The following is a 56,320-nucleotide window of genomic DNA, read 5'->3' on the forward strand; positions in this document are numbered from 1 at the left end:
TGCACACGCGCATTCTCGATCATATCGGCTTTGCCGGCCACCGGCTATTGCCGCCACGATCAGGAAGTTTGCTGACCTTGTCCCCAGGCAGTCTCTTGACGTGCGGGAACCATACACGTTAGGGCGTCCTGACAATCGACGCGAATGATCGGCGAACAAGCAAGGGGCCTCCAGTCGATGGAAATTTTCACTGCCGCAGGCTTCTCGGCCCTGCTCCAGGTCATCGCCATCGACCTTGTTCTTGCAGGCGACAATGCCATCGTCATTGGCCTTGCTGCGGCCGGCCTTCCCGCCGACCAGCGCAAGAAGGCGATTCTCGTCGGCATTGCCGCAGCCACCGTGCTTCGCATCTTCTTTGCTCTGATCACGCAGTGGTTGCTGGCAATTGGCCCCATGCTCCTCATCGCCGGCGGTCTGCTGCTGCTTTGGGTGTGCTGGAAGATGTGGCGCGAGCTGCGTGTCACCCACGAGCAGGAGCATGATGCGACGGAATCGCTGTCCAATGCCGACTACGACAGGGACGGAACGATAGCCGGCAAGGGACCGCGCAAGACCTTCGCCCAGGCAGCCTGGCAGATCGTCATTGCCGACGTTTCGATGTCTCTCGACAACGTCCTTGCCGTGGCGGGAGCGGCGATGAACCATCCGACGGTCCTGATCATCGGCTTGGCGCTGTCGATTGCGCTGATGGGCTTCGCCGCTTCGTTTGTCGCGCGCCTCCTGCACAAATACCGCTGGATTGCCTATATCGGCCTCCTGATCATCCTCTACGTCGCGGTGAAGATGTTTATGGATGGCGCCGTGCAGCAGTTCCCCGAACAGTTTGCGTTCCTGGCGCCCTGGTTCGGGCCGAGCGATCGTTGAACCTGATCCCTTTCAGTGCGGTCGGCGCGCATCGCGCCGAACCGCTCGCCGGTTTGCTTGACTGCGGAACTGTGCTATTGCGCCGCGCAAATTAAGCTCCTGCGAGAGCTCAAAAGATCGAAATGTACCGAGACTTCCGGGCCGGACCTTAGGGTTTCCGGCCCGCGTCCATTGGAAACCGCAAAATGTCCGCAGCACCTCGCGTCAGTTTCGTCAGCCTTGGATGCCCGAAGGCCCTTGTGGATTCGGAGCGCATCATCACGCGCCTGCGCGCCGAGGGCTACGAGATCACGCGCAAGCATGACGGCGCCGATCTCGTCGTCGTCAACACCTGCGGCTTCCTCGATTCCGCACGCGACGAGTCGCTCAACGCCATCGGCTCCGCCCTTTCGGAGAATGGCAGGGTCATCGTCACCGGCTGTCTCGGCGCCGAACCGGACGTCATTCGCGAAAAACATCCCAACGTTTTCGCCATCACCGGCCCGCAGGCCTATGAAAGCGTGATGGCCGCCGTACATGAGGCGGCGCCGCCGAGCCACGATCCCTACATCGATCTCTTGCCGCCGCAGGGCGTCAAGCTGACGCCACGCCACTATGCCTATCTCAAGATTTCGGAAGGCTGCAACAATCGCTGCACCTTCTGCATCATCCCCGCACTTCGCGGCGACCTCGTCTCGCGGCCGGCAGCCGAAATTCTGCGCGAGGCCGAGAAGCTGGCCAAGGCCGGCGTCAAGGAGATCCTGGTCATTTCGCAGGACACCAGCGCCTACGGTATCGACATCAAGTACCAGGCAAGCCAGTTCGGCGACCGCGCGGTGCGGGCGAAATTCCTTGATCTGTCGGAGGAACTCGGCAAGCTCGGTGTCTGGGTGCGCATGCACTATGTCTACCCCTACCCGCATGTCGCCGATGTCATCCCGCTGATGGCCGAGGGGAAGATCCTCCCCTATCTGGACATTCCCTTCCAGCACGCCTCACCGCAGGTGCTGAAGAACATGCGCCGGCCGGCACACGGCGAAAAGACACTCGAGCGCATTCGCGGCTGGCGCGAAGTGTGCCCGGACCTTGCCATCCGCTCCACCTTCATCGTCGGCTTTCCCGGCGAGACGGACGGCGATTTCGAGATGCTGCTCGACTGGCTGGACGAGGCCAGGATCGACCGTGCCGGCTGTTTCAAATACGAGCCGGTCAGGGGCGCCCGCTCCAACGAGCTCGGCCTCGAACAGGTGCCGCAGGAAATCAAGGAAGCGCGCTGGCACCGCTTCATGCAGCGCCAGCAGAAGATCTCGGCAACGCAGCTCGCCAAGAAGGTCGGCAAGCGCCTGCCAGTCCTGATCGACGAGGCGCATGGCAATTCGGCCAAGGGCCGCACCAAATACGACGCGCCCGAGATCGACGGTTCGGTGCACATCCAGTCGCGGCGGCCAATGCGCGCCGGTGACATCGTCACCGTCAAGATAGACCGCGCCGACGCCTATGATCTCTACGGCTCGGCGGTCTGACCGTCGCCATCGACTGGCCGCAGCACCAAACAGAAAGGGCGCCTCGCGGCGCCCTTTCCCTTGAATTCGCCGCGCGCTTACTGCGGCAGCTTGTCGTCGACGCCCTTGACGTAGAAATTCATGCCGAGCAGCGTGGCGTCGTCGGCGACTTCGCCATTCTTCAGCCATGGCGTGCCGTCTTGCTTGGCGATCGGGCCGGTGAAGGGGTTCCAGCCGTCGGAGATCTTCTTGGTGGTTGCCTCGGCCATGGCCTTCACGTCGTCGGGCATGTTGGTGAACGGGGCGAGCTTGACGGCGCCGTCCTTGATGCCCAGCCAGACATTGCCGGGCTTCCAAGTGCCGTCGAGTGCTGCCTTCACCCGGCTGATATAATACGGGCCCCAATCGTCGACAATCGAGGTCAACTGCGCCTTGGGAGCGAACTTGATCATGTCCGAAGACTGGCCGAATCCCTGCAGGCCGCGCTCTTCGGCGACTTGCAAGGCAGCGGTCGAGTCGGTGTGCTGGACGATGATGTCGGCACCCTGGTCGAACAGGGCCTTGGCGGCGTCGGCTTCCTTGCCCGGATCGAACCATGAGTTGACCCAGACGATCTTCGCCTTGAAGTCTGGATTGATCGACTGCGCGCCGAGCATGAAGGAATTGATGCCCATCACCACTTCGGGGATCGGGAAGGATACGATATAGCCGGCCACACCGGCCTTCGATTCCTTGGCCGCGATCTGGCCGAGCACGTAGCGGCCTTCATAGAAGCGCGCATTGTAGATGCCGAGATTGTCCGCCGTCTTGTAGCCGGTGGCATGCTCGAACATCACCTTGGGGAATTTCTTGGCGACTTTCACCTCCGGGTCCATGAAGCCGAATGATGTGCCGAAGATGATCTTGCAACCCTCACGCGCCAGGCGCTCGAAGGCGCGGTCGGCATCGGGGCCTTCGGAGACGTTTTCGAGATAGGCGGTCTCGACTTTGTCGCCGAGTGCCTTCTCCACTTGCAGACGGCCCTGGTCGTGCTGGTAGGAATAGCCGAAATCGCCGATCGGGCCGGTATAGACCCAACAGGCCTTCAGCTTTTCCTGGGCTTCGGCGGTCGCCGCCAACGACAACGCGGCGGTCGTCGTCATCAGGGCAATGAGCAGTTTTTTCATTGTGTTACCTCTCTGAGTTAAGCCTTGGAGCTTCCCGTCTTTTATTGTTGTCAACGATCCGGAACGAATGGCTGCCCCAAGGAAGCCGGCGTGTTCATCATCGTCAGACGCTTGTTGCGCGAGATTAGAACGAGAACCACCACGGTTGCCAGATAGGGCAACGAAGAAAGCAGTTGCGAGGGAACCGGAATGCCGAAAGCCTGTGCATGGAGCTGGCCGATCCAGACCGCGCCGAAGATGTAGGCGCCGGCCAGCACCCGCCATGGTCGCCATGAAGCGAACACGACCAGCGCCAACGCGATCCAGCCGCGTCCGGCCGTCATGTTCTCCACCCATTGCGGCGTATAGACCAGCGACAGATGGCCGCCGGCAAGGCCGGCGCAGGCGCCGCCGAAGATCACCGCGAGATAGCGGTAGCGGATGACCTGGATGCCAAGCGCGTGCGCCGATGTGTGGCTGTCGCCGATCGAGCGCAGAGTGAGCCCGGTGCGGGTCCTGAACAGGAACCACATGACGGCGGCGGTCAGTGCGATCGAGATGTAGAAGATCGGATCCTGGCCGAACAGCAACCTGCCCACGACCGGGATCGAAGTCAGGCCGGGAATGTCGAGGTTGGGCAGCCGCTGACCGGGCTGGCCGACGAAGCTGGTGCCCATCATGCCGGAGAGGCCGAGACCGAGCAGCGTCAGCGACAGGCCGGTCGCCACCTGATTGGTGGCCAGCGACAGCGTCATGACGGCGAACAGCAGCGAAAACAGCGCACCGAGGGCGATCGCCGCCAAGAGGCCGATCCACGGCGACCCGGTGAGATAGCCGGCGCCGAAGCCGCCGACCGCGCCCATGATCATCATGCCTTCGACGCCGAGATTGAGCACGCCGGAGCGCTCGACCACCAACTCGCCGATCGCTGCGATCAGCAGCGGCGTCGCCGCGGTGGCGATGGTCAGAAGGATGTTGACGGTGATGTCCATCAGCGGGCCTCTTCCAGTTTCGGCGCGGCTTCGAGTTTGGGAGCGGCAAAGCCGATTAGACGAATGCGGTAGTGAATGAGCGTGTCGCAGCCGAGCACGAAGAACAGGAGCATGCCCTGGAACACCCGCGCCACCTTGTCGGAGATGCCGAGCGCGCTTTGCACCGCCTCGCCGCCGAGATAGGTCAGCGCCAGCACCAGGCCGGCGGCGACGATGCCCAGCGGATTGAGTCGGCCGAGGAACGCCACGATGATGGCGGTGAAGCCATAGCCGGGCGAGATGACCGGCTGTAGCTGGCCGATGGCGCCGGAGACCTCCGAGATGCCGGCAAGCCCGGCCAGCGCACCCGACAGCAGGAAGGCGAAGAACACCAAGCGGTTGAGGCCGAAGCCGGCGAAACGCCCTGCCCTTGGGCTTGAGCCGAGAACGCGGACCTCGAAGCCTTTCAGCATGCGGCTCATCAGGAACCAGATCAGTACCGCGGCGACCAGCGCGAAGACGAAGCCCCAGTTCGCCCGTCCGGAATCCGGCATGAATTCCGGCAGAATGGCAGAGTCGTTGAACTGCACCGTCTGCGGGAAACCTTGGCCCTGCGGATCGCGCCAGGGGCCACGCACCAGCCAGTCGAGGAAGAGTTGGGCAACATAGACCAGCATCAGGCTGGTCAGGATCTCGTTGGTGCCGAAGCGTGTTTTCAAAAAGGCCGGGATCGCTGCATAGGCAGCACCGCCGACCATGCCGAGCAGCAGCATCAGCGGCAGCACCAGCGGACCTTCGAACTGCGGAAACAGCACCGGTATCATAGAGCCGACAATACCGCCGAGGATGAACTGGCCCTCGGCGCCGATGTTCCAGATATTGGCCCTGTAGCAGACCGACAGGCCGACCGCGATCAGGATCAAAGGCGCTGCCTTGATCGCCAGCTCATGCAGCTGCCAGACCTGGCTGATCGGTTCGATGAAGTAAATCTCAAATGCCTTCAAAGGGTTGACGCCGAGCAGCGCAAACATGATGGCGCCGGCAATGATCGTCAGCAGGAACGCTATGAAGGGCGACAGCGCCGAGAACAGCGCCGAGCGCTGCGGGCGTTTGACGAGTTCGAGGCGCATCATGCCGTCTCCAGCGCGTGTTCGGCGTGGCCGGGCTCGGCGCCGCCCATCAACAGTCCGATCTTTTCGAAGGTGGCCTGGGCGATCGGCAGAGGCCTGGACAATTCACCATTGTGCATGACCGCGATCGCGTCGGATATCTCGAACAGTTCGTCGAGATCCTGGCTGATGACCAGCACCGCCGAGCCGCTGCGGGCGAGCTCGATCAGCGCCTGGCGAATGCGGACGGCCGCACCTGCATCTACCCCCCAGGTCGGCTGATTAACGACCATGACACCCGGTTTGCGGTCGAGCTCGCGACCGACGATGAATTTTTGCAGATTGCCGCCCGAAAGCGCTGCCGCCTCCGGATCGGGCGCGCTTTTGCGCACATCCATCGCCTTGATGATGCGCTGGGCGGCGCTGTAGATCGCCTCGCTTTTAACCATGCCGCCGGCGCCGACAAAGACCTTGCCATCGGTGGCATGGCGCGACAGAAGCAGGTTCTCCGAAAGCTTCATGCGCGGGGCGGCACCATGGCCGAGCCGTTCTTCGGGCACGAAGGCGGCACCCAACAGCCGCCTGTCGGTGATGCCGAGGCCGCCGGCATCCTTGCCGCGGATGCGTACCGAGCCTGCATCCTGCTGCAGCACTTCGCCGGAGACGGATTCGAAGAACTCGCCCTGGCCATTGCCGGCAACGCCTGCAATGCCGATCACCTCGCCGGCGCGCACATTGAGGTTGATGTTTTTCAGCGGGATTGAGAACGGCGTCGCCGGCTTGCGGCTGAGCGCGCGGATCTCCAGCAGCGGTTGCGCGGTCTCGATCCCCTCGGCAGGGGCACGCACCACGGCCTTGACTTCGTTGCCGACCATCATGCGCGCCAGCGACGCGGCGGTTTCCTCGCGCGGGTTGCAATGGCCGACCACCTTGCCGTGGCGCAGAACGGTGGCGCGGTCGCAGATGCGCTTGACCTCTTCCAGCCGGTGCGAAATGTAGAGGATCGACTTTCCTTCCGAACGCAGCCGTTCAAGCGTCTCGAACAGCTTGTCGGCTTCCTGCGGCGTAAGCACCGAAGTTGGCTCGTCGAGAATGATGAGCTGCGGCGTCTGCAGCAGGCAGCGGATGATCTCGATACGCTGGCGCTCGCCGACCGACAGGTCGCCGACCAGCGATTCCGGATCGAGCGGCAGGCCATAGCTGAAGGAAAGCGCCCTCGCCTTGGCGGCGATTGTGCTGATGGGCGAACCGTCATCCAGCGACAGCGCTATGTTCTCGGCCGCCGTCAGCGCTTCGAACAGCGAGAAATGCTGGAACACCATGCCGATGCCGAGCTTCTTGGCAAAGCCGGGATTGGCGATCCTGACCGGCTGGCCGTTCCAGAAGATCTCGCCCGAATTGGGTTCCAGCGATCCGAACAGCATCTTGACCAGCGTCGACTTGCCGGCGCCGTTCTCGCCGAGCAGCGCATGGATCTCACCCTTGGCGATGTCGAGATCGACATGGTCGCACGCCGTCAGCGTGCCGAATATTTTGGTAAGGCCACGAACCTCTAGCAGGTTTGCGCCGTCCTGATTTGCACTCACAGTGCCTCCCATCTGGTTTGCCAGATATGTTCTGTGTTCCCGCCAGCATGGTATGCGTGGCCGGCTCCCGTCGGAAAGCGGCACGCGTCTTGAAAGAGCTTCAAGAATTTCAGCGGAAACTCAAGGGGTAAAGCGCGACCCCCGAAAAGTCGGCGTCAGGGGACGAGAATGGTTGTCCCGGTCGTCCTGCGCCCTTCAAGGTCGGCATGTGCCTTGCCAGCATCCTTCAGCGCGTAGCGCTGGTTGATCCTTATCTTGACCGCGCCGCTGAGCACGACGTCGAACAGCGCGGCGGCTGACGCCTCGAGATCCTCGCGCCTGGCGTTGTAGACGAACAACGTCGGCCGCGTCGCGAACAGCGAGCCCTTCTGCGCCAGCAGTGACATGCTGAACGGCGGGATCGGCCCCGACGACTGACCGAAGCTGGCGAACATGCCGAGCGGCTTCAGGCAGTCGAGCGAGGCGGGAAACGTATCATTGCCAACCGAGTCATAGACGACGTCGCACTTCTTGCCACCAGTGATGGCAAGCACGCCGGCGACGAAATCCTGCTCGCGGTAATTGATGACATGGTCGAAGCCATGTGCCTTGGCGAGTTCGATCTTGTCGGACGAACTGGCGGTGCCGATCACCGTCGCTCCAAGATGTTTTGCCCATTGACCAAGGATCAGCCCGACGCCGCCGGCCGCCGCGTGGAACAGGATCGTGTCTCCCGCCTTGACCTTGAAGGTGCGGCGCAAAAGATACTCCGCCGTCATGCCCTTCAGCATCATGGCGGCCGCCTGTTCGTCGCTGATGCCGTCCGGCACCTTCACCACACGGTCGGCGGCGATCACGCGCTGTTCGGCATAGGCGCCGACATTCACGGCATAGGCGACGCGGTCGCCCGGCTTCAGCCGATCGACGTCAACGCCGACTTCCATGACCACCCCGGCTGCCTCGCCACCGGGTATCAGCGGGAAACCGCCGGGAGGCGGATAAAGGCCCGAGCGATGATAGACATCGATGAAATTGAGGCCGATCGCCGTGTGTCTGATCAGGATCTGTCCCGAGCCGGGCTGGCCCGGATCGGCGTCCTCATAGGCAAGGACCTCCGGACCGCCATGGGCATGGATACGGATCGCTTTGGACATGTCTCTTGGGCTCAGGTTCTCTTGGAGATCATTTTTTCCCGGAATCTGGCCCGGAATCAGGTTTGGCGCCGAGATTTGGAAAGAGCTGCATGATACCGCCGATGCAGGCGAGGTAAAGTCCCGAGATCGTGATGCCGATCTTGGTGAAGATGCTGACCTGTTCGCCAAGCACGCCGATCTGGTCATAGAAGGCGGCAAGTGCTGCCTGCGCCAGCGCCAGCGCCCCGAAAGCGCACCACAGCAGCGTCATGCCGAGATTGAGCGGCCGCAGCCGCACCACCCGCACCGGATGGATGAAGTTGATCGGCACAAAGGTCAGGATGCCGGCCACCACCACCACCGCGAACGAAACCCACTGTCCCGGCTGGATGACGAATAGCGTGAACACCACCATGTTCCAGACCACCGGAAATCCCTTGAAGAAGTTCTCCTTTGTCTTCATGCCGGTATCGGCATAGTAGATGGCGCTGGAGACCACGATGATCGCCGCCGACAGGAACGACAAGCCCTCGCCCATGAAGCCGCGCTGGTAGAGCGCGAAGGCGGGGATCAGCACGTAGGTGACGTAGTCGATGATGTTGTCGAGCAGCTCGCCCGACCAGGTCGGCAGGATCTCCTTGACGTCGAGCTTGCGCGCGATCGGCCCGTCGATGCCATCGACGAACAGCGCCAGCCCCAGCCACCAAAACATCGCCGTCCAGCGCTCCTCGCTTGCCGCCACCAGCGACAGGAAAGCCAGGAACGAGCCTGATGCGGTCAAGAGATGGACCGAAAAGGCGCGCGCCTGCGGCCAAGTGACCTTCTTCTTCGGCATCGGAATCCGCTCGGCGATTTTCCTGGCCGTTGTCTTCTTGCTCACGAGGTCCGCCAGTCCGGCTTGCGGATGCCGGCCGCGAGACCGGCAAGGTTCCAGTTGCGGCTGGAGAGAACGGACTCTCTCTTCCTCGCCCTGCTCCGATCCGCCATTGAATTCTCCCCCGCTCATGCCGAGACTACTAGCAGGGCGGCTGCCCAGACAAGCGGTATCGCACCCAGTCTGAAGCCAGCCTCCAGCAGCCTCCACGGCCAAGTCAATCGAATGGGCCGAATCGCCACGTTGATCAAGCCGCATGATCTGACCTATATCCGCTGATAGGGCGATGGGCCTGTGATCCGGAAGCCGAATTTGGACCATCAGAAGACAGCGCGGATACTGGTTGCCGGCAGCGGCCCGGCGGGGCTGATCGCGGCACTCGGTTTTGCCGAAGCCGGCTTCGCGGTGACGCTGGTCGGACCCGAGGCCGGCGGCTTTGACGGCCGCACGACCGCCTTGATGAATCCCGCCCTGAAAGTCCTCGAACGGTTGCGCATCCTCGACGAGGTGAGATCAAAGGCTGCACCGCTCAAGGTGATGCGCATTGTCGATGCAACCGGCAGGCTGATCCGCAGTCCGGTGGTCACTTTTCGCGCCAGCGAAATCGGCGAGGATGAGTTCGGGCTGAACCTGCCCAACAGCGCGCTCAATGCGGCACTTGCCAGGGCTGTTGCGGCGCATTCCGGCATAGAATGGCGAAAATCCATGGTCGAGACGTGGCGGCTCGAAGCCGGTCATGCCCATGCCGTTCTGGCCGATGGCAGCGAGGTCACGGCATCGCTGGCGGTGGCCGCCGATGGGCGCCTGTCGCCTGCCCGCGCGGCTGCCGGCATCTCGACATCGGCCCGATCCTTGCCGCAGGCGGCCCTCGTTCTCAATTTCGGCCACCGCAGCGAGCACGCTTTCACCTCGACCGAATTCCATACCGAGACCGGTCCGTTCACCCAGGTCCCCCTGCCCGGCAACCGGTCCAGCCTCGTCTGGGTGGTGGAACCGGAGACGGCGAAGGAACTCGCCGCCCTGGACGACGCCACGCTTTCGATGCGGGTCGAACAGCGGATGCAATCGATGCTGGGCCGGGTGTCGGTGGAGCCCGGGCGGCAGGTCTACCCGCTTTCGGGCGTGACGCCCCGTCGTTTTGCGCGCAACCGGGTCGCGCTTGTCGGCGAAGCTGCGCATGTATTTCCGCCGATCGGCGCGCAAGGTCTCAATCTCGGTATCAGGGATATCGACGATCTGATTGGAATCGCCCTGGAAAACGAGACCGATCCAGGTGCTGTCAAAGCACTCGCAGCTTATGATTTCAGGCGTCGGCCCGACATTCTGGCGCGCAGCAGCGCGGTCAATCTGCTCAACATGTCGCTGCTCTCGGACATGCTGCCCGCCCAGATGGCGCGCAGTGCCGGTCTCGGCGTGCTCGGCGGCTTCGCGCCGCTGCGCGCCTTCTTCATGCGCGAGGGGCTGCGGCCGGGCAGCGGTTTTGCCGCACTCGCCGGCGGCTTGAGGAAACAGGTCCGCCGGTAGCACACCGTGGCGGATCATGTAGAGCAGCCCGGTCACCGTCACGACCGAGAGGCAAGTGGCGATCAGTGTCCGACATTTTGCGCTGGCTGAAACCCTTGGGCCGGGCTAGCCGTAGCTCACCAAGCGTCAAGCGCTCGGGATTGAATTGATATGGCGTTTGCGCCAAATAGAGCGGCATCAGCCCTAAAGTCGGGCTCGATTTCTGATGGCGTAATGCGTAGATTCAAGGTCTTAGAGCGTCTTTTTGCGCAAAGAGCGCGGAGCACCCCTGAGACTTAAGTGGTGAGTACGATGAAAACGGCCAAATTCTCGATCGGACAGGTGGTTCGCCACCGGCTGTTTCCCTTCCGCGGCATCATCTTCGATGTCGACCCGCAATTTGCCAACACCGAGGAATGGTACGAGGCGATCCCCGCGGACGTGCGGCCACGCAAGGACCAGCCATTCTACCATTTGCTGGCCGAGAATTCGGAAACGGAATACATTGCCTATGTGTCCGAACAGAACCTGCTCGAGGACCGGTCTGGCGAACCGGTGCGGCATCCGCAGATCGGCGAGATGTTCGACAAGCGGCCGGACGGCCGCTACGAGCCGAAACGCCAGTCAAGACACTGAGGTGACTCGGACCAGCTGATCACACTCGGGCGGAACGGCCAAAACGAAAAAAGCGGGGACATGCCCCGCTTTTTCCTTGTCAGAGAACGCGCCGATCAATTTGCGGTCTTTGCCTTGTCCTGCTCTTCCTTGAGCTTCTTGGCGAAGTCCTGGTTGTTCTTGGCGACGAAATCCTGAAGCTTCTTCTGCCGATCCTCGATGTCCGACTGCTGCAGCGGCGGGCCGTCGAAGGCGCCGCTGAAGCCGGTCAGCGCGATCTTGATCGGGTTCGGCTGATTCTGGAAATTGACCGAGGTGAGCGTCAGGTTCGAACCCTTCTTGAAGGAGGCGACGAGCTGGTCGGTCAACGGCACTTCCGCCACGCAGCGGTCGGGGAAGCAGATCACATAGTCGAGCTTCTGCGCCTTGCCGGTGTCGATCTGGAGGCCGATGCCGGGAGGAACCAAGCGGCCGGTCGGAACCGTGACCTGGAACACCTTGCGGTTCACCTTGCCCTTCAACTCGATCAGGCTGACGCCGGTGATGAGCTGGCCGTTGCCGGCGGTGGTGATGTTCTGGACATTGCAGATGTCGACGTCTTCCTGCTTGGTGCAGGCCTTGAACCAGCCTTGCGGGATCTGCTGTTGCTGCTGCGCGGAGGCAGCAGTAAGCCCGGCGACCAGAAAGCCGACCACGCCAGCGGCCATGGCCGAAAGGCGGTATGCGTTGCTGTTCAGGCTCGTCATGTCGTGCACTTCCTCTCAAATGATCCCGGGGACCGGCTTCTTCGCGCCGTGTGGTCCAGCTACCTGTTGCCGAAATGAGGCAACAGAATGACTTCGGACGGCGTGTTACACTGCAAGCGACGCCGAATCCAGCCCGGTAACCGCAATTCTTGAAGACGCGATTGGCCGTCGCGCGGCCGCCTCATGCTAGGGTGCGCTCCGAATCATCAAGCCGACCCGGTAAGGAGACGGTCATGGGCCGCGTTCTCGTTTGGCTGATCGCCGCGATCTCGTTTGTCACCCTTTCGCTCCAGCCGGCACTGTCCGAGCCGAAACACGCGATCGCCATGCAGGGCGAGCCGGCGTTGCCGGCCGGCTACACCAATTTCAACTACGTCAATCCCGATGCGCCGAAGGGCGGCAGCATCACCTATTGCGTCGTCGGTACCTTCGACAATCTCAACCCGTTCATCCTGAAAAGCCTGCGCACGACCGCGCGCGGCATGATCGACACGGTCTACGGCAATCTGGTCTTCGAACCGTTGATGCAGCGCAACTACGACGAGCCTTTCAGCCTCTATGGCTTGCTCGCTACCAGCGCCGACATGGATCCGGAGCGCAAGAGCATCGAATTCCACCTCGATCCCAAGGCAAAATGGTCGGACGGCCAACCGGTGACGCCGGAGGATGTGCTGTTCACCTATGATGTTTTCACCGACAAGGGCCGCCCACCCTACAGCGACCGCATGAGCATGATCGCCAGGCTGGAGAAGACCGGCGAGCACAGCGTGCGCTTCACCTTCAACGACAAGGCCAATCGCGAATTTCCGCTGATCATCGCCTTGACCCCGATCGTGCCGAAACACGCTTTCGACAAGGACACCTTTGACAGGACGACGCTGAAGCCGCTGATCGGCAGCGGCCCCTACACGGTGGACAAGGTGCAGCCCGGCCAGCGCATCGTCTTCAAGCGAAATCCGAATTATTGGGGCAAGGACATCCCTTCGAAGCGCGGCTTCGACAATTTCGACCAGATCACCATCGAGTATTTCCTCAACGCCAACGCCAAGCAGGAGGCGTTCAAGAAAGGCATCTGCGCCATCGACGACGACAGCGATCCGGTCAAGCGCGAGCGCGATCTCGACTTCCCGGCCTTCCACAAGGGCGAGGTGGTCGCCGAAACCTTCGACACCGGCATTCCGCCCGTTGTCAACGGCTTCCTGTTCAACACGCGGCTGCCGAAGTTTTCCAACCCCGTCGTCCGGCGTGCGCTCGGCATGCTCTACGACTTCGAATGGGCCAACAAGAACCTTTTCGGCGGCAAATACACGCGCACCATGAGCTATTGGCAGAATTCGGAGCTTTCCGCGCTCGGCCACCCGGCCGACGATCGGGAAAAAGCGCTTCTGGCGCCCTTCCCCGGCCGCGTGCCGGCCGATGTCATGGACGGCACCTACCGGCCGCCGGTCGCCGACGGTTCGGGCCAGGACCGCAAGGTGCTGAAGGTCGCCTTCGACATGTTGAAAAGCGCGGGCTACACCGTGCAGGACGGAGCGATGCTCGATCCCGAGGGCAAACCCCTCGCCTTCGAGATCCTGACGGCGTCGCAGGACGAAGAACGCCTCGCCGCCATCTACCAGCGCACGCTGGAGAAGATTGGCATCGACGTCACCATCCGCGGCCTCGACGGCGACCAGATCCAGTCGCGCAAGCAGCGTTTCGATTTCGAGATGCTGATCGGCACAAGCGGCTTCAACAACTCGCTGTCGCCCGGTATCGAGCAACTCGGGCGCTGGGGATCCGCTGCCGCCAAAACCGAAGGGTCGTTCAACCTCGCCGGTGTCGCTGATCCTGCGGTCGACGCTGCGATCAACGCGATGCTGAACGCTCGGACCAAGGAAGATTATGTCGCTGCCGTCCGCGTTCTCGACCGGCTGCTGATCTCAGGCAACTACATGGTGCCTATGCAATACAACACGCAGCAATGGCTGGCTTACTGGGCCTATCTGGAACATCCTGAAAAGACCCCCATATTCGGCTATCAGCTGCCGACCTGGTGGCGGAAGCCCAACTGAGGCAAGCCAAGGAGACGACCATGAGCGCCGACAACTCCATCACGGTCGACGTGGTGTCCGACGTCGTTTGCCCATGGTGTTTCATCGGCCAGAAGCGGCTGGACAAGGCCGTTGCCGCTGCGAGCGATGTCGAGGTGCACATACGCTGGCGGCCGTTCCAGCTCGATCCGACCATCCCGCCCGAAGGCAAGGATCGCCGCGAATACATGATGGCCAAGTTCGGCAGCGAACAGCGCATCCGCGAAATCCATGCCCGCATCGAGCCCTTGGGCGAAGCGGAAGGGATTTCCTTCGCCTTTGATGCCATCAAGGTCGCGCCCAACACGCTGGACGCACATCGCCTCATCCGCTGGGCCGGTGCCGCCGGCGAAGCCGTGCAGAACCGGCTGGTGCGCCGCCTGTTCCAGTTGAATTTCGAGGAAGGCGCCAATCTCGGCGATCATACCGTGCTGATTGAAGCCGCCCGCAAGGCCGGCATGGATGCATCCGTGGTCGAAACGCTTTTGCCGACGGACGCCGATGTCGAAGCGGTTCGGACCGAAATCGCCACTGCTTCGCGCATGGGCATTACGGGCGTGCCCTGCTTCCTGCTTGAAGGCAAATATGCGGTGATGGGCGCGCAGGACGCCGATACGCTCACCGACGCGATCCGCCAGGTGGCAGCGGCCAAGGCGCGGGGCGAGTTGGAAAAGGTCGACTAAGCTACTTCACCGTTCCCTTGGCTCTGCTGACAATGAAACCATGACCGTTGCTGGCGGTGCAGCTCGATCCCTTGGTCGGCAACGCATGTGACTTTGCGGGTCGTGTTTGTCAGAGCGTGGCAACGCCATTTTCCGGTCACGTATCGGCCCTCGGCGTGAGCGACAACGCGGGGGAAGCCGAAACATCCGAAGCTCATTTTCAGCTGTTTCCGTCAGCCCGAAGCGGGAGTCCTGGTTCTTCGAGTAGATGATGACGTTCACAAAATCGTGTGTGAAGCTTCCCCAAGGTAAGACGCCTACTCTTCTGCATTCCAATTAGCAACTATTTGAAATTATAAGGATAATCAGTCTTCTGACCATTGATCACACGATGTTGCAGTCTCGCAATCTGTTGCATCATGGCAACGGCCGTAGCCTCAATCCACTGCAGCCCGGAGAAAATTAATAGAAAATGATCAATTGGTGTTACTGTTCGTAACAAAACTAAAAAAGGTTTGGGCGGGATTGTGATTCGGGTCGGTAGACCAGAGCGACACTCAATATCGGAAAAATGGCTTCGCGATGTCGAAAGACAGTCGCCCCTGACGCCGGTGTCCTCGATGCGCAGCTTCTGGGGGCTGATGCGGGCCTACTGGTTCTCGGAACGCTGGAAGGAAGCCTGGACGCTGACGCTGATCATCGCGCTGCTCACCGCGCTCTCCAGCAAGGCCGGCGTCTGGTTCGCCGAAGCATCCGGCGAACTGGTCAACTCGATCGCCTTTTTCCACGATGCCGCAAACACCACACCGCTTCGATCGCTGCTGACCAATGCCGGCATACTTGTCCTTCTGGTCGTGCTCAAGGACGCTGGCTTTACCGGCATCCGCACCCTGGTTTCCACGACGCTGCATCGCAAATGGCGCGGCTGGCTGGACAGCCGCTTCAACGAAGCGCTGCTCGACGCCAATCACACGCATTTCCATGCCCAGCATGGCTCGTCCGGCTCCGCCGCTCCCGACAACATCGATCAGCGCATCCAGGAATCGATCAAGGACATGACCGGCGGCGCCATTGGCCTCGCCATGGGCGTTCTGGCCGTTGCCACCTCGCTCTATTTCGTTGGCCAGAAACTGCTAGAAAACTCAGCGGAGGTCCAAGGGCTGGAATTCCTCGGCAGCTACGGCAGCGCCGTCCTCGCCTTTCTGGCCGTCGCCACCTATGTGCCGCTGAACACCTGGATCGCGGTTAAACTGGGCAAACTGCTGGAACGGCTCAACGTCAGGATGCAGCAGGCCGAAGGCAGCTATCGCGGCGAGCTGACCACTTTTCTACGCCGCAGCTTCCACGTCGCCGCATCGCAGGGCGAGGATGTGCAAAGGTCGATGCACAGCCAGCGTTATGTCGACATCGACCGCACCTGGGCGCGGCTGAACATCGTCAACACCAGCTACAATTCGTTCGAACTGATCTACAATTTTATCGGCGCCCGCATAGTCGCTTACGGGCCGGGCCTCGTGCCCTTCATTCACAACGGCTTCGATCTCAAGGGCTATATAACCGGCTCCGAGATGGTTAATTCGCTGATCGGCCAATGTTCGTGGTTCATCCATGTCATGCCCGCCATCGCGGCGCTTAGGGCCAACAGCCAGCGTGTAACCGAGTTGGCGAACGCCATTGAGAACGTCCAGCACCCACAGGAATTCTACCGGCAGACCGGCCATTCCGATTTCCGCTATGCCAGTCAGAACCCGGTCTTCGGCCTGACCATCCAGAAGCTTGAACTCGCCCATCAGGGCGAAGACGCAACGCCGTTCCTCAGCGCCGCGAATCTTCGCTTCCGGCGCGGCGAGTGGACGTTCCTCAAGGGCGAATCCGGTTGCGGCAAGACCTCGCTGATCAAGGCGATCAACGGGCTCTGGCCCTATGGCCGCGGCACCATCGTCTTCCCGGAGGGCGTCAGGAGTTTCTATGCCGCCCAGGAGGTCAAGCTGCAGCAGGTCTCGCTGAAGCAGCTGGTCTGCCTGCCGGGCTCCGAGCACGATCACTCCGATACGCAGGTCGCATCGGCGCTGCACAGAGCGGGCCTTGGCGACTTCATCGAACACATGGCCGAGGAAAGCCGCGAGGGAAAGATCTGGGATCAGGTTCTCTCCGGCGGCCAGAAGCAGAAGCTGGTTGTGGCCCGCATCCTGCTGCAGCAGCCGGGACTGCTGTTCCTCGACGAAGCGACCGGCGCGCTCGATCCCGACGGAAAGATCGCCTTCCACCAGGCGATCAAGGACAATTGCCCCGATGTGACGGTCATCAGCGTCATGCACGAGGCCGTGCCGCCAAGATCGCTTTCAGGCGCCGAGTTCTACCACAGCGTGGTCTCGATCGCGGATGGCGTTGCGACCAAGAAGCCGCTGGTTCCGAGCCTGCCTCGGGAACTCACCACCATCCTCGCGCAGCCAACGCCGGTCGAGGACAAATGGCTGCGTTTCTCCCGCCGGCTGAAGCAGAGATAGCATCAACACGGTAGCGTAGTGGCACGTGGGCCTGCGCCCGGCATCGGTCCAGCCATCCAACAGCGATCACAGTCTCGCGATCAGGCCCGTCCGCTGCCGTTTTCAGCCTGCATTGCAATTGACTCGGCAAGAAGCGCTCCTATGTTGCGCCGGCTTGCAGATTCCAATCCAAACCCGCGAGCAGAAAGGTCACCGCGCCATGCCTGGCGACAGTCACAGTCGAACGCAACCGCCGTCCGCCTGGACGTGACCTGACCGGTTCACGTCCTGCCGGACGGCAAGGAGTGAGCCATGAACGAATTTTCCCCCATAGCGGGCGACGATGCCGTCGCGATCGCCCGTATCCTTGCAAATGATCACGTCGCCGACGTCGTCGAGGCCCTGAACCACGAGCCTCGCGAAACGGCGATCGAGCTGCTTTGTGAAGTGCCGTTCGAGCGGCTGGTCGAGATTTTCGACCAGCCGGAACTCGATCGCGCATCCGAGCTCGTCGAGGCGCTGCCTCGTATCAAGGCCGGCAAGTTGCTGACCGCCATGTCGGTCGACCGTGCCGCCGACCTCCTGCGCGATCTGGAGGAGCCGGCGCGTTCCGAACTGCTCGGCGGCCTCGCACCGCCGCTGCGCGCGACGCTGCTTGCCATTCTCGGCTATCCCGAAGGCAGTGCCGCGTCCCTGATGACGACGGAGTTCGTCAGCGTGCCCTCGGACTGGACCGTGGGCCGTACGCTGGACTACATCCGCAAGGTCGAGCGGACGCGCGAGACGGTCTATGCGATCTACATCGTCGATCCGCAAACGCACGTCCTGGTGCGCTCGACCGGCCTACGCCGGCTGATCACCGGCGAGCCGGACGATCTGGTGATGGATGTCGCGCTGGATCGCATGCCGGTGACGGTCTCGCCGCTCACCGACAGTGAAAAGGTGGCGCAGCTGATCTCCAAATACGACCTGCTCGCGGTTCCGGTCGTCGACCACGGCAAGATCCTCGGCATCGTCACCGTCGACGACATCATCGACACCATGATCGAGGAGACGACCGAGGACGTGCATCGTTTCGGCGGCATGGAGGCGCTGGACGAGCCTTATATGAAGATGAGTTTTCTCGCCATGATCCAGAAACGCGCCGGCTGGCTGTGTGCGCTGTTCATCAGCGAGATGCTCACCGCCAACGCCATGCAGAGCTATGAGGGCGAACTGGAAAAAGCGATCGTGCTCACTTTGTTTATCCCGCTGATCATGAGCTCCGGCGGCAATTCCGGCTCGCAGGCGACATCGCTCGTCATCCGGGCGCTGGCGTTGCGCGAGATCGGCCTTGGCGACTGGTGGCGGGTCGCCTTGCGCGAACTGCCGACCGGCCTGGTGCTCGGATCGATCCTCGGCGTCGTCGGCATCTGCCGCATCACGCTGTGGCAGTATTTCGGCTTCTACGATTACGGCCCGCACTGGGAGCTGATCGCCGCGACAGTCGGCGCGGCACTGGTCGGCATCGTCACCTTCGGCTCGCTGTCGGGATCGATGCTGCCGTTTGCCCTGAAACGGGTCGGCTTCGACCCGGCCAGCGCCTCGGCGCCGTTCGTCGCCACGCTGGTCGATGTCACCGGACTTGTGATCTATTTTTCGGTGGCGCTGGTGATCCTGCGCGGGACGCTGCTGTAAAAAACTCACCCACTTCCATCGCGGCAATCTCGTTGCCGCGATGGTTCTTGTCGCGTCAGACGCGCTCGCCGTCTTTCACCCGGTAGGTCGGTTTGTACATGGTGACGAGCTCTTCCGCAGCGGTTGGATGGACGGCCATGGTACGGTCGAAATCGTCTTTGGTGAGCCCGGCCTTGATCGGAATGCCGAGAAGCTGCGCCATCTCGCCGGCGTCCGGCCCGAGTATATGGGCGCCAAGCACCTTTTTCGACGCGCCGTCGACCACCAGCTTCATCAGCATCTTTTCGTCACGGCCCGATAGCGCGTGCCGCATCGGCCGGAATGTGGCGCGGTGGATTTCAATGTCGGAAAAGCGCTTTATCGCTTCGTCCTCCGACAGACCGACCGTACCGATCTCCGGCTGCGAGAAGACCGCGGTGGCGATCGTGTCATGGTCGGGCGCGGTCGGATTGCCCTTGAAGGCCGTCTCGACGAAGCACATTGCCTCATGGATCGCCACCGGTGTCAGTTGCACGCGGTTGGTGACGTCGCCGATCGCCCAGATGTTGTCGATACTGGTGCGCGAATATGCGTCGACATTGATCGCGCCGGTCTTGGTCAATTCGATGCCGACGCCTTCAAGGCCGATGTTTTCGGTGTTGGGAATGCGGCCGATGGCGAGCATGACCTGATCGACCGTCAACGCCTTGCCGCCGGTGACGAGCGCGTCAAGCCTGCCGTCCGGCCGCTTGCGGACCCATTCCGACACGGCATGGCAGAGGATCCTTATCCCCTTCTTTTCCATCGTCTCGTGCAGCATGCGCCTGAGGTCCATGTCGAAGCGGGAGAGGATCTCCCTGCCGCGGTAGACAAGTGTGGTTTCGACGCCGAGGCCGTGAAAGATGTTGGCGAATTCGACGGCGATGTAACCGCCGCCCTCGATCATGATCGCCTTAGGCAATTCCTTGAGGTCGAAGGCTTCGTTGGAAAAGATGCAATGCTCGTGGCCGGGCAGAGCCGGATGCGGCGCCGGGCGACCGCCTGTGGCGATGAGAATCTGGTCGGCCGTGACGGTGCGGTCCTCGCTCAGCAGATGCACCCCATGCGGGTCGACCAGCATGGCGCGCGAATGAAACGTCTCGCCGCCGGCGCCTTGCACATTCTTCTTGTAGATGGCCTCCAGCCGGCTGATCTCGCGGTCCTTGTTGGCGACCAGGGTCGGCCAGTCGAAAGTCGCCTTCGGCACCGTCCAGCCATAGCCGGCGGCATCCTCGAAATGTTCGGGAAATTGCGAGGCATAGACATAGAGTTTCTTCGGCACGCAGCCGCGGATGACGCAGGTGCCGCCATACCGGTATTCCTCGGCAATGCCGACGCGCTTGCCGAGTGCGGCCGCCACACGCGCCGCCCTCACCCCGCCGGAGCCGCCGCCGATGACGAAAAGATCGTAGTCGTAACCGGCCATGCCGTGGCTCCTCATGCTTCGAAACGTTCGAGACAGGTAGGCCGCAAAGCATCAAAAGAAAAGCCCGGCCTACAGCGCCGCGCGTCCTACTGGACGCGCAAAGGACGCTGTAGAGCTTTTGATTTGCGCATGATCCTTTCCGAAATCGAATTCGATTTCGGGGTCATGCGCGATACCGGGCTTTTCTGGTCCAATGGCGCCAGGAGAAGCAGGATCAGTTCTGCGTGCCGTCTGCAGGTGCCGTGGCATCGGCCGGCGCCGCCGTCGCCTTGGCTTTCGCTGCGGCGGCCAGCGTTTCGCCGACCTGCTGGGCGAGATCGCGGGCGAGGCCGTTCTGCCAGATGTCGGCCGCCTTGACCAGATCGCGCGTCACGGCCGGACCGCTGTCGAGCAGCTTCTTGCCGGACTCCGAACTGTAGAAGGCGGCGATGTCGTTGAGTTCCTGTTCGGAAAACACCTTGGCATAGGCCAGGGCCGCTTCCTTCTCCAGGTCGGCGCGGCGCGAGGCCAGCGACAGCGCCTTCTCGCTGATCGTCTTGCCGATCAGTTCCTCCATGTCCGGGTTCTTCTGGATAAGCTGCTGCTCGAGTGCGGCCGCTGCCTGCGGCAGGATGTTGTCGAACGGGTCCGTCGCGTGGATCGCCGTAACCGCGGCGCGCGCGGCTTTCAAATGCGCGTCGGTGACGTCCTGCGAAAACGCCGGCGCGGAAAACGCCAAGACGGCCGAAGCCGCGACAACGGCGGAAAGACGGCGAACCCGGTTATGCAACATCATGATCGGTAGAACTCCCTGGTTTTCGGGCGGCATGGACGGTTTGGATGCCGTCGCCGCCGGCGATGATGGCCGCTGACGCCAGCCCGATGAAAAGACCATGCTCGACCACGCCTGGAATGGCGTGGAGAGCATTCGAAAGCGCTCTTGTATCCGGAATGCGGCCAAAAGATGCATCGAGGATAAAATGGCCGCCGTCTGTAACAAAAGGCTGGCTTCCCGTCATCCTCAATGTGACCGGACCTGCGAGACCAAGCCTTTTGGCCGCCGCGCCGACCGCGATTTCCGTGGACCGCAGGCCGAATTGGTTGACTTCGATGGGCAGTGGAAAACGGCCGAGCGTGGCGACCATCTTCGAACGGTCGGCGATGACGATCATGCGCTGGGATGCCGCCGCGACGATCTTCTCGCGCAGCAGCGCGCCGCCGCCGCCCTTGATCAATGTCAGCGCCGGGTCGACCTCGTCGGCGCCGTCAATGGTGAGGTCGAGTTCTGGCGTTTCCTCCAGGTCCGACAGCGGCACGCCAAGCTCGCGGCAAAGGATGGCGGTGCGCTCCGAAGTCGGCACACCGATTATCGTGAAGCCGGTGGCGACCTTTTGTGCGAGCAGCCGCACGAACTCCTCGGCCGTCGTGCCGGTACCGATACCGAGCCGCATGCCGTCACTGACATGGGCAAGGGCTGCCCGCGCGGCCTCGACCTTCAATTGCCTCGCATCCATGCCGCTTGTCGCGCCTCGTTTTGTTTGCGCGCTCCTAGCATTTTTGCCCGCCCGGTCAAAGACCTTGGCTGTGGACTGGCCCAGACGGCTTGCCTGAGCCGGCTTGCCTGATTGGATCGCAGGAGGTATCGCCTGCGGCAATGCAATCGTCACAGGACAGGCCATGACTCGACCGATCATCGTGTTCGACCTCGATGGGACGCTGATCGACACGGCGCCGGATCTGCTCGACAGCCTCAACCACAGCCTCGCCGCCAGCGAACTCGCGGCTGTCGACGAGGCCGGCTTCAGGCGCTTCGTCGGCCATGGCGGCCGGGTGATGATCGAGCGCGCGCATGCCGCGCAGCAAAGATCGCTCGCCGTCGACGAGCACGACCGCTTGCTGAGATTGTTCCTCGATCACTACACCGACAACATTCCCGGCAAATCGCGCCCCTACCCCGGTGTCGTCGAGGCGATCGCCCGGTTCGAGAATGCCGGCTATCTCCTGGCCATCTGCACCAACAAATACGAAGCCAACTCGGTGGCGCTGATCGATGCGCTCGGCCTGGCAAGGCATTTCGCCGCAATCTGCGGCCAGGACACGTTCGCCTTCCGCAAACCCGACCCGCGCCATCTCACACAGACCATCGCGCTCGCCGGCGGCAGCCCGCACCGCGCGCTGATGGTCGGCGACTCGCAGACCGACATTGATACGGCGAAAGCCGCCGGCATTCCGGTGGTGGCGGTCGATTTCGGCTACACCGACCGTCATGTGCGCGAATTCGAACCGTCGGCGGTGATCTCGCATTTCGACGCGCTGACGCTCGACCTGGCGGAACGGCTGATTGCCGCCGCGGCACACTGAGCGCGAAGGCGGCCGGGCGCTCCCACGCGGGTCTTCGCTGGAACGCCGGACATCGCCTTGACTTCGCGGGCCGGCCTCCCTTATATCGCGGCTCGCTTGGCCTTCGGGCAACGAGCGGGCGATTAGCTCAGCGGGAGAGCACACCCTTCACACGGGTGGGGTCGCAGGTTCAATCCCTGCATCGCCCACCATCTGACCTCCAGAACAGGTTGGATGACCGGTTTTCACGACATTCACTGAATTTCGCCGCCAGCCTGGACGACAGGGCTCTGGTTCGTGCCTGCATCCATGTAGGCGCCCGCCGGCGCGGCATGGTCCGCTGCAAATGCGCTATGTAACGCTCTTCACAGACCATGGCAGGTTTTCGCGCAAACGTAGCCCGGCGCGGTCGAGATTCGATTTGGCCGTGCGCAACAAAATTCGTGGTCCGGAAAGCAACCGGCCCAAGGCGGGGATTTTTGGCGGGGTTTTTGATCACCTAGGCATTTCACAGTTGCCGTCTGCGCGTTCGGTTCCTCCCACCGCGCGTGCAGACGGCCTTCAATGCAGGCGGATCGGATACCGGATGCTCCGGTGTCCGATCCCATGCCTTTCGAAGGAGCCGTGACATGGATGAACACCGGGCTTTGATGCGCACCAGTCTTGCCGTAAACTTTAGCGATTACGGAAATTGGGGCATCGATATGGCTTTTGCTGGCGCGAACGACAGAGATGATCTGCCGCGCCTTGCGCGCATCGATCCGCGCCAGTTCGATCTGCTGTTCAGTGGTTGCAAAATCGAACGCTATGCCGCCGGCCAGCATTTGTTCGTCCAGGAAGATGCCGCCGACCGCATCTACGGTGTGATGAAGGGCACGGTGGAGATCTCGATCTATTCGCCTGGCGGCCAAAAGCTGGTGGCCAATATCGAGCTGTCACGCAGCCTGGTCGGAGAGATCGGGGCACTTGACGGGCGCCCACGCACGGCCACCGCGATCTGTCTCACTGCCTGCGAACTGGTTTCGATCAGCCGAACACAACTGTTTGATCGGATTGAGAAAAATCCATCCCTGGCGCGCGCCATGATCGAACTTTTGTGCGCGCGGCTGCGCTGGGTCAGCGGCGAGCTCGGGGATCAGGCCTTTTTCGGCATCGAGGCGAGGCTGGCAAAACGACTGGTCTTTCTGGGTGGCGTCATAGCCGACGGCGAAGGCTGGATACCGATCTCGCAGTCTGAACTGGGCGAGTTCCTTGGCGCCACGCGCGAGTCGGTCAACAAGACGCTCAACGACTGGCGCAGCCGGCAGATCATCGCCATCAAGCGCGGCGGCCTGCGCATCACCGACGCCAGGGCGCTCAGTCATATCGCCGACTCGCAGGACAACGACTGAGGACGGCGATTCGGGGATGCGTCCTCGAATCCGATTCGGGGATGCGTCCCCGAATCAGAGCCGCGAAATCAGATAGCGCAGCGAAGACTTGCCCGGCATGAAGAAATAACCCCCTCCCCTTGTGGTGACGAATTGCGGTATCCCCTTCAGCACGGTGACGCCCTCCCAGGACGGGATGGTGAACCTGCCGCCGCCGTCACGCGAGCCGATGGTCGGGTCCTTTTCGGCGACCAGCCCCTGGAACGAAGTCGATGAGACCCAGGTTTGCTGCATGAATTCATACTGGCGCTCGATGTCGGCGTTGAGGCACATGAAGAGCAGGCCCTTCTCGACCTTTCCGCCCTTCTTGTCCTGCTTCAGATAGGTGCGGCCGACCCGGATGATGCGGTGGCGCTTGCCGATCCTGATTTGCGTCTCGCGGTCTTCGCCCAGCGAATCGCGGGGATTCGAGCGCCGGACATGGGCGCCGAGCGGGCAGCGATGCCCCTGTGGGTCCTCGGTGCCGAAGGCAAAATCATTGTCGGCCGGGCGGCCGGGGCGGCCGTCGGGATTGCGCACCAGCGAGCTGCCGTCCGGCCAACGGCCAAGCATCTTGGCGGCGACCCAGCGCGGCGTGATGGCGGGATTGCCGGTTTCGCTTGCCGCCTGCATGGCCGCGGCCTTGCAGTAATCGTCGAATATGTCGACGTGCTGCTCGAACTGGCGCACGACAAGGAAGGAGCCGTTGCGGCCGAAATCGTGCGGCGGCGGTGGCATGCCCGCGATTTGCCGGTTGCGACGCACCGACGACAGGATGCCGGACCGGTCCTGCGAGGCCCGGACGGATGGCGAGGCCGGATAGAAGCCGTGCTCGTCGCGATAGCCGAACAGGAACTCGCCCGGTGCGACCAGATGCATCGGCGCCGCGCCGGCATTGGCACGCGCCGTGCCCCTGACGATCGGCTGTGAAACACCGTCGACGAAGCCGAAATGCTCCACCGCGCGCTTGCCCTCGCGCTTCACCGCAAGCGCCAATTCGGCGACGAGTTTCATCCCCGCGCCCGTCGTCTTTCGCTTCAGGGCAGCGATTTCGGCCGCCAGCATCTCCGCGCTTTCGGCATAGCAGACGATGACTGCATCCGCCGGTTTCCGGGGCGAGCCCCACCGCCATTTGTCGGGCACGCTGTCACCGACATCGTCGAGGATGCGGCTGCGCTCGGGATTGCCCATGCCATGGCGAAAGGCAACCGAGAACGTATCGAGCGGATCGTCGTCGACGCCACCCTCCAGGCCTAGGCGGCGAAGGCCGTCGGGCCCGAACGCCACCGTCATTGCGCGCTTTGCCGGCGCGCCGTCGCCGAAGCTCGTTTGTGCGACGATGAACTCCAGCCACGCCTTGCGACTGATCCGGGACAGTGTGTCCGGCACGGCTATCGCCAGCATATGGGCATGACCGAGCGAACCGAAGGGGCCGAAGAAGACGGACTGGATCTCGCCGGTTTCCAGCTGCTCGACCGGTGTCGGCGCGGATGTGAACAGATTTGCCGCTTCCACCCTCCTCGCCTGCGGGCGCGGCAGGGAGCCGAACAGGCTCAGCCAGTCGCGCGCCTGGTCGGCGGTTGCCGAAGCGATGCCGCGCCGGATCCTGGAGTTGGCGCGGATGCGGATCGTGTTGAGGGCCGGATAGGCCGAATACCAGAACAGCGTCGGCACCTGCTGGCGCCGTGCCCACCGCTTGAAGCGGTCGCCGTCACGTGCGCCGTCGAGGAACAGCCAGCGCGTGCGCGGGTAACCCTCGGTGTTGCTCCATACGCCGGTCAGTCCGGCCGCGGCCTTGGCGATGAAATCCTCGAGATAGCTCTCCCAGCTGCCGCCATAGTTGGAAAGGAACATCAACCGGTTGGTGCCGGGCAGCAGCACCCAGCGGGCGAAATGGATGGTGTTGATGGTGGCGAGGAAGCCGGGCTTGAACACCTTCTGCGCCGAGATCGAGATCAGGTAGAAGGAAAGCCTGAGCGCAAGCCGCCGCAAGGTTCCGACCTTCATCGTCGATATCGCCGTCAAATGGTTCTGGGCGCTGCGGTCCTCGTGGACGATGATCTTGTCCAGCGCATCGAGGTCGACAGGCGTGTTGTGAGGGCGATCGATGTCTTCGATGCGCCGCAGGGCGACGAAGCACAGGCCGATCAACGCGATCGCCATTACCAACAATCCGAGCACGGCCAACAGCAGTGACGTGCCAGCAATGGCGATGTTGGGAAAGGTCAGGCCGGCAGGATTGCCGAACACCAGCACGTAGGTCGCGCGCCAACAGGCAAGAACCAGCAGCGTGACGGTGACAAGCACGGTCGGCGCCAGCAGGGTGGTAGTGATGGCTTGCCACCATTTTCCCGGCGGCCTTTCGAGCAGGCTTTCTGCTGGCTGGAACGCCCAGCCGAACTTGCCGAGCGACTGGACATGCCGGCGGGCCTCAGTGAGCACGGCGGCGGCATCGCCATTGCCGTCGCGCGGCTGTTCGACGATGTCGCGGATGGTGTCGGCGAGTTCGGCTTCGGCCAGGATGCGGCGGACCGAATGTCCCGGCGTGCCGGAAAACACCAGCCCGGCATTGCTGCCGAAAGACGGCGATATCTCGACATTGTGCTTGCGCAGGAAGTCGTTCAGCGAACCGCCATCGGGCAGGCCGCAGACGTCTTCCAGAATCGGTAGCAGCCAGTGACCGATGGCTTGCGAGACAGCGTCGATGACCTCATCGCTGCTGCCGTCGCCGGAGACTTCGAGAACCAGAGCGCCCTTCTCAAGACCTGAAGCGTCATCGGTCTCGCCAGTGCCGGCAACGGCCAGGCTGGTGAAGTGAATGGTGCCGGCGATATCGAGCGCGGCGCGGATCTCTTCATTGGCCGGATTGCCGAGTGCCGCGACCTTGTCGCGGAGGGCGTCCAGCGGCGCGGCCCGGGTGATCGGGCAGACCACCGTCACCATCGAATGGTCGACGGTGCGGCAAAGCGCGGGCCGCTCGAAATCGATCTTGAGGCTTTCCGGATAGGCGCCGACGCTGCTCATGCGTCCGGCCCTGCCGCGCGCGCGCCGTACACCCTGCTTCTGGAACAGGGCGCGCAGGCTTTCGCCGATCTGGATCCTGGCGATCTCGGCGCCGATGCACAGATGAATGCCGTGGCCGAACACCATGTAGTCGCGTTGCGGGCGCGAGGTGTCGAACGCGTTCGGGTTTTGCACGGCTTCCGCGTCGAACATCGCCGACAGCGTTGCCGGCATGACCACCGTTCCTGCCTTCACCAGGCGCTCGCGGCGCGTGCCCCTGGCGATCGTGGTGTCACGCGACGTGTAACGCCACGGACCGACCCAGATCGGCTTGAAGCGCATGGCTTCGAGGATCGCCCGATCAAGCTTGCCGGTATCGTCCTTGGCGAGCGCCGCATCGATGGCCTGCCGTGCGTCGGACCGGGACAGTATTACGTCGAGGCAATTGCCGCCGGCCAGCACATTGGTCGGGACAAAGCCGGTGACCATGCCTAGCATGATCGAATGGATGTCGGGCAGCGACAGCTTGCCCTGATCGAGAAGGGCGACAAGTCTTGGCAGCGGCTGCTCGGCCTTCGCGCCCCCCTGCCTGATCGCGTCGATGGAGCGGTCTATGACCTTGATCAGCCGGTCGCCGGCGACCACGGCAAGCTCGCGTGTGACCGGTTTTGCCAGCGGATCGGAAAAGAACAGCGCGCTCAAGGCGATTGCCCAATCGGCGAATTCGGATTCGTCGTCGATCTCGAGACCGAAATAATCGCGGCAGATGTGCACCGGCACGATTTTCATCAGCCCGGAGATGGCATCGAATCCAGGACTGGCGCGGGTCATGATCTCCCCGGAATGGCGTGCGGCGATCGGCCTGACGGCGGCCTCTACCTCGGCCGGCGGGAAAGCGCTGAGCACCGACGACTTCATGCGGCGATAGTCGGCGCCGTCCTGCATGCCGAGGATGAAGTTCGACCCACGAGCCAGTTCGGTCATCTCGGGTCCGTAAGGGGTCTGGAACTCGTCACCGCGCTCCAAAATGTCGCGAACGTCGGCGTTCCTGGTGACAAGCAGGAAATTGCCGAAGGCAAGGTTCGGCCAGAACCGGCGCAGCAGCGCCAGCGCCCAGCGAGGGTCACTGAAGAGGAAGCCTGTTATGCGCGCCGCAAGACCACCGTTGGAACGCAGCCGTCCGAGGTCGAATGGCGGCATTTCCGCCAGCGGACGCTGGTTTTCCCGGGCCTCGCGGACGGCATCGAAATACTTGATCCTGAACATGCGCATTCAAGCCCCCCGGCCGTTCACATTGTTGCGATACCGGCTATCTCTGGCCTAGGTTCGCAGCGGTTGCGCGTATGTGAATTTCCTCACAGTTGTTGGTGTTCGCCCGCTTCGATCATGTTGCTGGCCATTTCGAAATTGCCGATGAGGAACTCATTCGCCGCCTTGTCGGCGAAAGGTATCCAGCGCACCCGTTGCTCCGAGAAATCCGGGTGCCTGGTTGCGAAAACGGCCATCTCCCGCCTGGCCTCTTCCTCGCGGCCGCCGCGCATCAAGGCGCCGATCTTCAGGAACCTGGCGTAGAAATACCCCGGCGACAGGTTGAGCGAGCGGTCAGCGGTGGCGATCACCGACGGCCAGTCTTCGACGAAGCTGTAGGCCGCCGCCAGTTCCCCCAGATTGTGGAACCGATAGAGGTCGAAGGGGCTCAGTCGTTCGGTATCGAGAAAGAACGGAATTGCGCCGGCGGCATCGCCGAGCAAGAGGCGGGCACTGCCCATGGCCGAGCGCGCGAAGGCAAAGCTCGGATTGATGTGGATCGCTTCCTCCAGGTGGTCGACCGCGGCCCGCGGCCTTCCCCGCATGATGTCGATGACGCCAAGATGTGCATGCGGGCGTGCATCCAGGCTGTCCATCAGCAGGGCCTTGCGCGCATATTGCTCGACCTTGTTCAGATCGTCATTGTCGCCGAAGCGCAGCCAGGCCCGCCAGAAATACCACCATGCCAGTTCGTTCAGAACGGCACTCGAATTGGGGTCCTCCCGGTGCGCCTTTTCGAAGAAGTCCAAGGCGATTTCAGTGTCGCCGCGCGTGCGCCGGTTCATGTGCCAGCGGCCGCGCCGCACCAATTGCCAGGTTTCCAGGCTTTCCCAGGGCACCTGGAAAGTGCGCACCTGCTCGGCCCGGTCGACCTCCTTGTCGAGGATCGAGACGATCTCCGCGCCGATCTGGTCGCGCAGACTGAAGATGTCGACCAGGTCGCGATCGAAGCGTTGAGACCACACCAATCGCCCGTTCGAGACGTCGGCAAGCGAGGTGTTCAGGCGGATCTGTCCGCCATTGCGCATCAGTGTGCCGCTGACGATGTAGCGCGCACCAAGGGCATTGCCGATCACCCGCGTCCCCAGAGTGTCATCGCGAAACTGGAAACTGGAGCTCTTGGCGATCACCGAGAGCCATCTGGTGTTCGAAAGGCCGTATATGATGTCTTCGGCGATGCCGTCCGCCATGTAGCCGACATCGCGCTCGCCACCAGCGCCCTGGAACGGCAGCACCGCGATCGCAGGCGGACCTTTGGGCGACTGCTTGTGCTGACCATTGACTGGAGGCATGGCCGCGACGAATGCCGAGGGCGAGGACCCGTTGCTGATGCGCCCTGCAATCAGAACGCGCACCGGCAGCGCGATGTTCTTCAGCATGAATTCGCCTAGATCGATGAACTCGGCCGCTGTCTTGTCCTTCACGTGGTGCCAGGTCGTTTCCGAAACGGCGAGACCATCGTGCGGCGCGAACTCCTGAATCCTGGCAGCGATGTTGACGTCGTCACCGTAGAGCCGATCTTCGCGAACGATGACGTCACCGGTGTTGATGCCGACGCGAAAGGGCATGCGCATGGCTTCGTCGACCGATGAATTGAGCGTGACGATGCGGCCCTGAAAATCGAACGCCGCGCGCAGTGCCTCGATAGGATTGCCGAATTCGGCCATGATGCTGTCGCCGGCATCGCCGAAGGTGCGGCCGCCAAAGGTGCTGCAACTGTCGGCGATGATGTCGCGCCTTTCCTCGAACGCGGCGACAGCCGATTCATCGTCAAGACCCATCAGCCGCGAGAATCCGACGGCATCTATGGAAATGATTGTTGCAAGCTGACGGGTATAGTTCCGTTCAGCCATGTCTGAGCCCCGGTCTTTTCTGGTCTGCGCCAGCGCAGGCGACTACCTGCCCCTGAACACTTCGCCGCTTTGCTGGAAGAAGATCCCCGGCAGGTGCAACGCGCCGATGTCGCCCCGTCTTGTCACGAACCCTAGCAGGGTCTTCGCAAAATCTCTACCACGATCAGCTAATAGACCGCAGGCAGCTGCATTGTCGATGCTTGGCTGCCCGGCTGTTCAGAAATTGTCGGTAGAGTCTTCGCCCCTACGCATTGAATCAAACGACTATCATCGATTCAGCACAGTCGTTCACGGCGCTTGGGACGGCCTCCGACGGAACGATACAAACAATGCTGGCATAACGGAACAGCTGCACTTTAGGAGGTGGAACAAACCTGCCTGGAAGCGAGTTTCTGGTTATCGAAGTGTGAGGGAAAGCCATGTCCAGACTTGCCTTGGCGACAGGTGTCGCCGTTCTCTTCCTCGTCGCATCGGCCTTTGCCGCCGACGGACCGTTGCCGCCGCCGAATGCCAAGAAGCTGTCAGAGATCATCGCCAAGGTCGAGCAGCGCAACGATTTTCGCTATGTGGAAGAGGTCGATTGGGACAGCGGCGCCTACACCGTCACCTACTACACGACCGACAAGGCGAAAGTCGAAATCACCTACGACCCGGTGACGGCCGAGCCGAAATAGATCCTGCCAACAGTCCGCATTCGAAGCATGCTCAGGCCAACCGGCTTTCTGCCTCCCCTTGCGTCCATGCGTCTTTGATGGCTGACTGCGGCGTTATCACTGCGCTGCACGGGGGTGGGCATGGCGAAGCACCTATTGAAACGCGTCCTGATGATGTTTGCCGGCTATTTTGTTGCGGTGCTGATCGGGCTGATCGCGGTGGTGGCCATCTACGCCGCGTTGAGCTCGCTGCCCAACGCGCCGGAGTATTTCGGTTTCATGGGGGTCACGCCGATCATGGCGCTGGTCGTGCCGCCGCTCGGCATGTTCGTCTATTTCCTGACGATCATACTGACCGGCCTGCAAACCCTGATCTTCGCGCTGATCGCCGAATTCTTTTCGCTGCGCAATTTCTGGCTGCACATGTTCTTCGGCGCCGCGGCCGCGATCGGCGGCTTCGCACTGGTCCGGCCGAGCGCGCCGGAGGATATGAGCCCCGAGCGCTGGGCCGATATCGGCATCATTGCCGGCGCCGGCCTCATCGCCGGCCTGATCTACTGGCTGATCGCCGGCCGCGAAGCCGGCTTCCGTCGCCCGTTCTATCAGCTTTAGAGCAATTCCAGGAAAAGTGTGAAACGGTTTCCATCCGGAATTGCGCAAAACAAAGAGATCGAGCGGTTCGGCGTTCCGTGAAACGATGAACCGCTCGAGTTGGGTTCAGCTTGCCGGTGAGCGCACCGCTTCCGTGCTGTCGATCGCCTGCTGCAGCCGCGTGTCGCGGTCGTAGATGTCGTTGAAATATTCGACATTGCCGGCCATATCGGGCCAGGCGGTGAAATAGGCGACATAGACCGGGATCGTGCGCGTCACATCCTCGGTCGAACGTCCGAGTTTCAACTTCTCGGCAATGTAGTCGACCGAGGTGCCGAGGACGGCGGCCGCCATACCGCGCGGATCCTGCAGACGCACGCAGCCATGGCTGAGCGCGCGCATGTCACGCTTGAAAAGCGACTTCTGCGGCGTGTCGTGCATGTAGATAGCGTGCTTATTGGGGAACAGGATCTTCAACTCGCCCAACGCATTGGCCTCGCTCGGCAGTTGACGCACGCTGTAAGGTATGTTTGCGCCATAAGCGCCCCAATTGACCGACGAGGAGGGAATACGCTTGCCGCGCGTATTGAACACCTCATAGCCGGCGCGGTCGAGATAGCCCGGATCGCGGCGCAGCTGGGGCAGCATTTCGTTGACGAGAATCGACTGCGGTACGCCCCAATAGGGGTGGAAGTCGACCTGCTTGATCTTGTCGTAGAAGAAAGCTGTCTGGTTCGTGGTCCTGCCGATGATGGCGCGGGTCTTCAGCTTCTCCTCGCCATTGTCGATATAGCTCGCCGTAAACGCCGGCTGGTTGATGAAGACGCGCGGACTGCCGAGATCGGAAGGCAGCCAGCGCAACTCTTCCAGTGCGACCTGCACTTTCTGGATCTTGTCGGCCTTCGAGGCTCCCGCCAATGCCGCGACGGTACGCGGCCCGATGACGCCGTCGCCCTTCATTCCGGCTTTCTTCTGCACCGCCTTGATGACCGGCACCAGCTCCGCAACATAGTCCTCGCTGGTGGCCAGCCTGGCCATGGTCTCGCCATAGGCGCCGCCCATCTCGTCGTCGAGATTGCGCGCGATCTTGGTCAGCAGCTTCGGCAGTTCGGGGCTGCTCTGTCCCGGATTGAGCAGCAATTTGGGATCGACGACGATTTCGTCTTCGGCGCTGGCCTGCAGCGATTCCAGTTCGACGCGCAACGCCTGGTACTCAGCGTTCTGCGGGTGGCGTGATCCGAGATAGGTGCGCACCTGCTGGGTATGCGCCAGCGTTTTGAGCACGCCCTCCATATCGAGCGGCTTGGCCGGGAAATCATAGTAGCCGGTCATGCGATTGGGATCGACACGGCCGCTCTGCGCGTCACGAACATAGCGCAGGACGCGTGCCGACAGCGCCATCTCGAAGCGGACAAGCTCCTTCAGCCGCGCCTCAGCGTCGCCCGTGGATGCGCTGGCTGCAGGCACGTCAACCGTATAGTCCGCGGGCGCAAGGCCGTAGCTCGCCGCCTCGCCCAGCACCCGCACCGCATCCTGGGCGCGGCTGTTGGCGCTGGTTCCGGTGACCCAGATGAAATCCGGGTTGGCTGAATAATAGGCAACGAGCGCCTTGGCGATGTCCTTCTCGGCGAAGAGTTCATAGCCGTCGAGTCCCGCAATCGCCTCGCGGAAGGCAGCATTGGTGGCGGATGACGGCTGGAAGGCGGCATCCTGCGGCTTTGGCGGCCCGGGCACTGCCGGCCCGGGCGTTGCCACCAGTGCCGCGAAGTCGACGCGCACCAGCGGATCGCTTTTATAGGTATAGTAGGACGGGCTGCTGATCTGGACGGCCGCGCCGCCACCTCCACCGCCGCTGCGTTTGCTGCCGCCATTGCGAGAAACAGCTGGCGCGTTTGGCTTCGCCTTGTACTTCGGCCTGTTTCTCGACGGTGGCGGGGGAAAGTCCCCTTGCGGCGCGCGCTTGATGCCGCCGCCGAAAAGCATCTCGAAAAGCCCTTGCCCGTTTGCCTGTGGTGCGCCGAAGGCCAGCATTGCCGCGGCCGCCGCGAGCGGTATCACGGTTGCCTTGTTTCCGAGGAATTTCATGGATCACCCGCTCCGGTTGCAACCGGTTCCCGTTCCGCCGCTCGACGGTCCCGCCCATCGTATGACGGATGTAAGGCGTGACTATACTGATTCACACCGATTTCGTTAAGCTTCCATAAATTTCAGCGGCGCTGTTGCAGAACAGTTTCACAACATCGTGACGTCAGGAGCGCGTTGGCCGCGCGCCGGTTGGAAACTGGCGCTGCCGGGGCGAGTATCAGGCGTTGGCGCCGCCGTTGATGGCGGCGTGGAAGGCGATGGCCAGCACCGACGCGGCGTGACAAAGGCCTGATGTTATGCTGCAAATCCAGACGGCCAGCAAACATGCGGTCGGGAGGGTGAGCCGGTGAAAAAAGGATATCGCGAGCTGCTCGACGAGGCGAATGCCGAAATCGAAGTGGTTTCACCGGAGGAAGCGGCCGGGCTGCTCGACGACGAAGGCACGATCTTCGTCGATCTGCGCGACCCGCGCGAGGTTGAGCGGGACGGCAGGATTCCAGGCGCCAAACATGTTACCCGCGGCATGCTGGAATTCTGGATCGACCCCGAAAGCCCCTATCACAAGCCGTTCTTTGCCTCGGGAAAGAGCTTTGTCTTCTTCTGTGCCGGCGGCTGGCGTTCGGCGCTCGCCACCAAGACGGCGCAGGACATGGGTCTGTCACCGGTGAAGCATATCCTTGGCGGCTTTACCGCATGGAAAGCTGCTGGGCTGCCGGTCGAAGCCGGCCGGAAAAAGCAACAAGAAACTTAGCCTCAGTGCAGCGAAACCGGGTCCCGGTGGCCGGCAATGAAGCCGATGGCGCGTTCGATCACGGCCTTGTCGGCGAGGATGCGACGGTGGCCGAGCCCGTCCGCCCAATGGAGCCGGACATGGTCGCCGGCGTCCGCGTAAAGCCTTGCATGATCGGCGGACACTTCGCGATCGTCCGGCGCATGGATGACCAGCGTCGGCACCGGCCTGCTGGCAAGCTGGCGGTCGCCGGTGAATTCGTGCAGCGGCCGGCCGGCGATGTGTTCGACCCTGTCGGCCATGGCGGCCTGCGAACGCGGGCCGACATTGAGCATGCGGCTGAAATCGGTGAATATCGCCGGCAAGGAACTCGGCGCCGCGATCAGCACCAGCCGCTCGGCCGCCAATGGTGGGATGTTCCTGACCGATCCGGCGACGGCATTGGCAGCGACGGCGCCGCCGAAGGAATGGCCGACAACCGCTGCGAACGGCCCGAACCATTCGCCGGCAAGCCGCGCTGCATCGACCGCGCTGACCAATGTCAGCCGGCGGCCCTGCGACTGGCCGTGGCCAGGCAGGTCGAGCGAAACGACCTTGTAACCGGCATCGCGATAGCCCTCGATCATCGCGCGCATATATTCGGTGCGTGAGCGCCAGCCATGGATGACAAGCACGGTGCCCTGAACCGCCCTGCCCGGCTCGGGCCGGAACTCATGCACCATGACGCAGCCCTTTGCGGTCTTCAGCCAATGGTGGCGGGCCTCGGCCATGAAAGCGGCGGCGCGATCGACGGCACGGCGCTCCCCATCGCTCAAAGCCCTGGCGTTCGGCGTGCGGCAGAACAGTTCGAACGCCGCGCGCCCGGTAAGGCGGGGAGCGACATGCTCGGCGGCGCCAAACACGCCCCGGATGACCTTCAGTCCAAATGATGCCATAGTGGCGATCCATCCATTCGTTCAAGCATGAACATAATAGTTCAAACATGAACATTAAGCAAGAGCTGCCCTGGGACAACCCGCGTTTTCGCAACTGGGTCGCGGTGGCGCGCGCCTGCCATGTGCTGGAGCGCACGCTGGCGGTGAAGCTCGTGCCGCTGGATCTGAAACCAGCGCAGCTCGATGTGCTGATGAACCTCTACCGCCACCCCGGCATGTCGCAGCACGATCTCGCCAGGCGGCTGCTGGTGGGGCGCTCCAACATCACCATGCTTTTGCCGCAGCTCGAGGCGCGTGGCCTGCTGCGCCGCGAAGGCGACGACAAGGACAAGCGGGTGCTGCGGCTGACCTTGACCGCGGCCGGCGAGGCCCTGCTGATGCAGGCGCTGAAGGTCCACATGGCGCTGATCGAGAAGGCGATGAGCCAATCGACGCCGGAGCAATGCGACATGATCGGCGAGCAGATGCGCAAGGTTGCCGAGGTGCTGAAGGAAGCATGACGGCGCCTGCTTTACCGCATCGTCTTACCACATCGACTTCTTCGCCCGTTCCGGCCATTCCTTGTCATAGGCCTCGCCGTCGATGTTCTTGCGGCTGGTGACCTCCAGGATTTTTCCCGGTGTCGGCAGCGATTTTGGATCGACATGTTTTGCCGGGTTCCACAGCTCAGATCGGACAATGGCGCGGGCGCACTGGAAATAAACCGAATCGACATCGACAACCGTGACCGAGCGCGCCGGCTTGCCTTCGACGGTGAAGGAGGCGCAAAGCGCGGTGTCGGTGGTGATGGTGGCCCGGCCGTTGACGCGCAGCGTGGTACCGGAACCCGGCACCAGGAACAGCAGCCCGACGCGAGGATCGCGGATGATGTTTTTCAGCGAATCGGCACGGTTGTTGCCGCGCCGGTCCGGCATCATCAGGGTTTTCGGGTCATGGATGCGCACGAAGCCGGCAAGATCGCCGCGCGGCGAGCAGTCCAGCCCTTCCGGCCCGCTGGTCGCCAGCGCAACGAAGGGCGAGGCCTCGATGAAGGCGGCGTATTCGGGAATGACATGGTCGAGTTCCTTGACCACCGACGCTTCGCCGGGCAGGCCATAGAGGGCTTCGAGCTGTTCGACCGTGTTTATGACGGACATTTTTCGTCTCCGAACCTTTGCCGGCGCTACCTGATATCCGTGACGTTTTGACGACAGTACTGGATGACACTGCCAGTGGTGCTAGCGATCGCGGCTCAGTCCCTTCTCCTGCAGTTCGGCGAGATAGGCGGCCCAGCGCGCCTCCTTCTCATGGCCCAGCGTATGCAGGTAATTCCAGGTAAAGATGCCGGTGTCGTGGAAATCGTCGAAGGTGATGCGGACGGCGTAGTTGCCGACCGGCTCGATCTTGAGGATCGCGACGTTGCGCTTACCGGGAACTGTCACGCGCTGTTCGGGCGAATGGCCCTGCACTTCGGCCGACGGCGAGGCAACACGCAGAAGCTCCGCCGGCAGTTCGAACGGCTGATGGTCGGGGAAGGTCACGGTCAGCAGCCTGCGGTCCTTTGAGACCCTGAGTTCCTTCGGCGCCGTCATGGTGATAGATCCCGCATCGATGTGCCCTTCCCTACGCCGCTTGGCGCAACGGGAAAAGGTCGCTTCGAAACTTCCGACACGATCTGTCGGCGACGGGATGTTACCAAAGATCGAGACGATCTATCTTGAATGGCAGGCTGGATCGTATCACATAGCCAGATATAACGAAGCCGTTCGCGGCCACGGGAAGCGCATAGTATGGACATGATCGATCCTTTCGGTCGCACGATCAGCTATCTCAGGGTGTCGGTCACCGACCGCTGCGATTTCCGCTGCACCTATTGCATGGCCGAGGACATGACGTTCCTTCCCAAGAAGGATCTTCTGTCGCTCGAGGAACTCGATCGGCTGTGCACGGTCTTCATCGAAAAAGGTGTCAGGAAACTGCGTCTGACCGGCGGCGAGCCGCTGGTGCGCAAGAACATCATGCATCTGGTGCGCCAGCTTTCGCGTCACCTCGAGAGCGGTGCGCTGGAAGAATTGACGCTCACCACCAACGGCTCGCAGCTTTCGCGCTTTGCCGCAGAGCTCGCCGGTTGCGGGGTCAAGCGCATCAACGTCTCGCTGGACACGCTCGACGCCGACAAATTCCGCCAGATCACCCGTTGGGGTCATCTCGACAAGGTCATGCAAGGTATCGACGCGGCGCAGGCGGCCGGCTTGAAAGTAAAGCTCAACGCGGTGGCGCTGAAGGATTTCAACGACACCGAGCTGCCCGACATGCTGCGCTGGGCGCATGGCCGCGGCATGGAATTGACGGTCATCGAGACCATGCCGATGGGTGAGATCGACGCCGATCGCACCGACCAGTATCTGCCGCTGTCGCTGCTGCGCGCTTCGCTGGAGCGGCAGTTCACGCTGACCGACATTCCCTTCAAGACCGGCGGTCCGGCCCGTTACGTCCACGTCGCCGAGACCGGCGGGCGGCTCGGCTTCATCACGCCGATGACGCATAATTTCTGCGAAAGCTGCAACCGCGTCCGGCTGACCTGCACCGGCACGCTCTATATGTGCCTGGGCCAGGAGGATGCCGCCGACCTGCGCGCACCGTTGCGCGCGTCCGAAGGCAACGAATTGGTCGCCGACGCCATCGATGAAGCCATCGGCCGCAAACCGAAGGGCCATGATTTCATCATCGACCGGCGCACCAACCGTCCATCGGTGTCGCGGCATATGAGCGTCACCGGCGGCTGATCGGTTGACTGCCGCCGCGCGATCGGCAGGTTGCCCTCAAAAGGCAGTGAGCCTCTGGGGACACCCAGAAAAAGTCCTATCCGCAAGCAGTTGCTGATTTACCGCTCAGGCGTTCCGGCCTAGCTTCCCCTCCGGAGCAGATCTTCGCTCCATGGGGGAATACATTATGCGCAAACTCACTCTTTCTCTGGCATTGCTTGGCCTCGCGTCCGTATCGGCGGCGGCCCAATCGATCGGCGGCACCTATACCGTCGCCGGCACCAATTTCGACGGATCGACCTATGGCGGCGAGGCAACCGTCACGCTGACCAGCGAGACGACCTGCACGATCCATTGGGAAACTGGCGGCTCGTCCTCTGACGGCATCTGCATGCGAAACGACGATGCCTTCTCGGCCGGCTACGTCATGGGCAAGGCGGTTGGTCTTGTCGTCTACAAGGTGCAGGAAGACGGTTCGTTGCACGGTCTGTGGACGATTGCCGGCAAGGATGGCAACGGCACCGAGGTGCTGACGCCGAAATAACTCGGCCGTACTTTGCGGACGGATGATCTGGGCCACAGCGAAAAACCGTGGCCCAGACCTTTGGCGTTGCTGTTTTGTGATCGGCTGCTACAGGCTTGATCCAAAGCATAAACCGGAAACGCCGCCCTTGCCTCTTTCGCCAAATCTTCGCGGCGCGCTGTTCATGGTGGTGGCCATGATCGGCTTCACCCTCAACGACGCCATCACCAAGGTTTCGTCGGAAACGATGAACATGGCGCAGGTCATGCTCATCCGGGGCGCCTTCTCGTTGCTCTTCGTCGGCCTGCTTGCCTGGCAGCGCGGTGCGCTCGCCAATCTCTCTTCGATGCTGCAGCCGATGGTGGCGGTGCGCGTCGCCGGCGAAGCCGGCGCCACCGTGGCCTTCCTTGTCGCGCTGGCCCATCTGCCGATCGCCAATGTCTCGGCTGTGCTGCAGGCGCTGCCGCTGGCCGTGACGATGGGCGCAGCGCTGGTGTTTAATGAAGGCGTCGGCTGGCGGCGATGGCTGGCCATCGCTGTCGGTTTTGCCGGCGTGCTGATCATCGTGCGGCCCGGCTTTGAAGGCTTCAGTCTCTATTCGCTGCTGGCGCTGGCGAGCGTCGCCTGCTGTGCGGTGCGCGACCTCGCCACCAAGCGCATTCCCCAGGCCATTCCGACCCTGCTTGTCTCGACCGCCACGGCGCTGGCGATGACGGTGCTGGGTGCGGCGCTGCTTTCGCCAATGGGCGGCTGGACGCCGATGACGGCGGAAAGCACGGCGCTGCTGGCGCTTGCCGCGGTGCTCGTAGTCATCGGTTATCAGTTCATCATCATGGCGATGCGGGTGGGCGACATCTCCTTCATAGCACCGTTCCGCTATACCGCCCTGCTCTGGTCGATCCTGCTGGGCCTCGTCATCTTCGGCGACGTCCCCGACCTGCCGATGACCGTAGGCGCCACTATCATCGTCGGCTCCGGCCTCTATGCGCTTTACCGCGAACGGGTCGTCGGCCGGCAAAAACCTGCCGCCGAAAACGCTGGACCCGACATGGCGCCGGACGGCATATAGGCCCAATCGTTGAAGACCGTTCGATTGCAACGGATATTTAGGCAGCAGACGATGGGCCGAGACATTGCAGGGATCATTCTGGCCGGCGGCCAGTCGCGGCGAATGGGCGGCGGTGACAAGAGCCTGCTCGCGCTTGGCGAGGAGAGCCTGTTGGACCATGTCGTTTCGCGCTTTGCGCCACAGGTCGGACCGCTGGCGCTCAGCGCCAACGGCGATCCGGCACGGTTTGCCGGGATTGGACTTCCAGTGCTTGCCGATGTGGTGGAAGGCTTTGCCGGGCCGCTTGCCGGCATACTGACCGGGCTCGAATGGGCCGCCGCCAACACGGCCTGCGAAGCACTCGCCACGGTTGCCGGCGACACGCCCTTCCTGCCGCAGGATCTGGTCGAACGGCTGGTTGCGGCAGCCGGGGAACGTGCGGGCGTGATCGCCGTTGCCAGTTCGGGCGGCAAACAGCATCCGACGTTCGCGCTCTGGCCTGTAGGGGCGCGCGAGGCTCTGCGGCGTTTTCTGGTCGACGAGGACATCAGGCGGGTTTCCGCCTTCATCGACCGGCATGGCTTTGTCGAGGTGGAGTTTTCGCTGCTGAAATCCGGCGGGCACCAGATCGACCCGTTCTTCAACATCAATACACCGGACGATCTTGCGGTGGCCGAGCGTCTGTTGCAGAGCATTAAGCCATGATGAGACACGTCTTCGGCATCACCGGCTGGAAGAATTCCGGCAAGACCACACTGACCGAAAAGCTGGTCGCCGAACTTGCCCGGCGCGGCTGGAAAGTCTCAACGGTCAAGCACGCCCATCACGATTTCGACATCGACACGCCGGGGACCGACAGCTTTCGCCACAGGCACGCCGGGGCTACTGAAGTCGCCATCGTTTCGGACAGGCGCTGGGCGCTGATGCACGAATTGCGCGGTGAGGACGAACCAAAGCTGGACGAAATCCTGTCGCGGCTGGCGCCATCCGACATCGTGCTGGTCGAAGGCTACAAGCGCGAGATGCACAATAAGATCGAGACGCGGCGTCTGGAGGCCAGGGACAGGACACCGCTTTCGACGGGCGATCCGCATATCGTCGCCGTCGCGGCCGACTTTGCAGTCTCCGGCGAAAGCCTGCCGGTCTTTGATCTCGACGACACGAAATCGATTGCCGACTTCGTCGAGCGCACCACAGGTTTGACGCGCTGACGGCACGCCGGAAGACCACTCGGTCGCCGCTTTCCCTTCCCCCGCGCCTGCCCCAGCGTCAGCATTTTCCGGGAATACAAATCCCGCAAGCGACGGTTTTGCAGTTGCTTTTTCTTGGAAAATATTGGGAGTATTGCGCCAGCGGGCGGTCAAAAGCACCGCCCACAGAGCCGTTAGGGACGACGGCCGGGACCATAAAGAGAGGACTATCATGCGTATTGCACTGCGTATAGCGCTCGCCGCATCGGCGGCGCTGCTGACGCTTGGCGTTGCCCAGGCTCAGGAAAAAACCTTGAGAATCGGCACTGAAGGCGCCTACCCCCCGTTCAACAACCTTACCGCCGACGGCCAACTCGTAGGCTTCGACATCGACATCGCCAAGGCGCTCTGCGACGAGATGAAGGTGAAGTGCACCTTCGTCGCCCAGGACTGGGACGGCATCATCCCGGCACTCCAGGCCGGCAAGTTCGACGCCATCGTCGCCTCGATGTCGATCACGCCGGAACGAGCCGAGAAGGTCGACTTCACCCACAAATACTACAACACTCCGTCGGCGCTCGCCGCACCGAAAGACACCACGCTGAAGGGCGTGACCAAGGAGGATCTGGCGGGCAAGACCGTCGGCGTTGCCACCACGACAACGCACTTCAACTATGCGTCGAAAACCTACACGGACAGCACCATCAAGGGCTATCCGAGCAGCCCAGAGGAGCAGGCCGATCTCGCCAATGGCCGTCTTGACGCCATTCAAGACGACATCGTCGTGCTGAGCCAATGGCTCGACACGCCGGACGGCGCCTGCTGCAAGATTCTCGGCACGCCGAACCCGCAGCCGGTCGAAATCTTCGGACCGGGCGCCGGCATCGCCGTGCGCAAGGGCGAGACCGACCTGGTCAACCAGTTCAATGCCGCCATCGGCGCCATCCGCGCCAATGGAAAATACAAGGAAATCAACGACAAATACTTCAAGTTCGACGTCTACGGCGGCGAATCCTGACAAACGCGGTCACGACGGCGGGGATGCCCCGCCGTCGTCCATTCTCGTTTTGGGAACCGTCGCGGAGATTAAGACCGATCCATGCCGAGCCAGAGCATATGGACGCTTCTCAGTTGGGGACCGGATGGCTGGCTTGACGACATCGCTTCTGGTGCGATGGTCACCGTCGCGCTTGCGCTGGCCACGCTGCCCATCGGCCTGACGATTGGCTTCTTCATAGCGCTGGGCAAGCAATCAGAAGAACCTTCGTTACGCCTCGCCGCCAACGTCTACACGACAATCTTCCGCGGCTTGCCGGAACTGGTGACGCTTTTCCTGTTCTTCTTCGGCATGCCGATTCTGCTGCAGCATCTCATCAGATATTTCCGGCCCGAAGCGACCATCGACGTCAACGGCTTCGTCGCCGGCATGATCGTGCTTGCCCTGATCTTCTCATCCTATGCCAGCGAGGTTTTTCTTTCCGCTTTCCGCGCGATACCAAAGGGCCAGTATGAGGGCAGCTACGCACTTGGCCTTTCGAGCTGGCAAACGATGCGCAAGGTGATCTTGCCGCAGTTGCTTCGCATCGCCTTTCCCGGCCTCGAAAACTGCTGGCTCGCTTTGCTCAAGGACACATCGCTCGTGTCGATCGTCGGCCTTGCCGAAACGCTGCGCAACGCCGGTGTGGCTGCCCGCGTCACCAAACATTCGTTTCTGTTCTACAGCGTCGCGGCGCTGGTCTTTCTTGTCCTGGCCGTCCTGTCGTCTTTCGCCACCAATGCCATTTTGCGCTCGCTGGGAAAGCGGGAGGCGCAACGATGAGCGTCACAGCCGCAATCGTCGAACGGCCGCCGCCGCAGGCGCGGGGCTGGCCGCGCAGCCGCATCATCGGCTACGCGCTCGTTGGCCTGTGGATCGCTTTCGGTCTGGGCATCGTTGCCTATTTGATCTTTGCCTGGAACGCCGAATTCTTCGCCAAATATGCACCGGCCTATCTGAAAGGGCTGGGAGTCACACTATCGCTGGTCGCCATATCGATGGTGCTCGGTGCCATTCTGTCGGTGCCGGTCGCCTATGGCCGCATGTCGAACAACCCTATCCTTTCCGGCCTGGCCTATTGTTATGTCTACTTCTTCCGTGGCACGCCGCTGCTGGTCCAGACCTTTCTCGTCTATTACGGCTTGGGGTCGTTCAGACCAGAGCTCCAGACAGTCGGGCTGTGGTGGTTCTTCCGCGAAGCGTTCTATTGCGGTGTCTTCGCCTTTGCGCTCAATACGGCCGCTTACCAGGCGGAAATCCTGCGCGGCGCCATCGAGAGCGTTCCGAGGGGCCAGTGGGAAGGCGCTGCCTCGCTTGGGCTGCACAAATTGCAGACGCTGCGCAAAATCATCCTGCCGCAGGCGCTGATCGTCGCCTTGCGGCCCTATGGCAACGAACTCATCCTGATGATCAAAGCCTCGGCAATTGTCGCCATCATCACGGTCTACGACCTGATGGGCCAGGCCAAGCTTGCCTTTGCCAACTCCTTTGACATCCAGGCCTATATCTGGGTCGCCATCGTCTATCTGGTGATGGTCGAGATATTGCGTCACGGGGTCGAGTGGATCGAACGCCGGATCACCATTCATCTGAAACGTTGACGCGATCGGACGCACCCACCCAGAAATCGATTCCGATTCTGGAGACCATGCGCTAGAGCTTCCGCAGCGAATTCTGTTTCTGTGGAAGGTAAGCCTATGGCATCGGTGGCATTTCTCGGTCTTGGCGTCATGGGCTATCCGATGGCCGGGCATCTCAAGAACAAGGGCGGTCACGACGTCACCGTCTACAACCGCACCAGGGCAAAGGCCGAGCAATGGGTCGGTCAGCAAGGCGGCAACCTGGCCGCGACGCCGGCCGAGGCGGCCGACGGCAAGGATTTTGTCTTTTCCTGCGTTGGCAATGACGACGATCTGCGCTCGGTGACGATCGGCGCCGGCGGCGCCTTCCAGTCGATGAGGAAGGGAGCCATCTTCGTCGACAACACCACGGCATCGGCTGAAGTCGCGCGCGAACTGGCGGAAAAGGCGCAAGCTAGCGGCTTTTCGTTCCTCGACGCGCCGGTTTCCGGCGGCCAGACTGGCGCCGAGAATGGTGTGCTGACGGTGATGGTTGGCGGCGAACGACAGGCATTCGACAAAGCGAAGCCCGTCATCGACGGCTATGCCCGCATGGTCGGGCTGATGGGACCGGCTGGCGCCGGCCAGCTCACCAAGATGATCAACCAGATCTGCATCGCCGGTCTCGTCCAGGGATTGGCCGAGGGCATCCATTTCGGCAAGAAGGCCGGGCTCGACGTCGAAAAAGTCATCGAGGTGATCTCCAAGGGCGCCGCCGGCTCGTGGCAGATGGAGAACCGGCACAAGACGATGAATGCCGGCAAATACGATTTCGGCTTCGCCGTCGACTGGATGCGCAAGGATCTCGGCATCTGCCTGACGGAGGCCGATCGCAACGGCGCCAAGCTGCCGGTGACCGCACTTGTCGACCAGTTCTACAAGGATGTGCAGGCGATGGGCGGCAGGCGTTGGGATACGTCCTCGTTGCTGGCGCGACTGGAAAAATAGGTTTTGCGGCAATGGCCCTGCCCGATCCAGGTTGGACCGCGGACGAGATCGTCGCGCATCTCAGGACAATCGGCACGGCGGAGAACCGCGCCGGCATGGCACGTTTCGGCATCAACACGGCAACGGCGCTCGGTGTTGGCAATTCCGAACTGCGGCCGCTCGCACGCAAGCTGAAGCAGAACCACGAGCGCTCGCTGATGCTATGGGAGACCGGCGTTCGCGAAGCGCGGCTGCTGGCGGCCTTCACCGGCGAGCCGAAGAAAATAACCATCGAGCAATGCCGGTGCTGGGCCGGCGATTTCGATTCCTGGGAAATCGTCGACACCGTCTCGGATCTGTTCGCGGGCACACCGTTCTGGCGTGAGTTGATAGGGGAATTCGCTGCCGACGAGCGCGAATTCGTCCGCCGCACCGCCTTTGCCATGCTGGCCTGGGCAGCGGTGCATCTGAAGGAGGAGCCGGACGCGACGTTCGTCTCCCTCCTGCCTTTGATCGAGGTTCACTCAGACGATCCACGCAACTTCGTCAGAAAGGCGGTCAACTGGGCGCTGCGGCAGATCGGCAAGCGGTCTCCAGCCTTGCACGCCCCTGCCCTTGTGCTCGCGCAAAGACTGGCCGCTTCCGCGGACAAGACCGCGCGCTGGATCGGCAAGGATGCGGTGAAGGAACTTTCCGATGCCAAGACGCTTGAACGGCTCTCCGCCAGAAAAGCTTGACCCTCGCGAGATCGGTTTTAGGGAGGTAACGCCATCGACGCGCGCCGATTTCGAGACCCTGTTCGAGCAGCCGGGCGGGCCGAAATACTGCTGGTGCATGGCCTGGCGACATTCATGTGATGCGGCTTGATAGGGTGCCAACGTGCTACTGGCGTAGGTCGTGAACATCAAGTTCCTTCCACATCCACTCAAAACTGTAAGTAGCCATGGGATGAGTGGGGTCTGGCTGCCTCGCGGTCTGGTTTTCCAGATATTTGAGCCACTCGGCGAGCTTTTGCCGGCCAGTCGGGATCTTGGCGGCCTGACGCGGTGTTTTGTTCCCCAACATTCCGACCGGCTGATCGAGAGTGTCCTTGTAATGTCGATCCAGGTATTCGTGAATGACCTGTTCAGCGAGTTCCGGCGGTATCTGCGATGAAGGCGTCTTGCCATCCTTGGCTGGCCGTTCGGTCATCATTTGCTGCACGGTACGGATTTCTGTGAGGGGTGTCCGGACCAGATCGCCGGCGGCTTGCCGGATCAGGGCCGTTCCCTTTTTCGCCCGCGCAGCGGAATTGGCGGACAGACACAGGAAGCCGCCTTTCAACTCGACATTGCCCAGCACGCGCAAACCGTCGTCCATTATGGTGTCCAGAGAAAATATGCCCGCCTCTTTGGGTCCGTCCTTGCCTTGCGGCATGTATTCCAGCCAGTTCCAGAACCGTGCATTTTCCCGCGACATGCCCGCTATGCCGTTCAACCGGGCGGCGATGTCCTTTTGCGTCACGCCGGATGCCAAGGGAAAGCGGACATCATGAAATATGAAGTCGTCGCCTTCAGCATTTTGGAGCACCTGCATGTCCATCGCCTTGCCAAGGGCGTCGCACATCCATGCAAGCGTGAACATGGACGCCATCGCCCGCAGCTCTTCATCCTTAATGGCGGGCAGCTTTCTTGCATTCTTTTTGCCGAACACGCCCCGCAAGCCCTCGAACAAGATTTCGGTGGCCTCTCGGGTGAAGGGAAGAACACCTCCGGCAAGAATATTCTTGCCGAGGACAGGCACGATCCTTGCCGCGATTTTGTCCCACTGCTTCAACGTCCTGGTGGCGGTACCCTCCCTGACGGTGATCAGTTCGCCGCCGCGCAGAAGATCGCGCGCCATAAGCGATTGTCCCGGAACGACGTCGCTTACCTCATACAAGCTCATGGTGGAGGTACGCAGCCCCCTCATATAGGCTCTCGATTGTGCGTTTTCCTTCCAGCCCCTGCGCTTGAGATACTCATCGACGATGTTGCTGGGTTCGCCCTCGAAATCCTGGGTCAGGAAATCCTCGAAGGCGCAACCCCAAAGGGTCATCGCTCTGTCGGCACCAAGGATTTCGGCGAGGTCTTCGAATTCCATGTCCCCGTCGGCGAGAATCGGGTTGAAATGATCGTCGAACACTTCTGCGAAACATTCGCTCCATTCGTCTCGACCGAGGAATTTCATCAGCCCGTTGAGATCATGGCTGGTCGGCATTGAATTTCTCCAGGCTCTGGCGATATTCGAAGATACGGTTGCTCTCTCGCATCGCTTGGTAGGGTTTATTCTGCGCTGCTGGGGAGACTGGGCAAGATTTTTTTGGCGATTTCCCAGCATTTCTTCGGGTCGCGTTGCCGCTTGGCACCGCTCCGTTCTTCAGTGCGGCTGGAAGGCTCAAGGGCGGTTTGGCCCCACCATGAACTTACGTCTCAGATCAGGGCGGCGCTGACAATGGCGCTGTGCCTTTCCTGCCTAGCCGATGCCTCGGCCGAGACAGCGCACATATTCTGGAAGGATCTGCGCCCCGCCTCTCAGGCCGCCGCCGAAAGCGTCGGATTGCCGATGATCGCGGCGAAAAATGCCCGATCATGGCGAGACGCTGTCGATCGCGATGGCAATCTGGAGTTTCCTTAACAAAAAGAAGAACTAAGAGACCGGCGCTCAAGCAGCGTTGGCGCCCGATTCCTTATCAAGCACCATATAGTCCAGCGGCATTTCAGTCGTGTATTTGATCTGCTCCATGGCAAAGGACGACGACACGTCGCGGATTTCGATCTTGGCGATCAGCCGCTTGTAGAAGGCGTCATAGGCGGCGATGTCGGGCACCACCACGCGCAAGAGATAGTCGACGTCGCCGCTCATGCGGTAGAACTCGACCACCTCGGGGAATTCCTGGATGACCTCCGAAAAGCGCCGCAGCCATTCATGGCTATGCGAATTGGTACGAATCGACACGAAGACGGTGACGCGCACATTGACCTTCTCGTGGTCGAGGATGGCGACGCGCCGCTTGATGACGCCTTCCTCCTCGAGCTTCTGGATGCGCCGCCAGCACGGCGTCGTCGAGAGCCCGACTTTCTTGGCGACATCGGCGACCGCGAGCGTCGCGTCCTCCTGCAGGAGGCGGAGAATTTTTCTGTCAAGGCGGTCCATCGGGTGCTCCCCTGGTGCCTGTCGCCGGGATAACGACAGGCACAAACAAGAATTCAAAGCGCGTCGAATGCTCCCTTCAACGCGACGCGCTTCGGGGAATAGATTGGCTATACTCCCTCTTATTTTGGCCTTTCACAAGAAAGAAATTCTGCCAAAAGGCATAAAAGCGAGTGATTTCTTGCTTACACCTCAGCCGAGGCGATAGCGGATTTCCGACCGCAGAAATGGCAGCAAATCCATTTCAAACCAGGGGTTCTTCTTCAGCCAGCCGGTGTTGCGCCATGAGGGGTGCGGCAGCGGCAGTACTTTCGGGTTGCCGGGCGCTTCCCAGATCGCCCGCCAGTCCATCACCGTTTCCGTCAGCGAAGGACGCCGTGCAACAGCCATATGCCAGGATTGCGCATAGATGCCGATCGTCAGCACGAGGTCGATCCGTGGCATCCGTGCCATCAATGGCGCGCGCCATGCCGGTGCGCATTCACGGCGCGGCGGCAGGTCGCCGCCCTTGGCATCCTGGCCGGGAAAGCAGAAGCCCATCGGCACGATGGCGAATCTCGAAGTGTCATAGAACTCTTCGCTGCTGACACCGAGCCAGTTCCGCAGCCGATCGCCGGAGGCGTCGGTGAACGGCATGCCCGATATATGCACCTTGGTGCCCGGCGCTTGGCTGGCGATCAGGATGCGGGCGCTCGACGAGGGTCTCAGCACCGGGCGCGGCTCGTGCGGCAGCGGGCGGCCAATGGGGCTTTCGACGCAGATGCGGCAGGCGCGTACCCTCGTGGTGAAGCGGTCGAGTTCTTCGCTCATTCCCGGCTTCATTCTCAGGCGGCGGCGCTAGGCCGGCCCGAGATCGCCTGATACCAGCGCTGCACGTTGGCACAGTCTTCCGGCACCTTGATGCGCGCCGGCTTCATGAAGTCGATGGCGATTAGCCCGGTGATGTCGGCGATCGAATAGGCTTCGCCGGCGACAAATTCCCGTTGCGCCAGTTCACCATCGAGCAGCCTCAGGAACTCAAGGGCTTTCGGCTTGTTGGCCTCGCCCCATTCGGGGATTTGCGGGATTTCCCATTCCTTCATCGCAGGGTGGATGTGCCGAAACGCAGCGGCGACGCAAACGAGCAGGTTGAGCTCCATGCGCCTTTGCCACATCTCGACCTTGGCCTTGCCAAGCGCGCCGCGTCCGAACAACGCCGGCTCCGGATGCAGTTCCTCGAAATAGCGGCAGATGGCGCCGGATTCGGTGATGATCGTGCCGTCGTCGAGTTCGAGCACCGGCAGCCGCTGAAGCGGGTTGCGCGAGCTGACCGGCTGCTGCCTGTGCTCCAGTGCGCCCATGTCGACGGGCACCAGCGGCACCTCCAGCCCTTTCTCTGCGAGGAAAACGCGAACCCGCCTTGGGTTGGGGGCGCGGCCGCCGTCAAAGAGCTTCATTCCATTCTCCCGGTCTTCTGGCTCGTTGCGACGACTATAGGGTCGTGATCACCAGAAACGAAAAATTTCTCGCAAGGCATCGCCGATCGAAGCCAGGGTGCCGTGCTTTCTTTCGACTACTTTTCGATCGTGGCTCTCGCGCCAATCATGCGGCTCGTCGAAAGTGCCGGCCCAGATGCCGGCCTTGCCGCTGCGTGCGGCAGCCTCCTCGATCTCGAAATCGCCGTAGGCGATCGCCCAGCCGGCCTCGACCTGGGCGCGATTGAGATCCTTGCCGCCGGCCTTGCAATCGCCGAGCAGCCTTCCGTAGCGGTCGCGCTGCCAGCCGGTGCAGGAGACGGGTTTGCCTGATATCAGCCGCACCAGCGACTGCCGCGCCAGCTTGCCGCAAGGATAGTCGGCACCGTCCCTGCGGCAGATTTGCGAATATTCCGGCGCATCGATGCCGCGCATGCGGATGCGCTCCGTACCGAGCGTGATCGTATCGCCGTCATTGACGACCGCTGCCCCTTCCGTCTTGCGCGTCTCGATCCGGTCAAGGCGCGCGGCCAGGAGGATCAGCAGGCCAAGGGCAATGACGGTCAGCGCGTAGTCGACCAGCCTGCGCCACAGGCTTCGCGGCCGCGGCGGAGCGTACCGCGGTCTTCGCGACCACGAACGGCTCATATGGCAAACCGTTGGTTAATCATTCGAACGTAGCTTAACAATTTGAAACCGCTGGCCGCAAAATTGAAGTCTCCATGCCCTTGCAACGCTCGACCACAGCGGACAAGTTTATTGTGGACCGCAGGAAACGCCATCGCAACAGCGATGTCGCGCGCGCGGTGCGCAAGACGCGCGACCGTCTTTCGCAGCAGGCGGGCAATCCCGATTTCGATCGCGAGCTTCTGAAACTCCACGCCCGTTCGATGATCGGCAGCGCGATCGTCGTTCCGCTTCTCGTTCTGGCGGTCGCCGCGGCCGGTCTGTTTGCCGGGATGGGCAAGGAGATCGGCGTCTGGGCACTCTTCATGCTCATCTGCTACGCCATCGTTGCATTCATGGCCGGGCGCGTCGACCGCACGGAAGCAGCCGAAGTCAACCCGCTGCAAACGCGCAGGGATTTCCTGATCGGCCATTTCCTTTGCGGTCTCGGCTGGACCTGGTTCGCCTGGCTCGGTTGCGACGTCTGCCGGCTCGACCAGTTCCATCTGGTCAAGGCGGTCGTGCTGCTGCTCGCCATGGCGGCGACGGCGATCACGGCCTCGTCGCTGCGCGGCGCGCTGCTGGCGACCTTCGCCATTCCGGTGGCGGTTTATGCCTATGCCGGTGCAAGGCTGTGGACGCCGGTCGAACTGATCATGGCCGGCTTGCTGATCGTCTCGCTGCCCTTCTTCGCTTATGTGGCGCGCCATCTCAATCGCGCGTCCCTGATGCTGCTGTCTTTCCGCTCCGAAAAGGATGCGCTTGTCGCCGAGGTGGAGACGGCGAAGTCGATGTCGGACGAAGCGCGGCGGCGGGCGGAAGACGCCAATCTGGCAAAATCGCGGTTTCTGGCATCGATGAGCCATGAGCTCAGGACGCCGCTCAATGCCATTCTCGGTTTTTCCGAGGTGATGTCGAACGAGGTGCTCGGACCGATGAGCAATCCCACCTATCGCGACTACGCTCGCGACGTCCATGAATCCGGCCAGCATCTGCTCGACCTGATCAACGAAATCCTCGACCTGTCGCGCATCGAAGCTGGCCGCTACCAGCTCAACGAGGAGCCGATGATGCTGCTTTCCGTCGTCGAGGATTGCTGCCACATGATGGAGCTGAAGGCGCGCAACAAGGATATCCGCATCGTCCAGGATTTCGAAAGCGCCCTGCCGCGCCTGCTCGCCGACGAGCGCGCGGTGAGGCAGATCGCGCTCAACCTCTTGTCCAACGCCATCAAGTTTACCGCGACCGGCGGCGAGATCCGCGTGCGCGTCGGCTGGACGGCTGGCGGTGGGCAATACCTCTCCGTTAGGGACAATGGCCCTGGCATACCGGAAGACGAGATTCCGGTCGTGTTGTCCGCCTTCGGCCAGGGCTCGATCGCCATCAAGAGCGCCGAACAGGGCACCGGGCTTGGCCTTCCGATCGTGCAGGGCCTGCTCGCCATGCATGGCGGCGAATTCGAACTCCATTCCAAACTGCGCGAAGGTACCGAGGCGATCGCCATCTTCCCGCTGAGCCGGGTGATGGAGGAATTGCCGGCGCTGCCGACCAAGGCGGTTGCCGCACGCCGGCGTTGAGGGCTACTGCATCGGCCGGAAAATCGGATCGATTTTCCGGCCGATGCAGCAAATTTAAAGTGTTAGAGCGTCCTTTGTGCGTCCAATTGGACGCACGGCGCTCTAAACGCGAACTGCCGCCGCCATGCCCGAGCTGGTGAGGGCCGCCGCCTTGACCAGGCCCGCGGCAAGTGCGGCCCCTGCCCCCTCGTCGTGGCTCATGCCCAGATTGAGGAGCGGACGAAGGCCGAGCCGCTCGGCAGCCCTTATATATGCAGGCTCCGGCGACAGGCCGGCAAGAAGGCAATGCTCCAGCGCGGCAGGGTTGGCGGCATGAAGCACGGCGGCCGCCGCGATCGCCGCAACGCCATCGAGCAGCACCGGGATCTTCTGCATCCGGGCGGCGAGGATGGCCCCAGTGATGGCCGCGAACTCGCGCCCGCCGACCCGGCGCAATGCTTCCAGTGGATCCCTGAGGCTTCTGCCGTGGAAGGCGATCGCGGCATCGACCGCTTCCGCCTTGCGCGCCTGCATCATAGCATCGGCGCCCGATCCGGGTCCGACCCAGTCGGCGCCCTTGCCGCCAAACAGCGCCGCAAACAGAGCCGCGGCAATGGTCGAATTGCCGACGCCGAGATCGCCAAGGCAAAGCAGATCGGTGCCGCCGGCGATCGCTTCCATGCCGAAGGCCATGGTGGCAGCACAACCGCGCTCGTCAAGCGCTGCCTCCTCGGTTATGTCGGCGGTCGGAATGTGCAGCGCAAGATCGAACACTTTCAACCCGAGATCATTGGCGATGCAGATCTGGTTGACTGCCGCACCGCCCGCCGCGCAAAGCTCGACCGCGTTTGCCGTTGCGGCGACGGGACGTGGCGAAATGCCGTGGCGGGTGACGCCGTGATTGCCGGCGAAGATCGCCACCAACGGCCGTGTCACCGCCGGCGGCGCCCGCCCGCTCCAGGCGGCGAGCCACGCGGCAATGTCCTCGATGCGACCGAGCGAATTCCTGGGCTTGTCGGCCTTGGCAAACAGTGCGCGTACTTTGGTCTCGGCCGCCGCGTCGGCCGGCGGCAAGGCAGCCAGAAGGTTGCGAAAATCGTCGAAGGGCAGCGCGCTGGTCATTTCGTTGAGGATCTTCCCCTAGGTTTGACGAGCGGCATAGCCGCGTTGCGCGACCGGCACAACCTTTCGGCCGATGCCGCGAAAGCGCTTGCCCGCGGCGCATTCCGGAGGGCTTGCATTGGCCTTGCCGTTACACCATGTGGAGCAGGACAAGGGATTCCTGACGGAACCTCCAAGAGAACATCATGACGGCCATAGAATCCCCGTGCATCCTGGTCTGCTCGATCGATATGAAAACCGGCTTCTGCTTCGGTTGCGGCCGCACGCGCGAAGAAATCGGCGCCTGGATCGACATGACGCCGCAAACACGCCGAAGCGTGATGGCCGAGTTGCCGGCCCGGCTGGAAGCGGTCGAACGCAGGCCGCGTCGGGAAACGCGCCGCACCCGCCTCTCTCGCGAACGCGACGCTCTATCGTGAGCCATCCATGAACCGACTTTTCTGGACCTTGATGATCGTGATCGGGGTGGGCGTGGCCCTGCTTGTGTTCAACGATTCCGCCGGCAGCACGTTCGGCGTCGAGAACAACGATTTCGGCCGGCTGATCTGGCTTGGCGCATTGGTCGCGCTTATCGGCGCCGGCCTGCTCAGATCCGGCAGACCCTTGGGCACCATGGCGCGCAGCCTCGTCACCTGGGGCGTCATCGTGCTGGCGCTGATCGCCGGCTATCAGTATCGCTACGAATTGCAGGATTTCGCCAGCCGGGTCACCGCCGGGCTCGTTCCCGGCAGTCCGCTGGCGCTGGGTGTGGAGGACGGCCACGCAACGGTCACCCTGGACAAGGCCGACAACGGCCATTTCGAAGCGCGCATCATGATCAATGGCGCGCCGGTTCGGGCAGTGGTCGACACCGGCGCGACCAGCACCGTGCTGACAGCGGAAGACGCGCAGGCGGCTGGCTTCAATCCAGCAACTCTCAATTTTACGATCCCGGTCTCGACCGCCAATGGCATGGCGCGCGCCGCAGGCGTGAGAACCGATGAATTGGCGATCGGCGGCATCATTCGCAAGGACATGCCGGTCATGATCGCCGCACCCGGCATGCTGAGCCAGAGCCTGCTCGGCATGAATTTCATCGGATCGCTGTCGGGCTTCGACGTGCGCGGCGATCGCATGATTTTGCGCGACTAAACTCAGGCGGCTTCCGCGTCCGCTCCAGAAAAATCGATCGCGGCGAAGGCGGTTTTCAGCACGTCCGGTCCTGCGCCGGGCCGTGTCGCGTCGGTGGACAGGATTTGCCGGTAGCGGCGTGCGCCAGGCAGGCCGTGGAACAGGCCGACCATGTGACGGGTGACATGGCCAAGCCGGCCACCCCGCTCGATGTGGCGCGTCGCGTAAGCCGCCATGGTACCGATCAGCGCGGCGAAGTCGAATGCTTCGGATTTGCCGCCGTAGCATGCGGCGTCGACGTCCGCCAGGATGCCCGGCGTGTGATAGGCGGCGCGGCCGAGCATGGCCCCGTCGACATGATCAATGTGCTTAAGGGCCTCTTCGAGCGATTGAATGCCGCCATTGATGCCGATGAATTCATTCGGCTTTCTTGTCTTCAGGCGATAGACCCTGCCATAATCGAGCGGCGGGATGTCACGGTTTTCCCTTGGGCTCAGCCCCTCCAGCCAAGCCTTGCGGGCATGCACCCACAATGCGTCGGCGCCGGCCGAAAAAACGCCGTCCGCCAGCGCATCGAGCGCCGGTTCCGTATCCTGTTCGTCGACGCCGATGCGGCATTTGACTGTGACGGGGATTTTCACGGCGGCCTTCATCGCCGCAACGCAATCGGCGACAAGAACCGGCGTCTTCATCAGGCAGGCGCCAAAAGTCCCGGACTGGACACGGTCTGACGGGCAGCCGACATTGAGGTTGATCTCGTCATAGCCGAAGGCTTCGCCTACGCACGCCGCCTCGGCAAGCTTGCTCGGATCGGAGCCGCCAAGCTGCAACGCGACCGGATGTTCCGCGTCGTCGAAGCCAAGCAGCCGCTCGCGCGCGCCCTGGATGATCGCGTCGGCCACCACCATCTCGGTGTAGAGCAGCGCCTGGCGCGTCAATTGACGATGGAAGAACCGGCAATGCCGGTCGGTCCAATCCATCATGGGCGCGATCGCTAGTCTATGTAGCTGATATTCCGTCATTTTCTGCATCTTCGCTACGGTATGCTGGGTCGCGCTGTCGAGCGGATTGTCCGCCGTGGAGGAATTACGACGCAGCTTGAATCTCCTGGCGGAACCGATGCGATCTATGCACGACCTGCCTTTCTGTATACCACCCAGTTCCACGTCACCAGATGGTGTAGCCGCAATCGACGGGCAGTGTAACGCCGGTGATGGCGCTGGACGCATCGCTTGCGAGGAATAGGATCGCGGAGGCGATCTCTTCAGGCTGAGCGACACGCTTCATAGGCGTGAAGCTCATCCAGATCGGAAAGCGGGCCGGATCGGTGAAACTCGAGTTCGCCCATTCGCCCGCCAGTGACTTGGCAATGTGATGGATTCCCGCCTTCGATACGCTTGACCGACAGTCGTGCCGATTGCCTGGAACTCAGGGATCGCAACGAACTGGATACCCGTATACGGCACCGGGTGCTTGTTCGGATGGCTGGGATCGGCCTTCTGCAGAGCCTGCAGCGCCATTTGGGCGAACGGGGCGGCCTTCTTGTAATTCTCGTTGGCATAGGTGGATTTACGGGTGCCTGGAGGCGCGGCGATGAACTGGCAAAAAATTGAAGTCAGGCTGGCAACCGCGACAGCAAAGGGCGCCTCGGGTAGAACAATCTACCGGTGCGTCGCGGGTTGCCTGCGGTTTCGATACCGCCCGCATACGATGGTCCTGCGTCTCATCGGCCGGATTACGATGTTCCTGCAATGGGTTAACAGACCAAGGATGCCGCCGGACGAAGCCTGTGCGGCAGTAGTCAAAGTGTCATTGCGTCACGGTAAAGTAGCTCGCGTCAAAGTTGCTGCCTGGAGGCCATCGATGCATACGTATCTTGTTGAGCGAATGGAGGGCGATGATGTGATAGCGGGTCGTATCATCAACGCACCAAGCCCATTCAGGGCTGCGTCTATGTTGACGGATCGACACATTACGCTGCGAACGTGGGAGAAGGATTGGGTCCGTGTGACGGATGAAAATCGGGGGCAAATCTTTGCATATTGCTTTGTCTCTGGCGGATACGCCGCTGATAGCGTGTGGCCTGACAATGAACGGGATAAGCCGAAGTCCGCGGCGCGGCAGTCCGGCGCTCTATTCCCTGCCCAGATCCATACGTCCAAAACAGCACCCCAGCTCTTTTGCCGACAAAAGAAAATGACCTGATGCATGTCGCGCAAGAGCATGCCCTTGGCTTGACCCGAGGGTGCGCAGCGGCTTTGCGAGTACGACATGCATAAACAAGAACTCAAAGCGCGTCCCCTGAATCCGTTCAAACGCGACGCGCTTTAACGCGAGGGTCACACTGGCCGGAAGACAGGCGCGATTGCCCATATCGGGTATGAGCCTCCTGTCGGATGCGGTCAGCCGAAGGTTGCCCTGTGGACATCGCGGCATCATCAGAATGATCGATGAAAAGGTTTCGACGGAGCGCGATAAGTGACCCTAACCTCAGCGTGGGCCACTCATGTCTCCAGTGTATTTGGCATCAGAAAGGACGGATCAGGATCTACAGGCGGATCGTCAACCAGCGGCCCCCGGTAGATGGTCCAACGTCCCGGAATACGCACTTGATCAGGGCGGCCCTGTGCTGCGCCCCTATCAACGCATGGGCGTCGACTTTGCGAACATTACCGTCTTCGATCACCTGAAAGACATCACCAAGCAATATCCCAGCAAACTCGCCATCAGCGACGGCACCACTCGTCTGACGTATTCCCAGCTTTTACAAGCCGTCGAGATGCTGTCCCACCGAATTGCTGCCGTCGTTCCCAGCGGACAGGCGATCGGGATCCTTCAGGCCAACTCGGCCTGGTACCCTGTGGCCATCTTGGCGAGCATGGCGGTCGGGCGGCCTTCGGTGCCGCTCAACACGAGAGATC

Annotated in this window: 53 protein-coding genes, 1 tRNA gene and 1 pseudogene (1 of these 55 cut by a window edge); 30 read left to right on the plus strand and 25 right to left on the minus strand. The window is 62.0% G+C overall.

Going from position 1 to position 56,320, the window contains the following annotated elements:
- Window positions 1–177: 177 nt before the first annotated feature.
- Window positions 178–864, plus strand: a complete 687-nt coding sequence (locus MESS2_RS17875; RefSeq protein WP_040593468.1) for a TerC family protein — start codon at window positions 178–180, stop codon at window positions 862–864.
- 185 nt (window positions 865–1,049) lie between these two features.
- On the plus strand, window positions 1,050–2,366 hold the full coding sequence (gene rimO / locus MESS2_RS17880) for a 30S ribosomal protein S12 methylthiotransferase RimO (RefSeq protein WP_008875795.1): 1,317 nt from the start codon (window positions 1,050–1,052) through the stop codon (window positions 2,364–2,366).
- Window positions 2,367–2,443: 77 nt separating this feature from the next.
- Here rimO and MESS2_RS17885 read toward each other — a convergent pair whose 3' ends face one another.
- The 6 genes from MESS2_RS17885 to pcsA form a co-directional block, all read right to left on the minus strand.
- A complete protein-coding gene (locus MESS2_RS17885; RefSeq protein WP_008875796.1) occupies window positions 2,444–3,511 on the minus strand; it encodes a BMP family ABC transporter substrate-binding protein in 1,068 nt (355 codons plus the stop codon).
- 50 nt (window positions 3,512–3,561) lie between these two features.
- On the minus strand, window positions 3,562–4,482 hold the full coding sequence (locus MESS2_RS17890) for an ABC transporter permease (protein WP_008875797.1): 921 nt from the start codon (window positions 4,480–4,482) through the stop codon (window positions 3,562–3,564).
- The gene (locus tag MESS2_RS17895) at window positions 4,482–5,594 is read right to left on the minus strand and encodes an ABC transporter permease (protein ID WP_008875798.1); all 1,113 of its coding nucleotides are present in this window, start codon (window positions 5,592–5,594) and stop codon (window positions 4,482–4,484) included. The genes MESS2_RS17890 and MESS2_RS17895 overlap by 1 nt, the downstream gene beginning before the upstream one ends.
- The gene (locus MESS2_RS17900; protein ID WP_040593449.1) at window positions 5,591–7,168 is read right to left on the minus strand and encodes an ABC transporter ATP-binding protein; all 1,578 of its coding nucleotides are present in this window, start codon (window positions 7,166–7,168) and stop codon (window positions 5,591–5,593) included. Before MESS2_RS17900 ends, MESS2_RS17895 begins: the two co-directional genes overlap by 4 nt.
- 143 nt (window positions 7,169–7,311) lie before the next feature.
- Entirely contained in the window at window positions 7,312–8,289 is a 978-nt protein-coding gene (locus MESS2_RS17905) for a quinone oxidoreductase family protein (protein WP_008875800.1), read from the minus strand.
- A 28-nt stretch (window positions 8,290–8,317) separates the two neighbouring features.
- A complete protein-coding gene (gene pcsA, locus MESS2_RS17910) occupies window positions 8,318–9,103 on the minus strand; it encodes a phosphatidylcholine synthase (protein ID WP_167332449.1) in 786 nt (261 codons plus the stop codon).
- Between the two features lie 351 nt (window positions 9,104–9,454).
- On the opposite strand from pcsA, the gene MESS2_RS17920 reads away from it, so the two are divergent.
- Together MESS2_RS17920 and hspQ are read left to right on the plus strand one after the other, a co-directional pair.
- Entirely contained in the window at window positions 9,455–10,666 is a 1,212-nt protein-coding gene (locus MESS2_RS17920; RefSeq protein ID WP_040593469.1) for a UbiH/UbiF family hydroxylase, read from the plus strand.
- Window positions 10,667–10,957: 291 nt separating this feature from the next.
- Complete coding sequence (gene hspQ / locus MESS2_RS17925) at window positions 10,958–11,281, plus strand: heat shock protein HspQ (RefSeq protein ID WP_008875803.1); 324 nt, start codon at window positions 10,958–10,960, stop codon at window positions 11,279–11,281.
- Window positions 11,282–11,376: 95 nt separating this feature from the next.
- Here hspQ and MESS2_RS17930 read toward each other — a convergent pair whose 3' ends face one another.
- Window positions 11,377–12,006: an invasion associated locus B family protein gene (locus MESS2_RS17930; RefSeq protein ID WP_008875804.1), complete on the minus strand. Its 630-nt coding sequence runs from the start codon at window positions 12,004–12,006 to the stop codon at window positions 11,377–11,379.
- Between the two features lie 233 nt (window positions 12,007–12,239).
- Here MESS2_RS17930 and MESS2_RS17935 point away from each other — a divergent pair, with 233 nt between their 5' ends.
- The 4 genes from MESS2_RS17935 to mgtE all read left to right on the plus strand — a co-directional run bounded on the left by MESS2_RS17935 (window position 12,240) and on the right by mgtE (window position 18,903).
- Window positions 12,240–14,060 (plus strand): extracellular solute-binding protein, encoded by a 1,821-nt coding sequence (locus tag MESS2_RS17935; RefSeq protein ID WP_008875805.1) that lies wholly within the window; start codon window positions 12,240–12,242, stop codon window positions 14,058–14,060.
- Between the two features lie 20 nt (window positions 14,061–14,080).
- A complete protein-coding gene (locus tag MESS2_RS17940) occupies window positions 14,081–14,761 on the plus strand; it encodes a DsbA family oxidoreductase (protein ID WP_008875806.1) in 681 nt (226 codons plus the stop codon).
- 599 nt (window positions 14,762–15,360) lie between these two features.
- Window positions 15,361–17,247, plus strand: coding sequence for an ABC transporter ATP-binding protein/permease (locus MESS2_RS17945; protein ID WP_008875808.1), 1,887 nt, complete (start codon window positions 15,361–15,363; stop codon window positions 17,245–17,247).
- Between the two features lie 291 nt (window positions 17,248–17,538).
- Window positions 17,539–18,903 (plus strand): magnesium transporter, encoded by a 1,365-nt coding sequence (gene mgtE / locus MESS2_RS17950; RefSeq protein ID WP_008875809.1) that lies wholly within the window; start codon window positions 17,539–17,541, stop codon window positions 18,901–18,903.
- A 55-nt stretch (window positions 18,904–18,958) separates the two neighbouring features.
- Here mgtE and gor read toward each other — a convergent pair whose 3' ends face one another.
- The 3 genes from gor to rpiA all read right to left on the minus strand — a co-directional run bounded on the left by gor (window position 18,959) and on the right by rpiA (window position 21,840).
- Entirely contained in the window at window positions 18,959–20,347 is a 1,389-nt protein-coding gene (gene gor, locus MESS2_RS17955) for a glutathione-disulfide reductase (RefSeq protein WP_008875810.1), read from the minus strand.
- A gap of 214 nt (window positions 20,348–20,561) precedes the next feature.
- Entirely contained in the window at window positions 20,562–21,122 is a 561-nt protein-coding gene (locus MESS2_RS17960; protein ID WP_051069121.1) for a DUF2059 domain-containing protein, read from the minus strand.
- Window positions 21,109–21,840, minus strand: coding sequence for a ribose-5-phosphate isomerase RpiA (gene rpiA, locus MESS2_RS17965; RefSeq protein ID WP_008875812.1), 732 nt, complete (start codon window positions 21,838–21,840; stop codon window positions 21,109–21,111). Before rpiA ends, MESS2_RS17960 begins: the two co-directional genes overlap by 14 nt.
- A 163-nt stretch (window positions 21,841–22,003) precedes the next feature.
- On the opposite strand from rpiA, the gene MESS2_RS17970 reads away from it, so the two are divergent.
- From MESS2_RS17970 to MESS2_RS17980, 3 genes are all read left to right on the plus strand, one after another.
- Entirely contained in the window at window positions 22,004–22,687 is a 684-nt protein-coding gene (locus MESS2_RS17970) for a phosphoglycolate phosphatase (protein WP_008875813.1), read from the plus strand.
- A gap of 116 nt (window positions 22,688–22,803) precedes the next feature.
- Window positions 22,804–22,878: transfer RNA gene (locus tag MESS2_RS17975), tRNA-Val, on the plus strand.
- Between the two features lie 492 nt (window positions 22,879–23,370).
- Window positions 23,371–24,057 carry a Crp/Fnr family transcriptional regulator gene (locus MESS2_RS17980; RefSeq protein WP_040593453.1) on the plus strand — a complete coding sequence of 229 codons (687 nt, stop codon included), beginning with the start codon at window positions 23,371–23,373 and terminating at the stop codon, window positions 24,055–24,057.
- A gap of 54 nt (window positions 24,058–24,111) precedes the next feature.
- On the opposite strand, the gene MESS2_RS17985 is transcribed toward MESS2_RS17980, so the two are convergent.
- Together MESS2_RS17985 and MESS2_RS17990 are read right to left on the minus strand one after the other, a co-directional pair.
- Complete coding sequence (locus tag MESS2_RS17985; protein WP_008875817.1) at window positions 24,112–28,350, minus strand: cytochrome P450; 4,239 nt, start codon at window positions 28,348–28,350, stop codon at window positions 24,112–24,114.
- 83 nt (window positions 28,351–28,433) lie between these two features.
- Window positions 28,434–30,239, minus strand: coding sequence for an adenylate/guanylate cyclase domain-containing protein (locus MESS2_RS17990; protein ID WP_008875818.1), 1,806 nt, complete (start codon window positions 30,237–30,239; stop codon window positions 28,434–28,436).
- 419 nt (window positions 30,240–30,658) lie between these two features.
- On the opposite strand from MESS2_RS17990, the gene MESS2_RS17995 reads away from it, so the two are divergent.
- A complete protein-coding gene (locus MESS2_RS17995) occupies window positions 30,659–30,913 on the plus strand; it encodes a PepSY domain-containing protein (RefSeq protein ID WP_008875820.1) in 255 nt (84 codons plus the stop codon).
- Between the two features lie 120 nt (window positions 30,914–31,033).
- Window positions 31,034–31,504 carry a hypothetical protein gene (locus MESS2_RS18000; RefSeq protein ID WP_008875821.1) on the plus strand — a complete coding sequence of 157 codons (471 nt, stop codon included), beginning with the start codon at window positions 31,034–31,036 and terminating at the stop codon, window positions 31,502–31,504.
- Between the two features lie 105 nt (window positions 31,505–31,609).
- Here MESS2_RS18000 and MESS2_RS18005 read toward each other — a convergent pair whose 3' ends face one another.
- Window positions 31,610–33,568 carry a L,D-transpeptidase family protein gene (locus tag MESS2_RS18005; protein WP_008875822.1) on the minus strand — a complete coding sequence of 653 codons (1,959 nt, stop codon included), beginning with the start codon at window positions 33,566–33,568 and terminating at the stop codon, window positions 31,610–31,612.
- A 346-nt stretch (window positions 33,569–33,914) separates the two neighbouring features.
- Here MESS2_RS18005 and MESS2_RS18010 point away from each other — a divergent pair, with 346 nt between their 5' ends.
- Entirely contained in the window at window positions 33,915–34,319 is a 405-nt protein-coding gene (locus MESS2_RS18010; RefSeq protein WP_008875823.1) for a rhodanese-like domain-containing protein, read from the plus strand.
- Between the two features lie 2 nt (window positions 34,320–34,321).
- Here MESS2_RS18010 and MESS2_RS18015 read toward each other — a convergent pair whose 3' ends face one another.
- Window positions 34,322–35,233: an alpha/beta hydrolase gene (locus tag MESS2_RS18015; protein ID WP_008875824.1), complete on the minus strand. Its 912-nt coding sequence runs from the start codon at window positions 35,231–35,233 to the stop codon at window positions 34,322–34,324.
- A 47-nt stretch (window positions 35,234–35,280) separates the two neighbouring features.
- On the opposite strand from MESS2_RS18015, the gene MESS2_RS18020 reads away from it, so the two are divergent.
- Window positions 35,281–35,733, plus strand: a complete 453-nt coding sequence (locus MESS2_RS18020; RefSeq protein ID WP_008875825.1) for a MarR family winged helix-turn-helix transcriptional regulator — start codon at window positions 35,281–35,283, stop codon at window positions 35,731–35,733.
- 24 nt (window positions 35,734–35,757) lie between these two features.
- On the opposite strand, the gene MESS2_RS18025 is transcribed toward MESS2_RS18020, so the two are convergent.
- Window positions 35,758–36,369: a pyridoxamine 5'-phosphate oxidase family protein gene (locus MESS2_RS18025; protein ID WP_008875826.1), complete on the minus strand. Its 612-nt coding sequence runs from the start codon at window positions 36,367–36,369 to the stop codon at window positions 35,758–35,760.
- 81 nt (window positions 36,370–36,450) lie between these two features.
- Entirely contained in the window at window positions 36,451–36,804 is a 354-nt protein-coding gene (locus MESS2_RS18030; RefSeq protein ID WP_008875827.1) for a gamma-butyrobetaine hydroxylase family protein, read from the minus strand.
- 198 nt (window positions 36,805–37,002) lie between these two features.
- Here MESS2_RS18030 and moaA point away from each other — a divergent pair, with 198 nt between their 5' ends.
- The 10 genes from moaA (at window position 37,003) to MESS2_RS18080 (ending at window position 45,057) form a co-directional block, all read left to right on the plus strand.
- Entirely contained in the window at window positions 37,003–37,998 is a 996-nt protein-coding gene (moaA, locus tag MESS2_RS18035; RefSeq protein ID WP_008875829.1) for a GTP 3',8-cyclase MoaA, read from the plus strand.
- A gap of 166 nt (window positions 37,999–38,164) precedes the next feature.
- Window positions 38,165–38,521 (plus strand): hypothetical protein, encoded by a 357-nt coding sequence (locus MESS2_RS18040; protein WP_008875830.1) that lies wholly within the window; start codon window positions 38,165–38,167, stop codon window positions 38,519–38,521.
- Window positions 38,522–38,648: 127 nt separating this feature from the next.
- On the plus strand, window positions 38,649–39,569 hold the full coding sequence (locus MESS2_RS18045; RefSeq protein WP_008875831.1) for a DMT family transporter: 921 nt from the start codon (window positions 38,649–38,651) through the stop codon (window positions 39,567–39,569).
- Window positions 39,570–39,620: 51 nt separating this feature from the next.
- Entirely contained in the window at window positions 39,621–40,253 is a 633-nt protein-coding gene (gene mobA, locus MESS2_RS18050) for a molybdenum cofactor guanylyltransferase MobA (protein ID WP_008875832.1), read from the plus strand.
- Entirely contained in the window at window positions 40,250–40,759 is a 510-nt protein-coding gene (mobB, locus tag MESS2_RS18055) for a molybdopterin-guanine dinucleotide biosynthesis protein B (protein ID WP_008875833.1), read from the plus strand. Before mobA ends, mobB begins: the two co-directional genes overlap by 4 nt.
- 211 nt (window positions 40,760–40,970) lie before the next feature.
- On the plus strand, window positions 40,971–41,756 hold the full coding sequence (locus tag MESS2_RS18060; protein WP_008875834.1) for an ABC transporter substrate-binding protein: 786 nt from the start codon (window positions 40,971–40,973) through the stop codon (window positions 41,754–41,756).
- Window positions 41,757–41,837: 81 nt separating this feature from the next.
- Window positions 41,838–42,557, plus strand: coding sequence for an ABC transporter permease (locus tag MESS2_RS18065; protein WP_008875835.1), 720 nt, complete (start codon window positions 41,838–41,840; stop codon window positions 42,555–42,557).
- Entirely contained in the window at window positions 42,554–43,375 is an 822-nt protein-coding gene (locus MESS2_RS18070; protein ID WP_008875836.1) for an ABC transporter permease, read from the plus strand. The genes MESS2_RS18065 and MESS2_RS18070 overlap by 4 nt, the downstream gene beginning before the upstream one ends.
- A 96-nt stretch (window positions 43,376–43,471) precedes the next feature.
- The gene (locus MESS2_RS18075) at window positions 43,472–44,341 is read left to right on the plus strand and encodes an NAD(P)-dependent oxidoreductase (RefSeq protein ID WP_008875837.1); all 870 of its coding nucleotides are present in this window, start codon (window positions 43,472–43,474) and stop codon (window positions 44,339–44,341) included.
- A gap of 11 nt (window positions 44,342–44,352) precedes the next feature.
- Window positions 44,353–45,057 (plus strand): DNA alkylation repair protein, encoded by a 705-nt coding sequence (locus MESS2_RS18080; RefSeq protein ID WP_040593457.1) that lies wholly within the window; start codon window positions 44,353–44,355, stop codon window positions 45,055–45,057.
- A gap of 145 nt (window positions 45,058–45,202) precedes the next feature.
- On the opposite strand, the gene MESS2_RS18085 is transcribed toward MESS2_RS18080, so the two are convergent.
- The 5 genes from MESS2_RS18085 to MESS2_RS18110 all read right to left on the minus strand — a co-directional run bounded on the left by MESS2_RS18085 (window position 45,203) and on the right by MESS2_RS18110 (window position 49,593).
- Window positions 45,203–46,558, minus strand: coding sequence for a DUF7986 domain-containing protein (locus MESS2_RS18085; RefSeq protein ID WP_008875840.1), 1,356 nt, complete (start codon window positions 46,556–46,558; stop codon window positions 45,203–45,205).
- Window positions 46,559–47,002: 444 nt separating this feature from the next.
- Entirely contained in the window at window positions 47,003–47,494 is a 492-nt protein-coding gene (locus tag MESS2_RS18095) for an Lrp/AsnC family transcriptional regulator (protein WP_006333679.1), read from the minus strand.
- A 189-nt stretch (window positions 47,495–47,683) separates the two neighbouring features.
- Window positions 47,684–48,301, minus strand: a complete 618-nt coding sequence (locus MESS2_RS18100) for a uracil-DNA glycosylase family protein (RefSeq protein ID WP_008875842.1) — start codon at window positions 48,299–48,301, stop codon at window positions 47,684–47,686.
- A 14-nt stretch (window positions 48,302–48,315) separates the two neighbouring features.
- A complete protein-coding gene (locus MESS2_RS18105) occupies window positions 48,316–48,927 on the minus strand; it encodes a glutathione S-transferase (protein WP_008875843.1) in 612 nt (203 codons plus the stop codon).
- A gap of 48 nt (window positions 48,928–48,975) precedes the next feature.
- Complete coding sequence (locus MESS2_RS18110; protein WP_008875844.1) at window positions 48,976–49,593, minus strand: thermonuclease family protein; 618 nt, start codon at window positions 49,591–49,593, stop codon at window positions 48,976–48,978.
- 74 nt (window positions 49,594–49,667) lie between these two features.
- Here MESS2_RS18110 and MESS2_RS18115 point away from each other — a divergent pair, with 74 nt between their 5' ends.
- On the plus strand, window positions 49,668–51,188 hold the full coding sequence (locus MESS2_RS18115) for a sensor histidine kinase (RefSeq protein ID WP_008875845.1): 1,521 nt from the start codon (window positions 49,668–49,670) through the stop codon (window positions 51,186–51,188).
- 102 nt (window positions 51,189–51,290) lie between these two features.
- On the opposite strand, the gene MESS2_RS18120 is transcribed toward MESS2_RS18115, so the two are convergent.
- Entirely contained in the window at window positions 51,291–52,289 is a 999-nt protein-coding gene (locus MESS2_RS18120) for a nicotinate-nucleotide--dimethylbenzimidazole phosphoribosyltransferase (protein WP_008875846.1), read from the minus strand.
- Window positions 52,290–52,474: 185 nt separating this feature from the next.
- Between MESS2_RS18120 and MESS2_RS18125 the strand changes: the two genes are divergently transcribed.
- Together MESS2_RS18125 and MESS2_RS18130 are read left to right on the plus strand one after the other, a co-directional pair.
- Window positions 52,475–52,708 carry a DUF1289 domain-containing protein gene (locus MESS2_RS18125; RefSeq protein ID WP_008875847.1) on the plus strand — a complete coding sequence of 78 codons (234 nt, stop codon included), beginning with the start codon at window positions 52,475–52,477 and terminating at the stop codon, window positions 52,706–52,708.
- A 7-nt stretch (window positions 52,709–52,715) separates the two neighbouring features.
- Window positions 52,716–53,420 carry a TIGR02281 family clan AA aspartic protease gene (locus MESS2_RS18130; RefSeq protein ID WP_008875848.1) on the plus strand — a complete coding sequence of 235 codons (705 nt, stop codon included), beginning with the start codon at window positions 52,716–52,718 and terminating at the stop codon, window positions 53,418–53,420.
- A gap of 2 nt (window positions 53,421–53,422) precedes the next feature.
- On the opposite strand, the gene dusA is transcribed toward MESS2_RS18130, so the two are convergent.
- The 3 genes and pseudogenes from dusA to MESS2_RS33435 form a co-directional block, all read right to left on the minus strand.
- Window positions 53,423–54,421, minus strand: coding sequence for a tRNA dihydrouridine(20/20a) synthase DusA (dusA, locus tag MESS2_RS18135; RefSeq protein ID WP_040593475.1), 999 nt, complete (start codon window positions 54,419–54,421; stop codon window positions 53,423–53,425).
- 145 nt (window positions 54,422–54,566) lie between these two features.
- Window positions 54,567–54,701 (minus strand): SDR family oxidoreductase, encoded by a 135-nt coding sequence (locus MESS2_RS33430; protein WP_085987220.1) that lies wholly within the window; start codon window positions 54,699–54,701, stop codon window positions 54,567–54,569.
- A gap of 89 nt (window positions 54,702–54,790) precedes the next feature.
- A pseudogene (locus MESS2_RS33435) lies at window positions 54,791–54,997 on the minus strand (sugar ABC transporter substrate-binding protein); the annotation flags it as partial.
- On the opposite strand from MESS2_RS33435, the gene MESS2_RS32760 reads away from it, so the two are divergent.
- Together MESS2_RS32760 and MESS2_RS18145 are read left to right on the plus strand one after the other, a co-directional pair.
- Entirely contained in the window at window positions 54,993–55,604 is a 612-nt protein-coding gene (locus tag MESS2_RS32760) for a hypothetical protein (RefSeq protein WP_167332448.1), read from the plus strand. The pseudogene MESS2_RS33435 and the gene MESS2_RS32760 sit on opposite strands and share 5 nt — an antisense overlap.
- Before the next feature lie 301 nt (window positions 55,605–55,905).
- Window positions 55,906–56,320, plus strand: partial view of a non-ribosomal peptide synthetase gene (locus tag MESS2_RS18145; protein ID WP_008875853.1) — the 5' end (the start) only. Its footprint extends 2,309 nt past the window's final position; only the first 415 of its 2,724 coding nucleotides appear in the window; it begins with the start codon at window positions 55,906–55,908; its stop codon lies off the right edge, out of view.

Source organism: Mesorhizobium metallidurans STM 2683 (genome assembly GCF_000350085.1).
Taxonomy (GTDB): Bacteria; Pseudomonadota; Alphaproteobacteria; order Rhizobiales; family Rhizobiaceae; genus Mesorhizobium; species Mesorhizobium metallidurans.

Bases quoted from the DNA above. Each gene is read 5' to 3' on its own strand.
- MESS2_RS17960 (WP_051069121.1), bottom strand. From the start codon at position 21,122: ATGATGTTGCATAACCGGGTTCGCCGTCTTTCCGCCGTTGTCGCGGCT.
- MESS2_RS17895 (WP_008875798.1), bottom strand. From the start codon at position 5,594: ATGATGCGCCTCGAACTCGTCAAACGCCCGCAGCGCTCGGCGCTGTTC.
- MESS2_RS17995 (WP_008875820.1), top strand. From the start codon at position 30,659: ATGTCCAGACTTGCCTTGGCGACAGGTGTCGCCGTTCTCTTCCTCGTC.
- hspQ (WP_008875803.1), top strand. From the start codon at position 10,958: ATGAAAACGGCCAAATTCTCGATCGGACAGGTGGTTCGCCACCGGCTG.
- mgtE (WP_008875809.1), top strand. From the start codon at position 17,539: ATGAACGAATTTTCCCCCATAGCGGGCGACGATGCCGTCGCGATCGCC.
- MESS2_RS18100 (WP_008875842.1), bottom strand. From the start codon at position 48,301: ATGAGCGAAGAACTCGACCGCTTCACCACGAGGGTACGCGCCTGCCGC.
- MESS2_RS18040 (WP_008875830.1), top strand. From the start codon at position 38,165: ATGCGCAAACTCACTCTTTCTCTGGCATTGCTTGGCCTCGCGTCCGTA.
- MESS2_RS18070 (WP_008875836.1), top strand. From the start codon at position 42,554: ATGAGCGTCACAGCCGCAATCGTCGAACGGCCGCCGCCGCAGGCGCGG.
- dusA (WP_040593475.1), bottom strand. From the start codon at position 54,421: ATGACGGAATATCAGCTACATAGACTAGCGATCGCGCCCATGATGGAT.
- rpiA (WP_008875812.1), bottom strand. From the start codon at position 21,840: ATGGATGCGAGGCAATTGAAGGTCGAGGCCGCGCGGGCAGCCCTTGCC.
- MESS2_RS17990 (WP_008875818.1), bottom strand. From the start codon at position 30,239: ATGGCTGAACGGAACTATACCCGTCAGCTTGCAACAATCATTTCCATA.
- MESS2_RS18115 (WP_008875845.1), top strand. From the start codon at position 49,668: ATGCCCTTGCAACGCTCGACCACAGCGGACAAGTTTATTGTGGACCGC.
- MESS2_RS18005 (WP_008875822.1), bottom strand. From the start codon at position 33,568: ATGAAATTCCTCGGAAACAAGGCAACCGTGATACCGCTCGCGGCGGCC.
- MESS2_RS17930 (WP_008875804.1), bottom strand. From the start codon at position 12,006: ATGACGAGCCTGAACAGCAACGCATACCGCCTTTCGGCCATGGCCGCT.
- pcsA (WP_167332449.1), bottom strand. From the start codon at position 9,103: ATGCCGAAGAAGAAGGTCACTTGGCCGCAGGCGCGCGCCTTTTCGGTC.
- mobB (WP_008875833.1), top strand. From the start codon at position 40,250: ATGATGAGACACGTCTTCGGCATCACCGGCTGGAAGAATTCCGGCAAG.
- MESS2_RS32760 (WP_167332448.1), top strand. From the start codon at position 54,993: ATGAACTGGCAAAAAATTGAAGTCAGGCTGGCAACCGCGACAGCAAAG.
- MESS2_RS18060 (WP_008875834.1), top strand. From the start codon at position 40,971: ATGCGTATTGCACTGCGTATAGCGCTCGCCGCATCGGCGGCGCTGCTG.
- MESS2_RS33430 (WP_085987220.1), bottom strand. From the start codon at position 54,701: ATGAGCTTCACGCCTATGAAGCGTGTCGCTCAGCCTGAAGAGATCGCC.
- MESS2_RS18020 (WP_008875825.1), top strand. From the start codon at position 35,281: ATGAACATTAAGCAAGAGCTGCCCTGGGACAACCCGCGTTTTCGCAAC.
- MESS2_RS18080 (WP_040593457.1), top strand. From the start codon at position 44,353: ATGGCCCTGCCCGATCCAGGTTGGACCGCGGACGAGATCGTCGCGCAT.
- MESS2_RS18030 (WP_008875827.1), bottom strand. From the start codon at position 36,804: ATGACGGCGCCGAAGGAACTCAGGGTCTCAAAGGACCGCAGGCTGCTG.
- MESS2_RS18025 (WP_008875826.1), bottom strand. From the start codon at position 36,369: ATGTCCGTCATAAACACGGTCGAACAGCTCGAAGCCCTCTATGGCCTG.
- gor (WP_008875810.1), bottom strand. From the start codon at position 20,347: ATGGCCGGTTACGACTACGATCTTTTCGTCATCGGCGGCGGCTCCGGC.
- MESS2_RS17875 (WP_040593468.1), top strand. From the start codon at position 178: ATGGAAATTTTCACTGCCGCAGGCTTCTCGGCCCTGCTCCAGGTCATC.
- MESS2_RS18095 (WP_006333679.1), bottom strand. From the start codon at position 47,494: ATGGACCGCCTTGACAGAAAAATTCTCCGCCTCCTGCAGGAGGACGCG.
- mobA (WP_008875832.1), top strand. From the start codon at position 39,621: ATGGGCCGAGACATTGCAGGGATCATTCTGGCCGGCGGCCAGTCGCGG.
- MESS2_RS17940 (WP_008875806.1), top strand. From the start codon at position 14,081: ATGAGCGCCGACAACTCCATCACGGTCGACGTGGTGTCCGACGTCGTT.
- MESS2_RS18085 (WP_008875840.1), bottom strand. From the start codon at position 46,558: ATGCCGACCAGCCATGATCTCAACGGGCTGATGAAATTCCTCGGTCGA.
- rimO (WP_008875795.1), top strand. From the start codon at position 1,050: ATGTCCGCAGCACCTCGCGTCAGTTTCGTCAGCCTTGGATGCCCGAAG.
- MESS2_RS17970 (WP_008875813.1), top strand. From the start codon at position 22,004: ATGACTCGACCGATCATCGTGTTCGACCTCGATGGGACGCTGATCGAC.
- MESS2_RS18075 (WP_008875837.1), top strand. From the start codon at position 43,472: ATGGCATCGGTGGCATTTCTCGGTCTTGGCGTCATGGGCTATCCGATG.
- MESS2_RS17945 (WP_008875808.1), top strand. From the start codon at position 15,361: ATGCGCAGCTTCTGGGGGCTGATGCGGGCCTACTGGTTCTCGGAACGC.
- MESS2_RS17890 (WP_008875797.1), bottom strand. From the start codon at position 4,482: ATGGACATCACCGTCAACATCCTTCTGACCATCGCCACCGCGGCGACG.
- MESS2_RS17935 (WP_008875805.1), top strand. From the start codon at position 12,240: ATGGGCCGCGTTCTCGTTTGGCTGATCGCCGCGATCTCGTTTGTCACC.
- MESS2_RS17980 (WP_040593453.1), top strand. From the start codon at position 23,371: ATGGCTTTTGCTGGCGCGAACGACAGAGATGATCTGCCGCGCCTTGCG.
- MESS2_RS18120 (WP_008875846.1), bottom strand. From the start codon at position 52,289: ATGACCAGCGCGCTGCCCTTCGACGATTTTCGCAACCTTCTGGCTGCC.
- moaA (WP_008875829.1), top strand. From the start codon at position 37,003: ATGGACATGATCGATCCTTTCGGTCGCACGATCAGCTATCTCAGGGTG.
- MESS2_RS18110 (WP_008875844.1), bottom strand. From the start codon at position 49,593: ATGAGCCGTTCGTGGTCGCGAAGACCGCGGTACGCTCCGCCGCGGCCG.
- MESS2_RS17905 (WP_008875800.1), bottom strand. From the start codon at position 8,289: ATGTCCAAAGCGATCCGTATCCATGCCCATGGCGGTCCGGAGGTCCTT.
- MESS2_RS18130 (WP_008875848.1), top strand. From the start codon at position 52,716: ATGAACCGACTTTTCTGGACCTTGATGATCGTGATCGGGGTGGGCGTG.
- MESS2_RS18065 (WP_008875835.1), top strand. From the start codon at position 41,838: ATGCCGAGCCAGAGCATATGGACGCTTCTCAGTTGGGGACCGGATGGC.
- MESS2_RS17900 (WP_040593449.1), bottom strand. From the start codon at position 7,168: ATGGGAGGCACTGTGAGTGCAAATCAGGACGGCGCAAACCTGCTAGAG.
- MESS2_RS18125 (WP_008875847.1), top strand. From the start codon at position 52,475: ATGACGGCCATAGAATCCCCGTGCATCCTGGTCTGCTCGATCGATATG.
- MESS2_RS18105 (WP_008875843.1), bottom strand. From the start codon at position 48,927: ATGAAGCTCTTTGACGGCGGCCGCGCCCCCAACCCAAGGCGGGTTCGC.
- MESS2_RS18015 (WP_008875824.1), bottom strand. From the start codon at position 35,233: ATGGCATCATTTGGACTGAAGGTCATCCGGGGCGTGTTTGGCGCCGCC.
- MESS2_RS17985 (WP_008875817.1), bottom strand. From the start codon at position 28,350: ATGCGCATGTTCAGGATCAAGTATTTCGATGCCGTCCGCGAGGCCCGG.
- MESS2_RS17885 (WP_008875796.1), bottom strand. From the start codon at position 3,511: ATGAAAAAACTGCTCATTGCCCTGATGACGACGACCGCCGCGTTGTCG.
- MESS2_RS18000 (WP_008875821.1), top strand. From the start codon at position 31,034: ATGGCGAAGCACCTATTGAAACGCGTCCTGATGATGTTTGCCGGCTAT.